Here is a 41986-nt window from a genome sequence, read left to right as displayed (position 1 = left end):
ACGGAAACCCCTTGTGAGCACCACCGCCAGCACGCCCACCTCCCAGCGCAAACCCTCCAGGGCCAAGATCATCGTGTGGATCCTGCTGGTCGCCGTCGTGGCTGCCGTGGCCATTCCCATCCTGGTGGCCCGTGCCAGTTCCACCCCGGAAGTACCCGAGGACGCCGGGCAACTCGTGCGGGAGAACAGTCGGGTACTCTCGAAGGCCCCGAATGAGCAAGCGGTGCTGGTGGAGTTTTTGGACTACGAGTGTGAAGCCTGCCGGGCCGCCTACCCCTTCATCGAGGAGCTGCGGGACGAGTACGCCGACACCGTGACCTTCGTGCACCGGTATTTCCCGCTGCCGGGCCACCGCAACTCCGTCAACGCCGCGGTGGCCGTGGAGGCCGCCGCCCAGCAGGGACAATACGAGGCGATGTACCAGCGCATGTTCGAGACCCAGGCCGACTGGGGAGAGTCCGCCGAGGACCAGAGCGCGCTCTTCCGCGGCTTCGCCGAGGGCCTCGGCCTGGACATGGCCGCTTTCGACGCCGCGGTGGCCGACCCGGCCACCGAAGAGCGGGTCAAGCTCGATGTCGCTGACGGTGAAGCCCTGGGCGTGGCCGGGACCCCGACGTTCTACCTCGACGGAGAAGTGCTCAACCCCGAGACCCTGGAAGACTTCCGGGCTGCTGTCGAGACCGCAGCCACAGACTGACCCGATGGCCACTCCATCGCGCACCACGACCCCACCGCCCGTCTCGTCGACCCCGGCTCCGCCAGAGACGGGGCGGCGCCGGGGTGCCGTCCCCGCTGCTGTTATCGGCGTCGGACTGGTGAGCCTCGCGGTGCTGTGGCTCGCCCTGGGCTCCTCCGGGGCCACTAGGGCCCGGGACGTACTCGATCCCGGGATCCTGGTGCGCTGGGGGTTGCCGACGGCCACGACCGTGCACCATCTGGCCATGTCCATCACCTGGGCCGGGCTGGTCTTCGCCACCACCGTGGTGCCCCGGTCCATCCCGGCCACCGGCGCAGGCAGGCCCAGGGTTGAGCACCCGGCCTTCGCCCGGGCCATGACGGTGACCGCGGCCGCAGCCGCAGTGTGGACCCTGGCCGCGGTGGCGATCATCGTGCTCAGCTACGCCGACACCATCGGGACCCCCGTCTCGGGCTCGCCCGAATTCACCGGGCAACTGGGTTACTACGTGACGCGCCTGATTCCCGGTCAGGCGTGGGCGGTGACCGCGGTGATGGCCGCCCTCACCACTACCCTGGCGGTGCTCGCTCGCTCCCCGCAACTGGTGGCCGCCACCACCGTGGTGGCCCTGGCCGCCGTCGTGCCGTTGTCCCAGCTGGGGCACGTGGCCGGGGTCGATGACCACAACGGGGCCGTCAACGCCTTGGCCCTGCACCTGCTGGGGGCCGGGATCTGGACCGGCGGGATCATCGTGCTCGCCCTGCTCACCCCGCTGCTGACCACCCGGCACGCCGGTCAGCAGTCCACGCACCGTGTGCTGGTGCGTTTCTCGGCCCTGGCCGGGGCGGCCTTCGTCCTGGTGACCGTCTCGGGGGTCATCAATACCGTCTACCGGATCGGGGGATGGGACGGACTGGATTCTGGTTACGGGGCCCTGGTGATCGCCAAAACGATCGCCACCCTCGCCCTGGGGGTGCTCGGATACCTCAACCGCCGGGCCATCACCGCCAGGCCCCCGGCCCTGGGGCGGGTGTGGCGGTTGATCACCGTGGAGGCCTTGATTCTCTGCGCGGTGATGGCCCTGGGTGTCGCCCTGGGGCGCACCCCCACCCCGGTGCCCCGGGAACGGGAACCGGACATCACCGACGCCGAGATACTCACCGGCTACCTGCTGCCCCCACCACTGAGCGCCACCGAGTGGTTCACCCAGTGGCGGTTCGACTGGCTGTGGATCGCCGTGGCGATCCTCGCCGCAGTCCTCTACCTGGCCGGGGTGCGGCGCCTGCACCGGGCCGGGACGCCGTGGCCGGCCGCGCGCACGGTCGCGTTCCTGGCCGGGCTGGTGCTGCTGGTCTATGTCACCTGCGGGGCGATGGCCATCTACGCCCCGATCCTGTTCAGCATCCACACCACCGCCCACCTGCTGCTGGCCTTCCCGGTGCCGCTGCTGCTGATCGCCGGAGCCCCCGGCCGCCTGGCGGCAGCCCTGGTGCCGGCCCGCACCGACGGATCCACCGGGTGGCGCGAACTCACCACCCGGTGGCGCACCTCCCGGGCCGGGGTGTTGCTGGCCCGCCCGGTCCCGGCCGCGATCCTGGTCCTGGCCGGGCTCGGTGTCTCCTACTACACCCCCGTCTTCGCCCTGGCCCTGCACACCCACGTCGGCCACGAACTGATGAACACCACCGCCATAGCCCTAGGCCTGATCTTCGCCGCCACCGTGCTGAGCCCACCGCGCGACCGGGCCGCGGTGCACACCCGGGCGCTGACCCTGGTCGCGGTCCCCGGCGCCCTTGGGGCCTGGGCGGCGGCCATCGCCCTGTCCCCGATGATGGTCCAACCGGAGTGGTTCTCCGGGCTGGGAAGGGACTGGGGGCCCTCCCCGCTGGCGGATCAACAGTCCGCGGCCAGCTCCATCCTCCTGACCGGGGCCCTGCCCCTGCTGGCCGCGGCCCTGGCCGTTCTGGCCCGAGGACACCACCCCGCCACCCCCGACATCGACAACGGAATCGTCAAGGACACCCACCATGGCTAAATCCACCACGACCACCACCGGCCACCCCGATGCCGGCCCGGCAGCCGAGGCACACCTGCCCGGCTTCGCCCGCCACCGCCCCTTTGCGATCCTCGTGCTGGTCACCGGGGTGATCGGCTGGATCGCCTCCGCGATCCTGGTCCTCGAGCGCCTGGAGCTTTACCGGGACCCGAACCACGTCACCAGTTGCGACATCAACCCGTGGGTGTCCTGCGGGCAGGTCATGGGCACCTGGCAGTCGGAACTGTTCGGCTTCCCCAACCCGCTGATCGGGATCGTGGCCTTCGCCGTGGTCATCACCACCGCCATGGCGGCCCTCTCCGGGGCGCGGTTCGGGCGCTGGTACTGGGTCGGGTTGCAGGCCGGGGTCACCGCCGGGGCGGTGTTTGTTACCTGGCTGTGGTCCCAGGCGCTGTTCTCGATCTACATCCTCTGCCTGTACTGCATGATCGTCTGGGCGGCGATGATCCCGCTGACCATCCTGCTCACCGTGCGCAACCTGGTCCACGGCATCATCCCCGCCCCCGCGGGGCTGGTGCGCTTCGCCGCCGAGTGGGCCTGGACGCTGGTGGCCATCACCTACGTGGCCGTGGCCGCCTCGGTGTTCTTCCGCTTCTTCACCGCCTTCACCGGCCTCTGATACGTGCCCGGCCCCGGCGCCCCCATGCAAGGGGCACCGGGGTCGCGGTCTGTCCAGACTCAGCGCGTAGGGTTGTCCTCCCTCAACGTGTGCAGCCGTTCCCGGTACTCCTCGGTGGAAGTCTCCCCGCGGGCATAACGCTCCTGCAGAATCCCTCGGGCGTGGCGACCGTTACCACCGGACCCCAACCCGTTGAGGCGATCGATGATGACCGCGCCGTTGCGCATCAGCACGACCACCAGCACGCCGATCAACAGGATCCCCACGAGAAGCGACAGTGGCCACAGGCCCACACCCATGCCCATCGCGTTGCAGCAACCCATCACCGGACTCGCCTTCCTCGTTGGCGGACCGGCAACCTGAGACCTATGGCGCAGGGCGGCCGCCGGTTAAACCGTAGAACCGCGGCGACCAAAATTACATCGTCAATATACGATTCATCCCCTTGGGCAGATAACATCGGCCTATGACGAACAATAGTTGTGCGACCAACCTGAACCCTGCCGTGGCCTTGTTCCATTCCCTGTCCGATCCCACTCGCCTGACCATCGTGGCCCGTCTGGCCGAAGGCGAGGCACGGGTGCGGGATCTGGTGGAGGAGACCGGCATGGCCCAGTCCACCGTCTCGGCCCATGTGTCCTGCTTGCGTGAGTGCGGGCTGGTGGCCGGGCGCACCGAGGGCCGGCAGACCTTCTACGCCCTAACTCGCCCGGAGCTGATGGACCTGCTGGCCACTGCCGAGACTCTGCTGGCGGCCACCGGGTCGAAGGTCGTCCTGTGCCCCACCTACGGCACGATCCTTGCCGAAGATGCCACGGAGGAAGCCCGATGAGCACCCCCGCCGCCCTTTCACCCACGGAGACCGAAGCCCTCACTCGTCGCGGCCTGCGCCTGGCCCAGTTCACCGTCGGCTACAACGTCATTGAAGGCATCATCGCCGTCACCGCCGGCCTTATGGCCGGGCTGGTCTCGGTGGTCGGCTTTGGCATCGACTCCGGCATCGAGTCCATCGCCGCGGTGCTGGTTGCCCTACGCCTGTCCGCACGGTTACGCCACGGCGAGACCGACGAGCATAAGGAGAAAATCGCCCTGCGCCTGGTAGCCGTGACCTTCTTCATTCTCGCCGCCTACGTCACCTACGAAGGCATCCGCTCCTTGATCGAGGGCGAGGCCCCGGAGTCTTCCCCAGTAAGCATCATCATCCTGGTGATCTCGCTGATCATCATGCCGGTGCTGGCCGCCGCGAAGAAGAAAGTCGGCACTGCCCTAGGTGACAACCTCATCCTCGCTGATGCCGCCGAGACGAAGATCTGCGTGCTGCTGTCGGTTTCCACCCTGGCTGGGCTGATCGTCTACGCCCTGACCGGTGCGGCCTGGATGGATCCGGTGGCCGGGTTCGTCATTGCAGCTTTCGCCATCATGGAAGGCAGGGAGGCTTGGGAGGGCGAGCTCGTCGAGGAGGACGATGACGACTGATTGCCCCTTGCCGGGTCCGGCCGTGCGGGTGACGCTCTAGGGTGAACAGGTGAACGACTTAACGGCAGTGGACTGGATGGAGCGGCACCAGATCGCCCTCTATGTCGTGGCGATCGCCGCCGGTCTCGCGGCCGGGTGGTGGATCCCGGGGGCCCCCTCCCTGGAGGCGGCGATCAACCCGGTGCTGGGCTTGTTGCTGTTCGCCACGTTCCTGGCCGTGCCCTTCACCGCCATCGGCCGGGCCTTCGCCGATCTGCGGTTTTTGGGCGCGGTGATGGTGCTCAACTTCGTGATCGTCCCCGTCGTCGTCTTTGGCCTGTCCCGGTTCGTGGCCGGCAACGAGGCGCTGTTGCTGGGGGTGCTGCTGGTGCTGCTGGCCCCGTGTGTGGACTATGTGATCGTCTTCTCCGGTCTGGCCGGTGGAGCCAGCGACCGGCTGTTGGCCGCGGCGCCGTTGCTGATGCTCGCCCAGATGCTGCTGCTGCCGGTGTACCTGTGGGCTTTCGCCGGGGCGCAGACGGTCGCACTGGTGGAGCTGGCCCCGTTCGTGGAGGCCTTCGTGGTGCTCATCGTCATCCCGCTGACCGCGGCCGCGGCCGTGCAGTGGGCCGCCCCCCGGGCCGTTGCGGTCCGGGGGGTGGAAGGGCTGATGGCCGCGGGCATGGTGCCGCTGATGATGGCGACCCTGTTCACCGTCATCGCCTCCCAGGTGCGGGCGGTGGGGGAGCAGTTCGGGGCGCTGGTGGCGGTGGTGCCGCTCTACGTGGCGTTCTTGGTGGTGATGGTCCCCATCGGGATGCTCGCTGCTCGGGCCGCGCGGCTGGACGTGCGCTCCGCCCGGGCGCTGGTGTTCACCGGGGCCACCCGCAACTCCCTGGTCGTGCTGCCTCTGGCTCTGGCCCTGCCGGCCTCCCTGTCCTTGGCGCCGCTGGTGGTGGTGACCCAGACCCTGGTCGAGCTGATCGGCATGGTGATTTTCGTCCGCCTCATTCCCCGGGTATTGCCCGAACTCGACCCGTCCCCGGTGACTGCCGCCGCGTAACTCCGAGCCGTCGACGCCAGCATCTCGGGCACCTCCGTGAGGCGCCTTTGTAGGGTGGCGGCACACCTACCTTCCACCTGGCTGGAGGACACACCATGCCCGCCCCTAATGACCCCGCGCCGTCAACACATGACGACGTGATCACCCGCCTGGTTGAGGAGGTCCTGGTCGGCGGGAGCCTGGAGGCCCTGGATCAGCTCTACACCCCGGCCATGGCGCGGGTCGCCCGACGCTGGATCGCCCCATTCCGTGCCGCCTTCCCTGACACCCGCATGCAGATTGTGCAGCTGGTCAGCGACGGGAAAACCGTGGCAGCCCGGTTCCGCTGCTCCGGCACTCACCTTGGTGAGTGGCGCGGTCACGCGCCCACAGGACGGCGCTTCGAGAACATCGACGAGGTGTACTTCTTCACCTTCCGCAACGGTCTGATCGCCAAGGCCTGGGGCCTGGAAGACACCTTGGAACGCTTCCGCCAACTGGGCTTACGACCCTAGGCCGGCAGCGCACCCACCACCGGATCAAACCCCAAATCGTCCCGGCAGAACAACGTCACTCCACGCCCAACCACTCATGGACCCGCCTGGTCCCCAGAGTGGGTTCAGCCAACTTTGAGAGCAAGTCTCAGAAACACGTCCTGACACTGGCGCAGCAATTGAACGCTGATGCCTTCATCATCTGCTGCACCAGCGCGTGCAGTAGGGGATCCCCTCGAAGCGCCCCACATGCTGAGGCCACCCCACATCTTCCTCTTGCGGCGACGGGGCGGGTGGACGTCCTGCGCTATACAGATGTCCGGATATCGGCCAATGCCCGCGAGGCGATGTTGTGGCAAGGGTCCCCCGGGCCCAGGGGTGGGCGCACCACCAGGACGTGGGCGTCTTGGCCGGGTCAGTGCGGACGGAGGCCCGGCACGGCCCCGGCGTGGGGGTCCTCTGCGATGGGGGAGGGGACGCGCCGGTCGGGACGGTCGCGGGGATCCAGCCACGTCTTGGCCCGCAGGGCGGGCTTCTCCACAAGCCTCCAGGACAGCAGCGCCAGGGGCAGCGTCAGGAAGAGGACGAGCACGGAGTTGACGGCGATTCCCCACGACGCGGTGCCGAGCAGGACGAGGAGCTGCTGCACCGGGTACGCGTAGATGTAGACGCCGTAGGAGAGGTCCGTACGCGTGGTCCAGTTGCGGGACGGGGTGGCGCCGAGGCCGAGGAGCAGCACGGCAAGCGGCAGCTGCCCGTACAGGTCCGCCCAGCCCTGATCCGTCAGCACGGCGTAGACGACCCCCGCCCCCGCGACGTGCACCCAGGTGGGGCGCCAGGTGCCCGCCCAGGCCCAGACCGCCGCGCCCGCCAGGAAGTAGCCCACCAGCCGGGCGCCATTGAGGTAGAGGTTGGTTGTGACCTCCAGCGGTCCCTCGAGCAGGGGCCGAAGGACGAGCACGGCGAGGAACATCGCCGGGAGCACCCACCGGGCGTGCCGCGCCGCGACCGCGAGACTGAGGACGAGACCGATCAGGACGTAGGCGAGAGCCTCGTAGAACAGCGTCCAGAGCGAGCCATTCCACGAGTCCGGGGCCGGGACCGCGGTCAGGGTCCCATCGATGCCCCACTGCGACATCTTCAGGTCGGCGTTGCTCAGCACAAAGCCGGCGGCGGAGGCGAGGTCGAGTGGTTTGACCTCGAGTGCAGCCGCGAGTGGGGCGAAGACGGCGGCCACCACGAGCAGGCTCACGAGGAAGGCGGGGTAGATGCGCAGGAACCGTCGCCAGAGGTACGGCACGAGCCGGGTCCGCGTCCTGCTCTCGGCGATGAGGTAGCCGCTGAGGACGAAGAAGCCGTTGACGGCCACGTCGGAGAGCAGTTCGAGGCTGGGTCCGTCGGCGCCGGTCAGGGGCCAGGCGTGGCCGACGATGACCACGGATGCCAGGACCAGACGAATGGCGTTGAGACGGTTGTGGCGATCGCCCAAACGTTCTTGGAGAGTCGTGGCCACGGCAGCTGCCTTCCGGAGGTGACGGGCAGCGCGGCCGGTGCGGTCAGCTGCAGGATGTGGGTCGGTCCGCCGGGTGCAGGAACAGCAGTGACGCCGGGCCCCCACCCATCCGAACACGAGTTTAGCTATGCAAATACATGCTTGCGTGCTGTTCCGCACAAGTGGGGACGGAATCACCTCGGCGCACGGCCAGCATGAGGCCGTTTGGTTTACATATGGCGGGATATGGGCCATGAACTCATGGCGGTTTTTGCGTTAGCGGCGTCACGATGCGGGGTCCTTGCAAGATGCCGCCGTTCATTACTTGCTGTCGAAGCGAATCGCTCCATCTCCGGTTACCAGGCAGATGAGCAGGGCATGACTAACTCGTCGGGAGCTCTTCGAGTTCCATCCGCCCCACCTCGTTCACCACCCCGAATGGAACATGCACGCTTGGGATCTCATCGGCCGCGCCTTCAAGATGTCCCAGCTGATCATCAAAGAATATGTGGGGATTGAGCACGCGCAGCACTTTTGCCTTCTCGATGCCACCGAGGAAAAATGCGTCATTCACGCGAACACCCCATGACTGAAGGGTCTTCACTACGCGCTCGTGCGATGGAGCGTTGCGGGCTGTAACGATGGCAACGTGTACCCGGCGGTTGTAGTCCGGCTGGGCTTCAACAAGCGTCTCTTCGATGTCCTGAATTCGATTGATGCCGCGGAGGAACTCGGACAGTCTACCCTCGGGTAGGGGTTCTTCGAGGTGTTCTGTTTCATGTGCGTGGAAAGCCGGTAAGCCCTCGGCTTGCATGACACGCTCTGATGAGTCATCAGCGAGGACGCCGTCAAAGTCGAATGCGATTCTTAGGTCTGTGCCCTTCGGGTCAGCTGCGGGCAATCCCAGTACCTGACCAGCGGCAAATCCCATTCTTATTGCGGTGCGAACGTCTTGCTCGTTCTGGGACAAGAACAAGGACATGTTGAGAGCGCCCATGTACTTAAAGGGAGAGCGTCCCTGCGTGAAGATCGCGCGCGAAATGGGTAAGTCGTGATGGGCTACGGATCGCATAACACGAAGGCCCGTCTCCGGGTCGTTGCGCGAAAGTATAATAACTTCGACGAGTGGCGTTTTGTTTTGTGAGAGATTGTTAAGCGAAAGAAGGCGTTTGATAAACGGAAAAGCCACCCCTGTCTCTAGAGGATTCGCAATATGTTCCTCTTGATACTCGCGATATTTCGCTTCGCCGTGCTCTCTAAACACGGCGTCGGCATTCGACAAGTCAAAAAGTGCACTTGAGGCGACCCCTACGACGAGCATGGTTTCCAGATCGTATGCCACATTATTCCTTTGCCTTGGTGAAGATCCTTTGGTCCACGCTATCCGACGCCAACGCCAGTGTTGGGGAGTGGTTGCCCCTTGTGGTCGGGTCGGTTCCATGCTGGTCGTGCCAGTAGCTAGTGAGTTCTCCTGATGTTGACATATCAACATACTGCGAGCTAGCTTATGCGTGTTCGCGAGGAAGGCTCTGGTGTGGCTGGGTAGCGTGTGTGGAAGCTTCCCGATCGCACTCAGGAGACCCCCATGGCCCGAGCCCGCAAGAGGAAACAAGTCGAGGGGCAGTTGAGCATTGATGCCTTTCTCTTCCCGGAACCCGAGGAGGTTCGTGATGAATACGTACGGCAAGTTCGCTCAGGAAGTGTGGAGGACGACCGCGCCGGCGGAGTACGCCCTGATCCCGGATCCGGAGGCGTGGTTCGAGAGGCTGGGGGAGGAGGCGACCCAGCGGGTGGGCGAGCTGATGATGGAGCTGGCCGGCCCGGACCCGGTGGGGGAGACCTACTTGGAGAAGGTGGGGCGGTTGAACGCGTCGAAGATGCAGGCCGAGGAGATCGTGCGCGCCGAGATGCTGACCCCGGATCCGTCGGTGCAGCAGGAGCCGGAGGAGGACGACGAGGAGGAGACCGGGGTGGCTCAGATGCTGCGGGTCATGGAGCAGCTGAACCGGGAGGACCGGGAGTACTGGGACGAGGTGGCCCGGAAGGACGCCGAACAGGCGTAATCCCGGCTGCTTCTGAGGGTCCGGGGCGTTTCGTCCCCCGCGCCCAGGACGATCTGGCCCCCTCTGGGGCCCAGGCACGCTTCCGGGCCAACCTCGCCGCGCTGCGCGTGCTGCGCACCCTGCAGGGCGAAGAGCGGGCCGCAACCGATGCTGAGCGCGCCACGTTGGCCCGGTGGGGGTCCTGGGGTGCGACCGGGGTCGCGGAGATCTTCGACGAGTCCCGTGCTGAGTACGAGGCCGACCGGGCGGAGCTGCGCGAGCTGTTGGATGCGACCGAGTACGCGGCCGCGCGCCGGACGGTTATCAACGCTCACTACACCGATCCGGCGATCGCCAGCGAGGTTTGGGGCGCCCTCACGGACCTGGGGTTCCAGGGTGGGCGGGTGCTGGAGCCCGGCTCCGGTGCCGGTACTTTCATCGGGCTGGCCCCGGAGGGGGCGCAGATGACCGGGGTGGAGCTGGACCCGGTGACCGCGGCGATCTCCCAGGCCCTCTACCCGGAAGCCACCATCCGTACGGAGTCGTTCGCGGACACCCGGATGCCCGGTGGGGTCTTCGACGCGGCGGTGGGCAACGTTCCCTTCTCGCGGAACACGCTGCACGACCCGCGGCACAACGCGGCCGGGCATTCGATGCACAACCACTTCATCCTCAAATCCTTGGCTCTGACGCGGCCCGGTGGGCTGGTCGGGGTGCTCTCCAGCGCCTTCACCCTGGATGCGCAGAATCCCGCGGCGCGCCGGGAGATGGCGCAGAGCGCTGATCTGCTCGGAGCGGTCCGTCTGCCCACCGGCGCCCACCGGCGTGCCGCCGGCACGGACGCGCTGACCGACGTGCTGATCTTCCGCCGCCGTCTGCCCGAGGAGGAGCCGTTGGATCAGGGGTGGGTGGAGACCGCCCCGGTCGAACTGAATGGGGCGCAGGGGCGGATGAACGCATACTTCCTTGCCCACCCCGCCCGGGTGCTCGGTGAGCCGATGATCGGTAACGGGATGTACGGCTCTGCCACTCTGACCGTGCGCGCGGAGGACCTGACAGCCACGGGGGCCCGGCTGCGCGAGCAGCTGGCGGAGATCACGGAGCAGGCTGTGTCGGCTGGGCGTGGAATGGCCGAGCGTAGTGGCGAGCAGGAGCTCGAGGTCGCTGCCTTGATCCCGGCGGGGGAGCAGGAGCAGATCGGGCACATCACCGATCGCGGTGCGGAAGGCTTCACCCAGGTCACGATCGAGAAGGTGCACGCGCCGCTGAAGGTGGCACGTACCCGGCACGGGGAGCTGCGGGCCTTGCTGGGCCTGCGGGACGAAGCCCGTGCCGTACTGACCATGGAGGCCGCCAACGTCGAGGACACCCCGGAGCTGGACGCTTTGAGGGCTCAACTGGCGGCCAGCTACCGGGCCTATGCGGATCGCTTCGGGCCGATCAACCGGTTCACCGAACGCCGCACCGGGCGCACCAATGAGGCCGGTGAGGAGATCCTGGCCCGCATCACCCCACCGGCGGTGGCTCTGCTGGGGGATGATCCGTTCGGGCCGCTCGTGCTGGCCCTGGAGCACTTCGACGAGGGCACCGGCACTGCGGCTCCGGCTGGTCTGCTGTCGCAGCGGCAGGTGCAGCCGCGCCGGCCCGTGCTCGGGGTGGACACCGCTGATGAGGCCCTGGCCGTCGCCCTGGACACGGTCGGCGCCGTGGACCTGGCCCATGTCGCGGCCCTGCTGGGCACCGATGAGGCCGGGGCGCGGGAGTCCCTGGGAGGACTGGTCTATGAGGTGCCCGGGGAGGAGGGGGTCTTCGAGACCCGTGCGGAGTACCTGTCCGGGGACGTGCGCGAGAAGCTGGACACGGCCCGCGCCGCGGCAGCCGCCGATGAGCGGTTCCACGCCAACGTTGCAGCCCTGGAGGCTGTGCTGCCGGCCCCGCTGGGAGCCGATGAGATCGAGGCCCGGATCGGGGCGGTGTGGGTGTCCCCTCGGATCCACGAGCAGTTCCTGCGCCACATCATCAAGGACCCCTCCGCCCGGGTGGACCGGATCAGTGGTGCGAACTGGGACGTGAAGGCCAGCCGCCATGTCTTCGCTGCCCGCAACGACTGGGGCACCGAGCGGATGGCCGCCGGGGACATCTTCAAGAACCTGGCCGAGCAGCGCCGGGTGCAGGTCACCGACCCGGACCCGACTGACCCCGAGGGTAATCGCCGGGTGGTGAACGCCACCGAGACCACCGCCGCCCAGGAGAAGGCGGCGCTGATGCAGGAGCGGTTCAGTGAGTGGGTGTGGGAGGACCCGGCGCGGGCGGCGGGGCTGGTGGATGAGTACAACCGGCGGTTCAACTCCATTGTGCTGCGTGACTACACCGTGGAGGGGGAGCGGTTGAGCTTCCCGGGGCTGGTCAAGGACTTCACCCCGCGGCCCCACCAGCGGGCGGCGGTGGCGCGGATGCTCTCGGAGCCCTCGGTGGGGCTGTTCCACGAGGTGGGGGCGGGCAAGACCGCCGAGATGGTGATGGGTGCGATGGAGCTGCGCCGGCTGGGGATGGCCCGTAAACCGGTCGTGGTGGTGCCCAACCACATGCTCGAGCAGTTCACCCGGGAGTGGCTGCAGCTCTACCCCCAGGCGCAGATCCTCGCCGCCTCCTCGGCTGATCTGAAAGGCGAGAAGCGGCGGGTGTTCGTCGCCCGCGCAGCAGCTAGTGACTGGGACGGGATCATCATGACCCGCACCGCGTTTGAGCGCATCGAGCTGTCCCCTGAGTCGAAAAACGCCTACAACCTCTCTGAAATCGGTCGTCAGCGAGCCGAGCTGGAAGCCGCCAATGAACGGGCAGCCGCCAGCGGGGCGGACACCATGTCGATCAAGCGCATGGAAGCCCGGTTGCAGGCGAAAGAAGAGAAGCTGAAGGAGAAGATGGATCGGGTCACCGATCCGGGGATCACCTTCGAGCAGACCGGCATCGACTACCTCGTGGTGGACGAGCTCCACGACTTCAAGAACCTCTCCACGCCGTCGAACATCCAAGACGCGGCCATTGATCCGGGGTCTGGCAGGGCCACTGACCTGCATATGAAGGTCGAGTACCTGCGGGCCAAGCACGGAGACCGTGTGATGACCGGGGCGACCGCGACCCCGATCGCCAACTCGGTCACCGAGATGTACGTGATGCAGCGCTACCTGGGCCCGGAGCTGTTGGAGCGGGCCGGGATCCACGACTTCGACTCGTGGGCGGCGACCTTCGGTCAGGTGGTGACCGAGATGGAACTGTCGGTGGCCGGCGGGGACAACTTCAAGCTCAAGGAGCGGTTCGCGAAGTTCCAGAACGTGCCCGAGCTGCTGAAGATGTTCCACACCTTCGCCGACGTGAAAACCGCCGAAGACCTGCAACTGCCCACCCCGGAATTGGTGCAGAGAGACGACGGGGCGCGCCTGCCACGCATGGTCCCGGTGGAAGCATCGGCTGAGCTGCAGGACTACATCGAGGACATTGGGCGCCGCGCTGAGGCCATCCAGGCGCGGCTGGTGGATCGGCACGAGGACAACATGCTCAAGGTCAGCTCCGACGGCCGCAAAGCGGCCCTGGACATGCGCCTGGTGGATCCCGAGCTGGGATCGGTTGTCTCGGAGAACAAGGTCAGTGTGACCGCGGATCTGATTGCCCGGGTGCACCAAGAGCATCAGGACGACGTGTTCTTGGATCCGGCCAGCGGCGAGGAGCATCCGACCCGGGGTGCGTTGCAGATCGTGTTCTGCGACCAAAGCACCCCGTCGACGGAGAAGTGGAACGTCTACGACGAGCTGAAGGATCAGCTGGTGCAGCGGGGCATTCCGGCGGAGAAGATCCGGTTCATGCATGAGGCGAAGAACGATGCCGAGAAGGGGCGGCTGTTCTCCGCTGCCCGCTCGGGTGACATCGCCGTGCTGATGGGCTCGACTCAGAAGATGGGGGTGGGTACCAACATCCAGGCGCGGGCGGTGCACCTGGTGGACATGGACGCCCCGTGGCGTCCGGCGGACATCGCCCAGCGGCACGGGCGCATCATCCGGCAGGGTAATCAGAACCCGGAGGTCGCGATCTCGCAGGTAGTCACGAAGGGGTCGTTCGACACCTTTATGTGGCAGACGCTGGAGCGGAAGTCGAAGTTCATCGACCAGATCATGCGCGGCCGGTTGGACGTGCGGGAGATCGAGGACGTCGGGGACAACACGTTGTCCTTCGCGGAGGTCAAAGCCATTTCCAGTGGTAATCCGCTGATCCTGGAGAAGTCGAAAGCCGACCAGGAGCTCGCGCGGTTGGAGCGGCTGAACCGGGCCTGGCACCGCAACCAGTCCTCGTTGGTGTTCCGCAAGGACGCGGCTCTCTCGCGTGCGGAGGCACTGGAGCGCGAGCTGCCGGTGCTGCGGGCGGCCGCGCAGCGCACCACCGATGAGTTGGGCGGGGAGAAGTTCCGCATGACCATCGACGGAGCCACCGTGGAGAAGCGCACCGAGGCCGCTGAGGCGTGGCAACGGTGGGCCGGGGTGCATGCGACCGCGCGGCCGCCCCGTGCTGGGGAGGTCGACCTGGGGGTCGCGGCACGGATTGGTGGCCACGACATTCGGGTGGTGCAGCGGTCTGGGAACCTGGCTGATCTGAGTGCATCCCCGGTGGAGTTGCGCATTGATGATGCCCCCGGGGTGGCGGTGGAAGTCACCCGGGCGACATCGTTGAATCCGAGTGTGGGCATGATCCAACGGTTGGAGAACCAGGTGCTGAAGCTGCCCGAGGAAGTGACCAAAAGGGAGACCCGGTTGGCGGCCGCGCACCAGGAAGTTGCCGACGCCCGGGCCGCACTGGACGTCCCCTTCAAGCACCAGGAGGCCCTGGATGCGGCCCGGTGGGAGGTGGAACGCATCGACCGTGCGATGCGCGGAGAGGAGACACCGCAACCGACTTTGGACCCGGAGTTGGAGGCGTTGAAGAAGCGGATGCGGATCAACTTCCCCGGAGCTCCCACAGCCGGTCGTGGCACTCCCGGCAGTGGAACCTCCACGGCAAGCCGATCACCGGAGACAGCTCGTACGTCTTATGACCAGCGCCCCACGGAGGAGGGCCTGGGGCTGTAGCTGCTGCCCCGCTGGTCTTACGACGACGAACGGTGCCCGCTCCCCGATGGGGAACGGGCACCGTTTCTTGCGCGGTGACTACAGGGCCAGGAAGCCGTCCACAGTCGGCGGTTACGGATCTGGAACGGTCGTGCGAGAGGTGACCAGCCGGCTGTGGTCGGGTGGTCGGTTGGGGTCCCTGTGTCCATCATGGGTGCGGGAAAAGCCGCGGAGCGATGGAGCTTTTGCCGTGCACATGTGGTCACGGGGTCAGGAACTCAGCCACGGTAATCCATGTTGCGGTCTGCACGACTTTGGCGTGCTTCACGCCAAAGCATGAGCAACGCCACTACCAAAAGAAGGCCAGTCAGCCATCCGATGACTGAACCCTGGACTACTAGGACGATGGAGACAACGAGCAGCACTACGTAGCTTGCGGCAAGGATCCAGCCGCCGGTCTTCACTGCTCCGACTCGGTGCCGCCACCGTTCTGCGCGGATGAGTTGGACGCGTCTGGGGTGGACTGCACGGTCTTCCGTCGACGCTGCACGCGCTGCATCTTCTCGGGTGCGGAGAGTCCGATTTTGCGCAGCTCGTCCTCGGTCCACCCGCCGTTGTTGACGGCGGCCTGAAAGGCTTGGGTGTCGTATTTCTCCGCTTCCTTGAGGGCTTCGCGGGCCTCGTCGAGGGCGCCGCGTGCGGTGATCGCTCGGCGGACGTAGTCCATCCGGTCGTTGAGCAGCCGCTGGGCGGCTTCCTCTGCCTGCTGGGGGTCAGTGAGCTTAGCCATGTGCCCACCTTAACGGACGCACACCATGCGTTCCACAGACCACGGTCACTCCGCCGGCGCTACGCACCCGTGGTGCCCCGGCGGAGCAAAGCTATCTTTTATGTGCCATAAAGGGCACCGCTGCTGGTCTCGCGGCCTTTGCGGTGGCACACTGGTCGTGTGGGGCCCACAAAGTGGGGGCGCTGCGCTAGGCCGGCAAGGAGAGGAGGTGCTGTGGTGGAGCAGGAGAATCCGCGTCGGGTGTGGACGTCGCGTCGCAAGCGGATCGAGGGCAAGACCCAGTACGTCCGGGTGTCCATGTCGGAGTCGGAGCGTGCTCAGTTGATGGTGCTGGAGCAGCAGACCGGACTGTCGCCCTCGGCGCTGATGGTCGAGGCGGTGTTCGGGTCAGCGGATCCGGTGGCAGTGCAGTTGCGGCGGAATCAGCTGGCCGAGCTGATCCAGATGCGGCACCTGATGGCCACGATCGCCAACAACGTCAATCAGATCGCCCGGCACGCCAACAGCACCGGTGAGGTGCTCCCGGAAACGGTCGAGACCTTGCAGGAAGCTCGCCGCTTTGGGGCGGACGTGCTGGCCAAGATCGAAGAGTTGATCCCGTGATCCCGAACATCACCAAGGGTGACAAGCCGGTCGGGCTGATGAAGTACCTCGTGGGTCCGGGGAGGGCCAACGAGCACACGGACCCGCACCTGGTGGGCGGCTCCCCGCTCATCATGGCGTGGTACGACGACGTGCAGCTCAACGAGGAAGCCGCGGTGTCCATTGCCCGCGAGATCGACCTGAACCGGCGGTCCTTTGGGGTGGACGCTGACGCCAAGCACATCTGGCACTGCTCGCTGTCGATCCCGTACCAGGACCGTGAAGTCACCGACCAGGAATGGGCCGACATCGCCCAGCGATTCATGGACGAGATGGACTTTACCGACGCCGGGGCCAAGGCCCCGTGCCAGTGGGTTGCTGTACACCATGGGCGCTCCACCAAGGGCAACGACCACATCCACATCATGGCCTCCACCATTCGTGGGGACGGCACCAAATGGAACTGGGGTAATGACTTCACTCGTGCGCAGAAAGCTGCGCGTGGGATTGAGAAGGACTTCAACCTCTTCCAGCTCGGCAACCATTCCGAACGGTGGCTGCAGGAGGGCGAGGTGCGGCGGGACAGCACCCGGGAGCCGACCCGGTTCGCGTTGGAGCGCACCGTGCGCGCGTGCGCGGTGGCTGCTGACACCGAGGCGCAGTTTGTGCGGCGGATGCGCCGGGCGAACCTACTCGTGCACCCGCGCTTCGCCGCCGGCACCGACTCGGTGGTGACCGGGTACTCCGTGGCGGAGCGCCCGCCGAAGGGGATGCGGCCGCTGTGGTTCGGTGGCGGCAAGCTCGCCCAGGACCTCACACTGCCGTCTCTGCGGACCCGCTGGCCGGACGAACCCACGGTGGCGCAGGAGGCGTCGGAGGAGTGGATGGCGGCCAAGCGGCACCGCCGCATCGTTCACCCCGACGCCCCCGGTGCGGTTCTGGACGAGGTGACCGCTAGGCGGTTGGCGGATGAACTGAGAGAGGTTCGCCGGCGTCTGGTCAAGCTCGCTCCGGACGACCATCAGGCGTGGGCTCACGCGGCTCGTGAAGCTTCCGGGGTGTTCGCGGCGTGGTCGCACGCGACCGAGGACGGGCAAGGACCCCTGGGGCGCACTGCGAGGACGCTGGCACGCTCGGCGCACCGGTCGGGGCTGAAGATCACCACCCCGTTGGAAGCCCCACTGCGTACCAGTGGCACCACGGCGTTTCTGCTGGCGGTCACGAAAGCGCCCTCCCCGATGGCCCAGGCATTGATCATGAACCAGATGCTGCGGATGACCCGAGCGTTCCAGGACATGCATCAGGCCAACAAAGAACTGCGCGAGACTCAGTTGATCGTGGACACCTTCCGGCAGCACCTCTCGGTGGTGGCAGAGCCGCTACCGGAAGTCGAGCCTTCTTCTCCTAAGCGCAGTGCCGCCCACGCCGGACCCGCCCGTGCCCGTGGTGCGCTGCGCGAGACCCAGGGGCCCACGGTTGAGCACCCTTACGTAGATCGCACCTCCCGCACGGACCACGGAATGGAGCTGTAGAGATGAGCACACAACCCGATGGCGTGAACGATCTGATCGGCCGTGACCTTCAGGCAGCGATGGCCGTCGCCGGGCGCTGGGGCGAGATGATGGCCCGTCAGCGCGCCGAGCAAGTGCGCCAACGCCTGATGGAGCAGCAGCAGCGGCGACGGGAGCTGGAAGACCGGTTCGAAGCCGAACGAGCGGTGATGCGCACCGAGCTCGCCCCGGTGGACCAGGACCGTTTCTGGGAGTCCGCCAAGCCGGAGGACATCGCTGCCCACTACGGGCTGGCCCGGCAGTGGGAGCAGCACGACGAGGTCGCCCGCACCGCGCGAGGACGGATCGAGTCGGAGGTAAAGGACCGCTACGGGCTGGCTGTGGAGGACTACCTGGAAGAGCGCGTCCCGCTGCAACAGCGCACTGAGACCGTCGAGCAGGGGACCGCGGCCCGCGAAGCCGTGGACGCCCAACGTGACCACGCTGAGGCCCTCCTCAACGCCGCAGAGGCCAGCCGGGGGGATCTGCAAAACGACGCCGACACCCGCCACTCGGCTGCCGAAGCCGAGGAACTCTGGGACTCCGGAGACCGGCGGGCGAGCCTGGCCAAGAAGCTCATGGCTGCCTTTGGTGACACCGAGGAGGGCCGAGATGGGGTACGGGCACGTCTGGCCGCTGACCGGGACCAGGGCACGCCTCCCATCGAGGCCGTGCGCTCCACCAAGCGTGGTCCCAAGGCCCGCAAGAACACCGGGCGCCCAGCAGGACGAGAAAGAGGCTTGGAACTCGGCTGATGCCATGAGGGCAACAGCGAGAGGGGCGCAACCCGTCACGGGTTGCGCCCCTGTCGCTGTGAGGTTCAGTCGAACAGGCCCTCTGGAGGTGGCTCCAAAGTCAGTGGAACTCCCTTGGGGCGGTGCTCCCTGGGAGTGCAGCCGTGGAAAGGACCCTTCTCCTCAAAGAGGACCCGCATGGTCGGGTCGGCGTAGTTCTGCCACCACACCGCCAGCCCTGTAGTGGGATCCAAGCGCAGGTTTTCCCACGCCCTCCACAGCCCCGCCAGACGGCTCACCGCTTCATCATGCCGCCACCACTGGGCACACCAGGTGAACGTGTTCGAGCGACCGGCTGGGTCCAGCTGACGCCGGTACATCGGCGCCAACATCTCGGTGACGAACTCCACCACGTTCGCGTAGACCAGCTCCGCAGGAGGCTGCCCTTCCACGTCCTCGTTGCCCTCACTGGACGATTTTTCTTCCCAGTCCATGACCTACTCCTTCACCAGGGCCGCCCACCGGTTCCCGGCAGGCTCAGGCGCCACTGGCTCGGCAGCCGGTGCTGTGGGCTCGTGATCGACGGTGTCCACTGTGGGGCGGTTGTGGGCCTCTTCGGAGGCCCTGGACGCTTCCGCGTAGGGGCGGTGGTCAATCGGGATGGTGCGCAGCAGCACGGCCCTCGCCCCGGAGCCGAACATCACGGCCCTCCCCTTGGGCAGGGCGGACAGGTCAGCCACCGACATGATGTCGTCGGTGGCGTCCTGGCGGGAGGTGGACCCGGAGTCCTTCTGCTTCGAGGAGGAGACGGAGGTGTAGGTGTACTTGCCGATCAGCTCGGAGAGCATCTTCAGGTAGCCCTCCTCCTTGACGTTGCCGCCGTAGGTGACGACGTTGGCGGTGGAGAACAGCTTGCGCATCCCGGATTCGCCCCACACGTCCACGCCCTGGGACCAGGACTGCAAGAACGTGGAGACCACGATGCCGCGGGAGCCGTAGTGGCTGTAGAGGTTGGGCAGGTTCATCCAGCGGCAGACGTTGGCGGCCTCATCGAGGACGCAGAGCATGGGGGTGGCCAGCCGGCCCCCGCGCTGGGTGACGGCGTGCTCTTCGGCGGCGGTCACGGTGGCCACGGTCAGCGCGGTGACCAGGGGACCGGCGGTGCCGGCCCCTTCCTTGGACAGGGCGTAGAGGGTGTGCTTGCCGTGCACGAACGACTGGGGATCAAACTGTGGGCGATCGTCGTCCGGACGCAAAGGGTTCACCCAGGCGGCGATCTTCTCGTTCTTCAGGCAGGCGGCCATCTGCAGGGCGGTGGAGTAGACGCTGCCTCGGTACTTCTCGGGTTGGTGGATGGTGCTGGCCACCGAGTCGGCTTCCTTGGTCCACCCGTGCTCATCGAGCAGTAGTGCCGGGGTCTCATCGGTGGATCGGGTCAGCCAGTAGTGCACGCGCTCGATGGGCTCCCCGCCCACGGCGGCCGCGAGCAGCAGCCCGGCCAAGAGGTCCTTGCCGGCGGAGTCGAAGTGACCATCGCCCTTGGCGCCGACGTCTCGGGAGCCAGCGGCGAAGTTGTTCGCCATCTCCGCCGCCCGCTCACTGTCGGTGACGTAGGTCAGCGGGTTCCACCACCAGGTCGGTTTCTCCCCAGCCACTCCCTGCGGGTCGAAGACCCACACATCGCCGTCAGCGGCGCGGATGTCGCGGGTCAGGTCGGAGAGGTCGCGTTTGTTGGAGGTGGCGATCACCGGGCCGGGGGCCTCGATGATGGAGGGGGCGGCCTGGGAGGTGGTCTTGCCGGTACGGGTGCCCCAGATGTGCAGGAGGGTGTCCTCCCAAGAGGCGTAGAGGGTGTGACCGCCGCGGACCATCTTCCCGAGCATCACCCCGGGGGTGTCGACGCCGAAGCGAGCCGCTTTGGCCTTCGCCTGCTTCTGGGTGAACGGGGCGACGTCGCGCACGGTGGCCATGCGCGGTGCGGCGCGGTCGTGCTTGACGTTCCTTTGGGCTTTCTGGTGGCGTGTGATGCCCCACAGCACGAACAGTGCCGCCGCCACCAGCCCGAGGGTGGCGGCCAGGACGATCTCGGTGGTGCGCCACGGAAGGTCGCCGGTGACCACGCCCAGGGACCGTTCCCAGTACCCGGTGGGCAGCGGGGCGGTGCGCGGGGTGAGGGCATGGCCGGCGCTGGCGAGGACGTAGAGGATGGCCGGGATGCCGACCAGCGCGAAGAGCAGGGTGAGCAGCAGGGCGACTTCCCCGCCGCCGGCGGTGTACTTGCGGTCCAGGGAGCTCATCGTTCGCCCCTCTCCTGAGCGGCGCGGAACTTGGCCTCGTGCCACTTCTTCTCGGTGTCGTGGACCTGGGAGCGGCGTTCGGTGGGGGTGAACTCCATCGAGAACGGGATCCCGGCCCTGGCACCGACCTTGATGAAGAACTTCCCCTGGCCCGGCGGCGGGGAGGTGGTGCGATCGTCGAAGTACCATTCCCGGTTCTCGGGGTCCTCCAACCAGGCCCGCAGCTCGGCCTCGGTGATGGCCGATGCGTCGGTGGGGGTGTACACGTCGTCGTTGGTGTACTGGATCTCCTCATCGCCCCGGCGGTTCCAGGCGGGCGGGTCCTGCCAGGCGGCGAGCTGTTCCTGCTCGCGCATCGACAGCGGCACGGACTCGGTCAGCAACGGCATCTCGGATTTGGCCAGGCCACCGAGGATCTTGATCCCGCAGCGGTCCATGATGCCCTTGGCTTTCGCGCGGTCCTCCTCGCCGCGGACGGCCAGAAGGTCGGAGGGGGTGTGGGAGGCCATGATCTGCCCGACTCCCATCTCCCGGTTCAGCCGGGTCAGGGCGTTGACCTGATCGACGATGCCGGGCCCGGCCGCCAGGGTGTTCCACAGCTCATCGAGGATGAGCAGGAAGCGTTGGCGCTCAATCACCCCGTCGTCAGCCAGCATGTTGGAGGTCCGCACCGTTCCGGTCCCGATCGACCAGCACGCCAACAGGGTGGCCGCCCGCAGGTCGGACTCGGACTGAGAGATTCGCGAGAGGTCGAAGACCATCGGTCTCGAGGCGTCGATCTTGTTGGTGGAGGGGCGGGCGAACATCTGCCCGAACGCCCCGGTCCCGCACAAGGAGTTCAGCGAGGACTCCAGACCCTCGGTGATCTCGTCATAGCGGGCATCGTTGCCGCGATCCAGGGAGACCTCGCGCACCTCGGCCGGCTTGTCCTTGAGCACCTGGCGCAAATCCGCCATGACTGGGATCGTGCCGGTCTCGGTGTGGCGGGCTTCCAGGACGGTGAGGCACCGATCCAGGATCTGGTCCTCACGCTCGTCCAGCGGCTTCTTGCGCAGGATCGCGATCAGCGACCGGATCAGGTCGAAGCGCCGGGTGTGCAGATCGGCCAGCAGCTCCTCCGCCTTCGCGGCGGAGAGCAGCTTGGCCGCCGCCACGGCGCCGGCGTCGTCGAGCGGGTTGATGTGGCCGACCCCGCGGCCCAGCGGCAGCACGGCCCCGCCCAGGTGCTCGATCATGGCGACGTGTTCGCCCTTGATGTCGCCGAGCACCATCGGCCACACCCCGAAGGCGGCCAAACCGATGGCCATCCGCCGCAGCAAGGAGGACTTGCCCAGCCCCGGGTTGGCCATGATGAAGGCCGAGGGGTTGGCGATCACCCGCAGCTTCTGGAACCAGGAGATCGGGTCACAACACACCGGCTCCCCGGAGAGCAGGTTCCGCCCCAACGGCACGCCTTCCAGCGGGGAGCCCCCGCCCATGGGAAAGGGGAAGAGCCCGCACACCTGGTAGTTGGTCCCGCGCATCTCGCGGATCGGGTGCAGCAGCTGCGCCTCACCCAGACCCCGGCCCTTGTGACCCCGCGGGCCCGGACGACGGGCGGAGGCGGCCGTCACCGAGGTGCTGCCGGTGCGCTTCGGCTTGGCGAAGACCTTGCCCAGCTTCGTCCGGGCGAAGGCACGGTCCAGGACGGTGGTCGAGGCGTTGCCCCGGCTTTCCGGGAGGATGATCTGCTTACGGGCCTTGGTGCTCATCAGAGGGCGTTCCTCACGGTCGAGGGCAGGGCCAGGTGGTCCGGGATGACCACACCGAGGGGCAGGCCGGCGGCGAAGGTGGAGTCCTGGGCGCCGTAGGCCTCCTCCAGGCGGATCCGCGCCGAGGTCCCGAGGTTCTCGATGATGGCCTCAGCCTCATCCAACTCGCCCCGGGTACGGACGGTGGCGGTGACCACCAGCCCGAAGTTCAGCAGCCCCGCCCCGTCGGCCTCCTCGGCCGCGGTGGCCTGGGCTGCGCGGGTCTCCCGGGTGTCCCGGGCGGTGGCGCGGTTGCGGGAAGAGGCGTTGAAGGTGGCGGTGTTGATATCCGTTTCCACCATCTGCGCGGCCCGTGCCGGGTCGATGGGGCGGTAGAGCAGGGTGACGCGCTTGCGCACCAGTTCCGGGTTCGGGGCGATGAGGGCCTGGAGCACGTTGGCCTGGACGGTGGAGCGCGGGGGCACGGACATCGCCCAGGACTTCGACCACGAGCCGTTGTGGTGGTAGCAGTTCCAGAAGGTGTCGGCGGCCTGCGGGCCGACCTCACTCCAATTCAGTTCCGGGGCCATGCCGGCGGCGTGGGCCCGGTCGAAGAGGATGGCCTCTCCCGGGTCGTAGGCCACCCGAATGACCTCGCACAGCTGCTGGGCGGTCAATGGGGCGGCCACCCCGGCCCCGGTGTCGTTCAGCGACAGGGTGAGGTTGGGCAGCCGGGCGGCCAGGTCATCGGCGACCTCGCCGGCGTTGCGGATGCGCCCGCCGGCCCGCACGGAGGCCTTGAAGGTCACCGCGATGTAGGCCCGGGTGACGGTAGCCCCGGTGGGCAGCATTTGCACGGTCTCGTTGATGACGTCGCGGGCGAACTGGGGTGCGTTGTCGACCATGCGGGCCTCGATCTTCCGGGCCAGCCGGTAGCCGGAGTCCGGGGCGGTCTCGATCGTCACCGAGGCCGCGGTCAGCCCGGGTTCGTCGGTGAGCATGCCCAGCCAGTGCGCCCAACGGTCCACCCACCGGTTGATGTGCTCCTGATCGACCATGCCCCCGCCATCGGGCTCGGAGGAGAACACCACGGTGTAGTGGTGCTTCTGCGGAACCTCGAGCAGAGCGAAGGGACGGCCGTAGCCGTCAACGTGCTCGGTGATCCTGGACCGGGCCGAGACCCCGGGCAGCTTCGTCGTGCCCCCCGGGACTCGGCTGACCGGCCCGGCCCGGTAGACGTTGGCGCCGGAGTAGACGGCGTTGGCCCACCCGGCCCGGCGCACGATGCGCTCAATCAGGGTGCGCCCGTGCTTGTTCTTGCTCATGGACAGCGCGATCAAGGTCAGGATCACCGCCTCAAACCCCAGGGCCGCCAGCCACATGTTGAGCATCATCAGCAGGATCCCGCCGACCACCCCACCGATCAGCAGCACGGTGCCGGCGGTCGACAGTCCGGCCAGGCCCTTGGAAGTGGGGGTGCGGAAGTTGCCGTACACCCGCGGACGGTTCTCGTCCGTTCTAGCTTCGGTCTGCGCCATCAGGGCGGCCCTCGTTTCCGGTCTCGTTGGCGATCTGCTGCTTGAACGCACGTGCCTGTTGCTGGACGGCCTTCCCTACCTGCCCTGCGCCGGTGGGTCCCGTGGGGCGGGCCCCCGTGCGGGCCGGTGGTGCACCAGCACCGGAGCCGGGCGTGGGAGACGCCCCGGTGCGAGGTGCTGCCCCTGCCGCCCCGGTGCTCAGGCTCGGTTGCGCCCCGGTCCCCGTCGAAGACTTCTGCGCACCGTCCTGGCCGGGGGTGCCCGGGTAGCCCGCTCCTGCCGCGCCGGTGCCGCCGGCACCGGACCCGGTGCTGGAGGTGCCAGCGTTCGCGCTGGACTCGGTGGCCTGGGAGACGGCTTCCCCGCCTCTTTGCACGGCGTTGGCGGCCGCCATGCCCGCCGCCACCGGTGCCGCTGCAGCACCGGCCGCGGCAGCACCAGCGGAGCTCGTCGTGCCCGCAGCGCTGGCCCCAGTGGTGCCGCTGGCTCCACCGGCAGGTGCGGACGGACCAGCGGGTGCGGAACCCGCCCCACCCTTCGCTGGGGGTGTGGAGGAGGAATCAGAGCCGAACCCGCGGCCCGAGCGCGCCAGGTGGGTCGCACCCTGCGGGATCGCCGCACCCATCGCCGCGATCCCCAACGCCCCGCCGCTGCTCCCGCCGGAGGAGGACATCGAGCCCAGCACGGGGCTGAGGAACCCGACGAGCACGGGCAGGGCGAACACGGAGGCGACGATCATCATCAGCCCGGCGGCGAACTGGATCAGCCCGCTGCCGGAGTCCTCCCACACCCCGGTGGTGGACATCTTGATCGCCAACCCGTAAATCAGGGCGGCGGCGGGCTTGTAGAAGGCGAAGGCCAGGGTCCAGGCGATGACCTTCTGGAAGAAGTTCTTCCCCGTCTCGGTGTTCAAGAACGCCGCCGACAGGGGCAGGATCCCGGCCATCAGGAACAGCATCCCGGTGCGCAACACCATCAGCATCAACTGGATGATGTTCACGATGATCGCCACGACCCCGCCGACGATGATCAGGATGACGTTGCCGCCCAACCACACCGGATCCGCCGCCCCAGTACTGGTGGCGTTGTCCAGGGCCAGCAGCTGGAGCACGTCCGTCTGGAAGTCTTCGCCGATGGCGGAGTCGATGATTTGGACGGCCAGGGCGTCGGTGCCGGCCACCAGGACGTTGAGGATCGTCACCCCGGAGGCCGTCACCACGGCCAGGGTGAGCAGATTCTTCAGCAGGTCGCGGGCCGGTTCAGCCCGCTGGGTCCAGGCCATCTGGGCCCCGGCGATCATCACACTGAGTGCGGCCACGGCCAGGGTGAGGTAGAAGGTCTGGTCCTGGATGAACCCCACCGGCCCGGACAGGTTCCCCGCACGGGCCGGGACGAGGAAGCCGATCAGGCTGGTGGCCCCACCGATCAGGGCCGCCCCGGAGGCCAGCACGGTGGCGGTGTTGACTAGGCCGGCCCCGTCGCCGCGGCGGGCGTTGACGGCCAAAATGATGCCCAGGAACAGCACCCCGAACACGCACACCCCCAGCCCGATCCAGCTCGCGTAGCTCAGGAGCAGATCGACCTGAGCGTTGAACGCTCCCCGGACCGGAGCCTCGGCAGCGCCGGCATTCTCGCTGGTGAGGCTGGCACTGCCCACCGTGGTCCACATGGACCCCAGAGAGGCGATCGTCTCGACCACGGCAGAGGTCACACCGTCAGCGATCTGATCCAGCGCATCCCCGGCCGCCCCGGTGAGCGTGTTGCTGATGCCTTCCTTGGTCTTACAGATGACGTCGATGGGGTTGCAGCTGTTTTCCTCAGCCATCGTGAGGGCCCCACTCGATGTACCCGCTCAGGTCTGACACCTGACCGGACACCGGCCCGGGATTGCCGTTCTCCTGGAAGGAGACGTGCCAGTCGCCCTCCGTCCATACGAGGTCGACGCCGGTGGTCATGTAGATGTCCTCGGTGCCGTCGTCGGCGGCAACGACGACCTCCACGGACGCTTTGCCTTCGGTGTAAGACAGCAGCCGGAAGCCGGCGACTTCCAGGGGAACTGTCGCAGTGTCACCTGAGCTCAGTCGTTGTTGGACCTGGCCGATGGCCACGTCTCTGCCCGGGCCGTCCACGGCCTGTGCTTTGAGGGTGTCCAGCAGTAGCTGCGGGTCATTGCCCGAAGTCAGGATGTTCGTGGTGGCAAGAAGTGCGCCCTCGGGGGTGTGGGAGTAGCAGGAACGGACGCCCGTGGACTCATCCACTGTGCCAGGCCCGTGCTCCTCCGAGGACGGTGCATAGATCGCGCCCAGGGCGGTCCATTCGACGTCCTCGGGAGCCTTCGTAAGCGTGGTGCCGCCGGAGGTGTCCAGGCCGCACACCGACTCCTCGCCCGAGACCGGTTCGGCGGTCGTGGCCGGTGCCTGGGCGGCCTGGGTGGGCTCTTCACCGTCGGGCCACAACCACAGCACCACCCCTAGCACGATCAGCAGCGCAACGAGGATGGCTGAGATGAGGAAGCGGGGAGCCTTCCACCAGGTGTTGTTGTCGTCGGTCTCGATCTGATCTGTCACCTGCTGCTCCTCTGCTGCGGGGGGATGGTCATGCGGAGGCCAGGGGTCATGCCCCGGAGATGAAGGAGAGGATCGAGGCGCCGCCGGTGATCAGAGCCACGGCCAGGACGATCTTGATGATCCCGGAGACCTCTTCGGTGGTCTCACCGCGCCGGGCGTCGAAGGCCATCTTGCCGCCGACCACAAGCAGGCCCAGGACGGCGATGCCCAGGGCGATCCACTTGCCGACACCGACCATGCGGTTCCAGGTGTCACCGATGCCGGGAGGGGCCAGGGGGCTGGAGTCGGGCAGGTTGGCCGGCAGGGCCAGCACGGTGTCCTGGGCGGCAAGTACGAGGTCGATCATTGGGGGGTCCTCTCGGAGATAACTTCGTCGACTGCCTCACCGAGAGCGGTGAGGACTTTTCTCGTCTCACGGGCCATGGACTCCCAGTCCACGGCTCCGGTGAGCCGGAGCTCTTCGATCCAGGGCACCACCCAGGTGTGGGGGACGCCGCCGGAAATGACGCGGGTCTGTCTGGCCAAGGACTTCGGCACCTTGCCGGGAGCATCAGCCACGAGGACAAGGCCCTGGAGATCCACGTCGGGGTGCGCACCAGAGGCCCAATCACGAGCCGCGCGGCTGGCGGCCTCGAGTCCTCGCCGGTTCTGCCGGGCGACGAGAAAGACCGGCACGGGAGCCATCGGACCCTCAGTGCCGGGGCGCATCGGCCACCGGTGGTGGCAGGCGGTGCCGCCGAACAGTTCGGCCAATACGGACTCCCCGGCCCCGCCATGGGCGCCCAGCCAGAACACGTCGTCTGCTTCGACGAGGACTCGCCCCAGTCGCCCCTCGTCCGCAGACAACCCGATCACGCCCTGCTGTGGCGTGGAAGCGCCACGTAGGACCGGCACTGTCTCTTCCGGAACGTCCTCGAAGACAGGGTGAACCGGTGTTGGTCCAGGTGAAACCAGATTCGACCAGCGGTTGTCCATCACTTTTCCTCACGGGGGGTCGCCTAAGCTTGAGGATATATCTACTAAACGACTATCGGGGGTTATAGACCTTGTTAGTGAACTCTAGGAACAGATTAGCGACTTATGTGTACTATGGCGAATGCGTGGATGGAGGGGGTTGTCGTGGCTGACGCGCTCGACCGGCTCTTCGAGGGCCTGCCAGAACGCCTCAGCGTCGACGACCTCACCAAGGTCCTCGGATTGGCTGACCGCACGGTCACCTACCGCTGGCTGCGCGACGGGATCGTGCCGGCGATCAAGCTCGGCAAGAGCTGGCTGATCCTGCGCGACGACATCAAGGAACATCTGCGCGCCCACTACAACATCCCCCATCCCACCGACGGTGACGGGGCATCACCAACCCAGCAGTAGGGAGAGCACCATGGCTCAGGCATTGGAGCGGCCGGTCTGCACCGCGAGGATCGCCGAGGACGACAGCGTGGAGGTGACGATCGACCGGGTCCCCTACGAGTTCGCCTCGATGCCGGCAGCCATCGAGCACCTCGTCTCTGTCGCCGATGACCTGGGGCGACCGGTCAAACTGACGGCCATCGACCCGACGTCGGCGACCGAGCCGGAGACGCACCTGATCGTCTCGGCCGACGGCTCCGTGGCCGCAGATACCAGTGCCTCGACCAAGAAGCGACCATCCCGAGACGGGACTTCACGCGTGGTCACCGTCGATGACCTCCTCCCCGCAGCTGAGCAGGCGACACGCCCGGTGGCGGCGACCAAACCCGCTGCTGACCAGAGCGGACAGCAGCCCGCGGAGCCTTTCGCCGACGAGGAGCTCCAGCAGACGTCCGCTGAGTCCGATGTCCCCCAATCAGGGGACGTCACGGTGTCGTCCGTGCCGGCCGCACCGCCCGCCACCGCCACGTCAGCAGCAACCCCTCCGAGCCCCACACTCGCACCTGCTCGACAAGGGCAGGGCGCACTCCTCAGTGACCCGGCGCCTACCACCCCCGCCCTAGCCCCGGTCGTCGTCGAGCCCGGGGATGCCCGCCTGCAGTTGCGCCGGGAAGCGACCACGGAGACGCCCGAGTCGCCGGCCCGGCACGGCTGGCGTGGATGGTGCAACCAGGCCCTCGGACTGTCCCTGGCGGCGTCGGCCGCCGAGCGTGCGTCCCGGGCCCGTCGGTCCCGGATCCAGCGGCCGCTTCAGACCCACCGCACCGTGGCGGTGCTTCAGCTCAAGGGCGGAGGTGGGAAGACCACCACGGCCTACCACCTCGCCGCGACCTACGGTCGGGTGCGCGGGGGCAACATCCTGGCCGGGGAGTTCAACGAGAACCAGGGCACCCTGGCCGAACGGTCCCTGACCGCAGGCCACGACCGCACCACCTTGGATCTGATCCGCAACCTGGAAACGGTCACCCGGCGCACCGCCGACCTGGTGCGCTACGTGCGCCCCCAGGGCGATGACCGGATCCACGTGCTGGCCTCCCCGCCGGAGGGCACCGACCGTTCCCGGGTGGATGGGCGCTCCGTGCGCACCGCACATGAGACGCTGCGGTCCCTCTACAGCCTGATCCTGCTCGACACCGGCAACTCCGCCCAGTCCTCCACCTGGCGCGCTGCCGTGGACGTGGCCGATTCGCTCGTGCTGGTCGCCCACAACCGCGAGGACGACGCCCGGCTGCTGGAAGCCACCGTGGAAGCCGTCCGGGCTGAGGGCCACGGCGACAAGCTGGCCCGGTCCGTGCTGGTCGTCTCCAACACCGCGACCAACAACACCGAACGCATCAGCCGCCTGCGTGACTACGCGGAGGCGATCGGGCTGGCCGGGTGCGTGGTCATCCCCTTCGACAAGTCCCTCCAGGAGGGGCGCGCTTTCCACTACGACGCCCTGCACCCAGCCACTGTGCGGGCCTATGAGGAGGCCACCGCCACGCTGACCGACCAGCTCTGACCCACACCCCTCCCATCCCCCCAGGAGGCTGTGATGTCCGCTGGATCCCCGCGCGCCCTCGGCGCCCTCGTGGCGCTACTACTCGTCTTCGCTATCGGCTCGATCGTGGCACTGGCCGTGCTCGTGGCCACCCTGGCCGAAGACGACGAGCAGACCTCGGCCACCTCCTGCATCGTCACCGCCGTCACCACCGACGACGACCAGGAGCGTGCACCGAACATCCCCAACGGCTGGGCACCACTGGTGGAAGCAGCCGCTCAGACCGCCGGGCTGCCCGTGAGCGTGGTGGCCGCCCAGCTCCAGCAGGAATCCAACTGGGACCCCAACGCCGGCAGCTCCGCCGGAGCTCAAGGCATCGCCCAGTTCATGCCCGCCACCTGGGCGACCTACGGCAACGGGGGCGAGGTCACCGACCCCGACGACGCGATACCGGCCTACGGGCGCTACATGGCCGCCCTCAAGAAAGACGTCGAACCACTGGCAGATGGGGACGCCGACCAGCTCGTGCGCCTGACCCTGGCCGCCTACAACGCCGGCCCCGGGGCCGTGCAGCAGTACAAGGGCGTGCCGCCCTATGAGGAAACCCAGAACTACGTCCGCACCATCCTCGACGTCGGGCAGAGCGAGTTCTCCGCCCACTGCCAGGCCCCCACCGGGGCGCAGGAATGGGACGGAGACCTCGGCGACGGCGAGTGGACCACCCCGCTGCCCGGCGGGAAGTTCACCTCCGGCTACGGAGGCCGCGCCCTGGCCGGGGTCCCGGGGTGGGCCAACCAGCACGAAGGCGTGGACATCGCCACCCCCGGGGCCGGCAATGGCCGCGGCGGAGTCGTCGTCGCCCCCACGTCCCTGCGGATCACCGGGTTCAACGCCACCGATGGGTGCGTGATCGCCAAGGAGAACGGGGAGGACCCCGACTTCGGCTTCGCCTTCTGCCACCTGCACTCCTGGGACGTGGCCAAAGGCCAAAAGCTCAAACGCGGCGACGTCATCGGCACCGAGGGCAACCGCGGACGCTTCGGCATGGCCACGCACCTGCACTTCGAGATCTACACACCCGACGCCCCCGACCTCGTCTTCCCCTACCAGGGACACAACATCGACCCCGAGCCCATCCTCAAACAGAAAGGAGCATGGCCGAAATGACCCGACACCGCCTGATCACCGCCCTGACCCTGTGCCTGCTGCCCCTGACCGCCTGCGGGCCCGAGGGGACACAGCCGACCAGCGAGCAGACCACCACTCCTGCCACGGCCACGCCCTCCCCCACCGAGCTCACCCCCGGAGAAGGCACCTTCCCCGATCCGGGCAGCGCGGACCGGGCCGATGTGGAGGCCACAGCCGAAACCGCCGCGCTGATGCTGCACTCCTGGGACACAGCCACCGACCGCACCCAAACCGCCGCCGCCATCCGCGCCACACCGTTGATGTCCCAAGAGTGGGCCGCCCATCAGGTCGAGCCCGAGCGCAACGGCAACCAAGCCGCCTGGCTCGAACCAGCAGAACACCAGGCCTACAGCGCCCCCAGCCTCATCCCAGCCGTCGGCGACGTCACCCGCGACGTCGCCGCAGACAAAGCCATCCGCGCCTACGACCTCACCTGGCGATGGATCAGCCGCGACAGCCACCCGATCGAGGCCACCGGCCAACGCCACGTCGTCATCTACCTCGAGAAGCACAACAACCAGTGGGACGTCGTCGGCCACCAGACACATGACATGGGTAGCAGCAAGTAAGCCCGACACGGGGACTTGACGCTGTTCACTGTCATGTACATGTGTCATGCTGAGCACATGAAGGAATACGAGCCCCCCAAGATGATCGGGCGCAGAGTCCCGTTCAGCATGCGGGTGCTCCCTGAACAGCACCGCCGCGCTTTTGAGAAGGCGGCCGCTCTTGGCCTGTCCCAGGCCGATTACATCGGTGCGCTGATCGACCGCGACCACGGATTGCCGAACGCGATAGACGATCGGCAGAACGCTGAGGAGCTTCCCATCACCAAAACCGCTTAAACGACTGACGGCCCGCCTTGCAGGGCGGGCCGTCGAAGTCAATCAGCTGTCGTGAGTTTGGCGACCTAGAACAGCTGGTTCAACAGAAACCGGATGAGAACCGCATATGAACCCATTACCAGGGGACTGTTGTGTCCCCTAGTGTACCTGAGGCGTTCCCGCAAGGGGACCCCTCCTCACTGACGCATGCCGATTTTCGGTCACACTCCTCCCCTGACGCTGCCCTCGAGACCGCTCGAGAGTTCCCCTCGCGTACCCGTCGGGTGCGGGTGGAGCATGAGCGTTCCAAGGCTGTCGTGCTGCGGGCGGTGCCCAAGGGGTGCCAGCTCGTCAAGCACGTCGCCGCCTGGCGCCGAGCCGTCCTGGAGCACCCCAGCCTGGAGTTGATGCGTGCCGATGCCCGGGCGAACCTGCTGGCCGTCGTCGAGATCATCTGCCGCCAGCAGGACCCCGCCTCGCGCACCTGGCGCACGACCTGGGACTGGGTCGCTGCGAAGATTGACCGCTCCCGCTCCACCGTGGCGCGGGTGATCCGTCACCTGCGCGAGGCCGGGCTGCTGGCCGTGGTGGCCACCGGCCGCAGCGCGGGGCGCACCCCGGCCGCCACCGGCCGCACCCAGGGCGAGGCCCCCGTCTACGCCCTCATCCACAACACCGTCCAGCCGGCAGTTGAGCCTGTGGAGATAACTGACACCCCGGTCCCCACGAAGTGGGAGAGTCTTTCCCCGCACGCGCGCGAAGAACTTTCCCCGAAGGACGCGGCTACGCCGCGACCGACCCGAAAACGCGCCGCACAGCGGCGCGAGGTGGTCGCCGCCCTGAGCCGTCGTACAGCCCCGCTGTGGCCCCGTCATGCGACGACGGAGCCTTTGACGGAACGGGTGACCCGTCGGGCGCGGAAGGAGACTCAACGGGCGGCGGCCCTGGAGCTCCAGCACGAGGCCATCGTGCTGCGCCAGCTCACAACCGCCCACGTGGTGAGCGTGTGCCGCCCGTTCTTCCAGGCCGGATGGACCATCGCTGATGTGCTCACCGCCCTGGACTGGACCCCTCAGGGCACCCGCTACGGCTTCCTGACCGTGGAGGGCATCGACAACCCCGCCGCCTGGTTGGGCGCCCGGATGCGCGCCTGGACCCACTCCGACGGCACCCCGATGCGGTCGCGGGACCAGCGGGTCGCCGCCGAGGCCGCCCAGCGCCGGGCGGCAGCACGGGCGGCCGCCGAACGCTACGCGGCCCGCACGGCGGCCGCCGCGGCCGTCCCAGCGTCCTCCTACGCCCATGGCCCTCGCCAGCCGTTCCGGCAACGTTGGGCCGCCCAGATCGCCGCCGGCCAGAACCAGGCCGCTGGTGCGCCCGCCTCGGCTCCGTAGCCGGACCCTTGGCGTGTCCGGTCGGCGGGGGAGAATCCGCAGCATCGGCACTAGCCAAACCGTATATCTGTACGAGTCAATTGTGTTCATGTGCTGAGCTTTAGAATATGTGTTCTATCCTGGCGGCATGAGACACCCAGTTCCGCTCACCATTGACCGCCCCGTGCTGGTCTCTGCGGTCCTGGTCCGAGTCCCGGCTGGCTTCCCCTCCCCTGCCCAGGACAGCTTCGACGACGGCCGGATCGACCTCAACGAGGTCCTGATCAGAGACGTCACCTCCACCTACGCATTCCGGGTCACCGGAGACTCCATGGAAGGAGCCGGGATCTACCACGGCGACGAAATCCTCGTGGACCGATCCATCACCCCCAAACACGGTGATGTAGTGATCGCCGTCTACGACGACGAGTTCACCGTCAAACGCCTGCACGTCCACGACCACGGCGTGGTCCTCCACGCGGAGAACCCCGCCTATCCCGACATCACGATTCCCTCGATGACCCAGCTCCAGGTATGGGGTGTGGTGACCTACTCGATCCACCACGTCCACTCCCGGAAACTGCACTAGCCGGGCCAAACAAGGTGGTACCCCGTGATTGCCCTGGTGGACGTGAACAACTTCTACGCCTCCTGCGAGGCCCTCTTCGAGCCCTCCTTGGCGAGCAAGCCGCTGGTGGTGCTCTCCAACAACGACGGCTGCGTGGTCGCCCGCTCCCCCGAAGCCAAAGCACTGGGGATCAAGATGGGTGACCCCTGGTTCCAGCTGCGCGCCGACGCCACACGCTGGGGACTGGAAAAGCGCTCCTCCAACTACCAGCTCTACGCCGACCTGTCGGAGCGGGTGATGCTGCTGCTGGCCCGCCACGCACTGGGCCAGGAGGTGTACTCCATCGACGAATGCTTCCTCCTCCCACCCCAGGGCACCCCCGAGGAGCAGACCCGGTGGGCCCGCCGACTGAAGGCCACCGTGGCCCGCAACGTCGGACTACCGGTGAGCATCGGCATCGCCAGCTCCAAGACGCGGGCAAAGATCGCCACCGAGACCGCCAAGAAGCTGCCCGCCACCGGCGGGGTGGTCCACTGGGACCAGGCCCCCGACGGGTACTGGGAGAAGCTCATGGAGGCCCTGCCCGTCACCGAGGTCTGGGGCATCGCCGGACGGCTGGCCAAGCGCCTGGAAGCAATGGGCATCGAGACCATCGCCGACCTGCGCGATGCCGACCCGGTGGCCATCCGCCACAAGTTCTCCGTGGTGCAGATGCGCACCGTCCTGGAGCTCAACGGCTTCCCCGCCATCCCCGTCGAGGACGAGGTCGCCACCAAGGCCCAGATCCTGGTCTCCCGATCCTTCCCGGACCCCATCTGGGACCCCGAGATCGTCGGGGCCGCGGTGGCCGAGTTCGCCCAACGCGCCTCCCGCCGGCTCCGGAAGGAAGGCGAGGTCACCGGGCGCTTCACAGTGTTCGCGAGCACCTCCCCGCACCGGCCCGGGCCCACCCACAATGTCTCCGCGCACGTGCGCCTGGCCGTGCCCACCAATGAACCCACTCCCCTGGTGGCCGCGGCCCGCGCAGCACTGGCGCCCAAGCTGGTGCACGGGATGTCCTACATGCGCGCCGGCATCCTCTGTATGGACCTCGCCCCCGAGGGGTCCGTGCCTGTTCTGCCGGGAGTACTCGAGCAGCCGGCCCCGATCGGGGAGCTCATCGACGCCGTGAACCGCCGCTTCGGCACCGGCACCCTCGCCCTGGGCCGACTCGGCGCCCACGCCCCCACCCCCTGGGCCAACCGCCAAGCCGACCTGTCCCCGCGCTACACCACTGACTGGGCTGAGTTGCGCACCGTTTCGTAAAAGTCGACGCGGCCCTGGGTCATCGCTGGACCGTCAGCCCTCGCCGGTACAGCGATACTGCCAGGTCCATCATGAACGCTGCGGCCGATCCGTATGTGGAGAGAGTTTCGTAGTCCATCCCGACGAGGTGGGGAAGCGAATCAGCTGATCCGGCCTCGGCAGCACCTTCCAATGGCTTGTGCGTTAGAGAGTGCAGCCCCGCCCACTCCTTGCTGTGGGACAAGCCGGAGCAGATGCGCCAGATGGACAGTAACCGCACATCCTGGAACAGCTCGTGACGGGCTTCCAGGTCTTTGAATAGCGAGGTCCACTTAGAATCCTGATTCCTAACCTGTCTCCAAGTGAGGGAGGGGGTGCCGTCGATGAGCTCGCGCATACGAGCGCGGGCCCGGCCAAGCTTCTCAATATCTCGCTGGGCGATCTCCTTGAGCTTTGAATCTTCGAGGTAATCCTCCATGGAGTATTGCTGCATCTGCAGTTCATCGTGTCGCAGGGCCCACCTTCGCGCGATCCGCTCGTAGCGACCGTGTGGAGACATCACCCACGCCACCTGAGCTGCGCTTTCCAGCGCCGCCCGCACCAGTGCGAACGGCCCATGGGCCCGGGCACGAACCTGTACATGGCCATCACCCTCCTCAATCACGATCAAGTCGCGGAGAGACGCCAGATTCCCTGCTGTAGCCACGAGGCCGGAATGGGCGAACATGCTGATCGGCCAACCGCCCATGTGTTTGTCATCTCCTGCAAGGGACGTTTTGGCGTGAACCGCCGGCGGCATCTTCATGGGGTCGAACGAGGCAAGGGAGTGGTCGAGCTTAATCAGGAACCGACGAAGGTGAGCCAGCTCCTCTTCAGACACGGAGAGCAACGACTCCTGGGGGGATTTAGTCATGCCCTGAGCCTACGAAGGAGCTCGAATCGACGGGGAGTTTGCCATGGTGCGAGCTAGCCGCCGACTCACTGAAGTAAGTCAGCGGACGAGGACTGCCGCACATTTTCTCGGCCCTGGCGGGCCTCCAAAATGATTGCCAAAGGGAAGCAGCGGGAGCCTCAACGCCCGGACAAGACCAGCATCTACATTTTTTGGTAGATAGATCTCTAGCTATCATGGTGGCTAGCGAGCAAGCGAGGTATATGTATAGCTAGATAAAATGCTCCCTAGCTTGGTAGCATGAACGCATGCAAACCCTGATGGTCTACAGCGAATCTGGCGGTGTCACCAAGACGACCACCGCTGTCTCCCTAGCAATGGTCGCTGCCGCTGAGGGGCACCAAGTAGTACTCGTTGATCTCGACCCCCGTGCGGCTTCCACCAAGTGGTTCGGAGTGCAGCCATCGGCTGAAGGAATGCACGTCGGTGCGATCTTGGGTGATGAGAATCCTGAAGGCTGGGCCGAGGATCTCGCGGTGCCCAGTGGGTGGCACCCGAACCTGCGGGTGATTCCCTCGGCTCGCAACGTCTCCAACCGGGAGGCAGACCGGGCTGATCATGCGGAGCTGCGGCTGAAGATCTCCCTGACCGGTCTGTCGGCCGATGTGGTGGTCATCGACTGCCCCAACCGGCAGGGCGGTCCGTTGACGCTGTCGGCGTTGAACGCGGCGGACACCGTGGTCTACGCCGCCACCGCCACCAGCGACGGCATCGACGGGGTGGAAGGGGCCCGGCGCACGGTCGCCCAGTTCCGCCGGCACCGCCAGCATCTCGGCGCCCCGGACACCCTCACCGAAGCCGGCATCGTCGTGGGCGGGGTGAAGGAGACGATCATGAGCCGGGCGGCCGTGGCCAGCCTTGAGGAGCTGCGGGCCACGGGGTTGTTCCTGGAGCCGCTGATCCCCGACCGGGCCATCGTCCAGGAGGTGCGGATTTCGGGGGAGTGGTACGGCCAGTACCGCAAGGGCGCCCGGGTGCTGGATGCCTACACCGCGATCGCGAAGAAGGTGCTGCGATGACCGAGAAGCCCGAGCGTCCCGCCTCGCTCCAGCGTCGCCGGCCCCGCCCGGCCCCGGATGAGCACATCGACCCGGTCGACTACACACCCCCACGCGCTACCTCACCCCAGCCCGCGACACCGGTGGTGTCGTCCCCGCCGGTGGTGTCGTCCCCGCCGGTGCAGGCGGCACCGGCAGCGGAACCCGCGGTGTCTGCGCCCAAGCGCGGGCGGGGGCGGCCGCGCCGGGAACCCACCATCCAGCTCGGGGTGCGGGTGGCCCAGGACGTCTCCGACCTGATCGAGGAGCTCACCGAGCACGACGGCACCGCCCGGGCCGTGATCGAGAACGCGGTGCGCGCCTACGCCCAACAGATCAACCGATAACACCCGGGCCCCGGTGGGGGAGGGGCGTAACTGCGGGCTGTTTTCCCATGGTCCAAGAGGAAGGAACCCGGCTCACCGGTGGTGGTGGGTCGGGTTCCTCATTCTTTGGACAGGCGGCGGGATGGGGTGGGTGGTTCCGTGGGTTGTCGAACGACGCGGGTGCCCACTCCCCGTCCGTATGGGGCCAGGGCTGACCCCCAGCGAGGGGCAGTTGTCGGGGGCCGAAGGGACGACCAGCGCTGTCCAGTGTGGACGCGGGGCGTCCCGGCAATCCTGGGCCGGACAGGGACCGTCAGTCCGTCACCCGCTGCTCACCGAGAGGAAGTGACCACGCTAACGGCTCCCGCGCTCGAGCTCTGTCCCGAGGCGTTCGGTGGCGATGCCGCGGCCGTGGCTGCTGGCACGAGCCCCGATGTCCCGGATCACCCCGGACAGGTCCGAAGGCGTGTCCGGGTGGGGGAGTGGGGGTCTACTGAGCGGCGTAGTAGGCGTCCTTGACGGACTGGTGGATCCGGCCGCGGTCGGAGACCTTGTATCCGTTGTCCTTCGCCCAGGCGCGGATCTTCGCCGTCTCCGGGTTACCACCGGAAGAGGGGGACGTAGTGGTCCGGGTGGGTTTGGACTGGGCTCGCCGGCCAGCGGCTGCGTAGGGGCGCAGGGCCTCCCGCAGCTTCTCGGCATTGGCGGTAGAAAGGTCGATCTCGTACTGCCGGCCGTCCAGACTGAACTGGACGGTCTCGTCAGCAGGACCACCCTCGAGGTCGTCTTCCAGAATAATTTTCACGCTCTGCGCCAACTCAGCCCCTTTTCATTGATTCCATCATGGCTTGCACCGTCAATATATACACGGCTGAATTACTCTAGCCGAACTAACTTCCCATGGGTGGGCTGAAAATCTGCCTGGCGCTCTCCCCTGCCAGGGGATTGAGAAGCAGGAGTCATCCGGATCCTCCGTGAGGGCGTGTCGGACCTTATCTCGAACCTCGACGTAGGAGCCGTGGCGCTACGTGAGCAGGGCGACGGATTCTGTGGTTGTCAAACCTTGCTACTCTGCCTTCGTCGACGAGTTCCCTATTGGCTGTATCTGTCAGGTATTTCTCGTAGATTCGCGCTCGATTATCAGCGTTATGCATCCGAGAATTTACGGCAAGAGTGAGTAGTCCCAGGAACGTCACGGCCAAGACCAACAGTGGTATCAATGGCTCAATTACGCCCTTGCCCGCGCTGACGATCAGGGCTGAAAGACCGATAAGCAGGGCCACTCCAGAGGTGTTGCCCGCGCTTCCGCCCCGAGCTAGTACCTCTGTCAATACGAACAGCTTGTCGCCCTCGCTCAACTCTCGAAAGGCCTGCACATCCTTGGGCGTGACACGCCCCCACCGCGTATGCCGCTTCATCAGCTCTCGGCGGCGGCGGCGCTCAGCCTCGGTACTCAAAGGAACGCTGGCTGCTGAAAAGCGCTTCGACGGAGATCGCCTGGGTGATCCCCCGCATGAGTAGTTGTTGCCACCAGTCCCCGTCTATCAATCGATCACCACAGGCAGGAACGTGAGGTGTGCCAGTCGCTTCTCGTCATCACTAGCCAGAACTTCGTAGTCCCCACGGGAAGCCGGTTCACTTGCATCGATCAACCTTTGTGTGCGCGGGTGTGCGCTGATCGCTGCGTGAGCCGAATCAATCAGATCGGTGACATTCCTGTGGCCGCGCATGAACACGATCAGCGCGATGCGGGACTGCCGCCACAAGGTGTACCTGGTCAGTAGTTGTTCCAGTCCGGCAGTCAGTGCCTGAGGGCCCTTCCAAATCTTGCATTCACCCACGAAAGCGTCGCGGTCCTTCCATCGCAGCAACAAGTCTGACTTGCCCTGACCGATGAAAGTCTCACCCGTGACCTGTCCCTGGAAGTTGGCGTTTAGCACGAACAGCAGCACATCACGCAGTGTCTCTTCGTCCTGCTCCAGTAGTTTTTTGGTTGTTCCCGGCAGGCGCTCGAGTGCTTTTGAGAACGAAGCGATTGTCTGAACGACCGATTCCGCCATGTCATCGGCCAGAGCCCACTGTGGCGCCCCAGTAGCCGCCGCCTCTTCGAGTACCCGCATCGACAGCGGCGCCGGTCGAACGGGTACCTCAACACGGCCGCTTGTTGGCCGTGTCAGCGGCACCTGCAATTGCTCCATCGCCCCACGCAGGGCCCGAGTCATCTTCCAACGTGGCTGCAGCTCTGCACGCAACGTTTCCGCGAATACAGCCTGACGTTGCCCGATTATTTCGTTAGCGGTGCGTACGTCCTCGAGGAGTTTCTCCTCGATTTTTGTGACAAGTTGGGCAAGTTGGTCAGCGAAGTCTTCCCCGAGTTGGTGATCAACGTTGAACGCGAACTCGGCGACCGACTGGCCACCTGTTGATTGTCCTCTACTCACCATTTCGCTCACCTCTATGAGCAGTTTCAAATCACCACGAAACGGGTACTTCAATTCGAACCGGCTTCCGTCATGCTCGTAGTAGCGATCGGCTACGTCGATGACGATCGGCTGCGGTGCGTGTGTGATAAGGAGCTGTTCGAGGATGACTTCCAGTGGCCGATCGGCGAGATCGTCGGCCATAACTGATGCGGCGACGCGGATAGCAGCTGCACGCAATTTTTCAGTTGTGATGTCCTCGTTTTCCACCTCCCCACCATAGGACGGGCGATCCCCTGTTTAGGGCAACACCCCGAGCTCTGAGGGCACAGGACCCATCGTCTCTCAAGCCAGGGGATGCGAGACGTCTCGTCCGGGAAATTTGCTCCCGCATGATTCCGCGGATCCGGGTGTCTCGCATCCTTGTGCTTTATCCATGCCCCTAGAATCGGATACTCAACGTCAGTTGCGAGACAGATGAGGTGGACATGGGGAAGCTAATCGGGTACGCCAGGGTGTCGACGCGGCAACAGGACGCCGACCGTCAAGTGGCTGACTTGCTCGCCGCCGGCGTGCGACGCGATGACATCTATGTGGACCATGGAGTGTCTGGAGGACGTGCGTCCCGTCCGGCCTTCGACAAGGCGGTGGACGCGCTCGAGGAGGGCGACACGCTGGTCATTACTACACTGGACCGATTGGGGCGGTCGACGCAGAACATGCTGGCCTTCGCCGAAGCACTGCGAGGCAGGGGAGCCGGGCTACGGGTGCTCAACCTGGGTGGGGGAGACGTGGACACCGCGACCCCGATGGGGTCGATGGTCTTCACGGTGATGGCCGCCCTGGCCCAGATGGAGCTGGAGATCAAGCGGGAGCGGATCACCGACTCGGTGGCCAAGCGGAGGGCCGCCGGCAAGGATCTGGGCGGGCGGCGCCAGACCTTCACGGACTCGCAGATCCGCAACGGGCTGCGGCTGATCGAGGGCGGTGAGCCGGCCACCCAAGTGGCCAAGGACCTCGGGATGTCGCGGGCGACGCTCTATCGGCGGATCCGGGAGCTGCCGCAGGCGACGACCATCTGAGTACGTTGTGCGTGTGGACATCGTGATGCGTATGGCGCACCTGTGCGGGCCTTTTCATCGCGCGGGGTAAACGGGCATGACGACTACGCCGGGTTGCTTGAGCTCCGGGTGGCTTCATCGGAACCTGCTCGAGGTCCCCTATGGGTTCCACATATGGCCTCTTCTCGTACAGCAAACCAACCCAGGTGTCACCCACTCTTGCGGTAGTGCCGTCGCCCCATCAGAGGCAGGCAGGGGGTGAGCGGGGCCTCCATCCTGTCTCAAAATGTGGACACGTGACACGCGTCCTCTCTTGATTACTGGGGAGTCACGTTACTAGCCTGTTTTGCATAGACAAACGTCTAGTGCTCATCCCCGGGAGGCTCCCCATGGCAGGAATGTTGATGAGCATCGCCACAGGCGCGGGCGGCACGGCAGCTGTGGCGGCCATGATCGAGCTGAGCTTGTCGGTCGGAACTAGTGCTGCACCCGAGCCGGCGGCGATCGTTCTGCTCCTCATCGCGGCGGTGGCATTGATTGCCCGTATCGTCGTGGACTTCGAGTCCCAGTCGCGGCAACATGCTGATCGGACTAGGGCACAGATCCAGGCCCGTCGGCACCACCAGCAACAGCAACTCCTGGAAGCAAGGCCATAGCTACCGCTACAGCCGTTCGCGCATCAACACTGAGAGCCACAATGGCAGGGTTCTTGTGAACTTCTCAGCGACGCAGCTTGACCTAGGACACGGTTAGCGGCGGACCGTGCTGCTGTAGGGATTTGTCGATGGCGGGGTCGCATCTGCTTAGTATCCGCCCGTCGTCGACTTCCGCAGACCATGGTGAGCCTTCTAGGGGCGACCGGTTTCTTGATCGAATCTCCATGTGGGCTCGACCCGACCGCCACCCGGGCGCCCCATCCTGGGGGCAGTGCCGGGGGAAGGCGCAGGGCAAGGTGCAGGGGAGATGCAGGGCCTACGGACGGGTTCCGGGCGCCTGCTGCTTCCTCCTCATCGGGCCCTAGTGCCGCCCGGGTCCGGGCACCACCAGGAGGGGTCGAGATGAGCAACGGCGGGGACTCCGCGGTTCGTCCGCAGGACGGCCGCGGCGCCGGTCGCACCGGTCGGTGGGGTGGCACGCCGCGCCTGGTCGGTGTGGACGCGGCCCGCGGCCTGGCGCTAATCGGGTTGATCGCCGTGCACATCCTGCCGGAGGAGACCGAGACCACCGGGGAACCGACGTGGAGCTACCTGCTCTTCGCCGGGGACTCGGCCGCGCTGTTCGCGCTGCTGGCCGGGGTGGGCCTGGCCCT

39 protein-coding genes and 1 pseudogene are annotated in these 41986 nt (G+C 66.7%); 25 read left to right on the top strand and 15 right to left on the bottom strand.

From position 1 onward, the window contains the following. Positions 1-13: 13 nt before the first annotated feature. The 3 genes from GMA12_RS16335 (at position 14) to GMA12_RS16325 (ending at position 3351) form a co-directional block, all read left to right on the top strand. Entirely contained in the window at positions 14-697 is a 684-nt protein-coding gene (locus GMA12_RS16335; protein ID WP_162459974.1) for a DsbA family protein, read from the top strand. Positions 698-815: 118 nt separating this feature from the next. Then, positions 816-2711 carry a bifunctional copper resistance protein CopD/cytochrome c oxidase assembly protein gene (locus tag GMA12_RS16330; RefSeq protein WP_162459973.1) on the top strand — a complete coding sequence of 632 codons (1896 nt, stop codon included), beginning with the start codon at positions 816-818 and terminating at the stop codon, positions 2709-2711. Then, a complete protein-coding gene (locus GMA12_RS16325) occupies positions 2704-3351 on the top strand; it encodes a vitamin K epoxide reductase family protein (RefSeq protein ID WP_156270565.1) in 648 nt (215 codons plus the stop codon). The genes GMA12_RS16330 and GMA12_RS16325 overlap by 8 nt, the downstream gene beginning before the upstream one ends. Positions 3352-3410: 59 nt before the next feature. On the opposite strand, the gene GMA12_RS16320 is transcribed toward GMA12_RS16325, so the two are convergent. Beyond that, complete coding sequence (locus GMA12_RS16320; RefSeq protein ID WP_156270580.1) at positions 3411-3674, bottom strand: SHOCT domain-containing protein; 264 nt, start codon at positions 3672-3674, stop codon at positions 3411-3413. Between the two features lie 143 nt (positions 3675-3817). Between GMA12_RS16320 and GMA12_RS16315 the strand changes: the two genes are divergently transcribed. The 4 genes from GMA12_RS16315 (at position 3818) to GMA12_RS19080 (ending at position 6363) form a co-directional block, all read left to right on the top strand. Next, a complete protein-coding gene (locus GMA12_RS16315) occupies positions 3818-4183 on the top strand; it encodes an ArsR/SmtB family transcription factor (RefSeq protein WP_156270564.1) in 366 nt (121 codons plus the stop codon). Continuing rightward, positions 4180-4827 carry a cation efflux transmembrane domain-containing protein gene (locus GMA12_RS16310; protein ID WP_156270563.1) on the top strand — a complete coding sequence of 216 codons (648 nt, stop codon included), beginning with the start codon at positions 4180-4182 and terminating at the stop codon, positions 4825-4827. Before GMA12_RS16315 ends, GMA12_RS16310 begins: the two co-directional genes overlap by 4 nt. 76 nt (positions 4828-4903) lie before the next feature. Further along, positions 4904-5869: an arsenic resistance protein gene (locus GMA12_RS16305; RefSeq protein ID WP_156270579.1), complete on the top strand. Its 966-nt coding sequence runs from the start codon at positions 4904-4906 to the stop codon at positions 5867-5869. Between the two features lie 137 nt (positions 5870-6006). Then, a complete protein-coding gene (locus GMA12_RS19080) occupies positions 6007-6363 on the top strand; it encodes an ester cyclase (RefSeq protein WP_206064722.1) in 357 nt (118 codons plus the stop codon). 394 nt (positions 6364-6757) lie between these two features. Here the strand turns inward: GMA12_RS19080 and GMA12_RS16295 are convergent, their stop codons facing one another. Next, complete coding sequence (locus GMA12_RS16295; RefSeq protein ID WP_162459972.1) at positions 6758-7831, bottom strand: acyltransferase family protein; 1074 nt, start codon at positions 7829-7831, stop codon at positions 6758-6760. A gap of 385 nt (positions 7832-8216) precedes the next feature. Continuing rightward, entirely contained in the window at positions 8217-9176 is a 960-nt protein-coding gene (locus GMA12_RS16290; protein ID WP_370831887.1) for a 5'-nucleotidase, read from the bottom strand. A gap of 328 nt (positions 9177-9504) precedes the next feature. Here GMA12_RS16290 and GMA12_RS19075 point away from each other — a divergent pair, with 328 nt between their 5' ends. Together GMA12_RS19075 and GMA12_RS16285 are read left to right on the top strand one after the other, a co-directional pair. After that, positions 9505-9897 (top strand): TnpV protein, encoded by a 393-nt coding sequence (locus GMA12_RS19075; RefSeq protein WP_240898911.1) that lies wholly within the window; start codon positions 9505-9507, stop codon positions 9895-9897. Positions 9898-10004: 107 nt separating this feature from the next. Next, positions 10005-14990 carry a helicase-like domain-containing protein gene (locus tag GMA12_RS16285; protein WP_370831884.1) on the top strand — a complete coding sequence of 1662 codons (4986 nt, stop codon included), beginning with the start codon at positions 10005-10007 and terminating at the stop codon, positions 14988-14990. Positions 14991-15429: 439 nt separating this feature from the next. Here the strand turns inward: GMA12_RS16285 and GMA12_RS16280 are convergent, their stop codons facing one another. Further along, positions 15430-15759, bottom strand: coding sequence for a hypothetical protein (locus tag GMA12_RS16280; protein WP_156270559.1), 330 nt, complete (start codon positions 15757-15759; stop codon positions 15430-15432). A 213-nt stretch (positions 15760-15972) separates the two neighbouring features. Here GMA12_RS16280 and mobC point away from each other — a divergent pair, with 213 nt between their 5' ends. Genes mobC through GMA12_RS16265 form a run of 3 tightly spaced genes read left to right on the top strand, consistent with a single transcriptional unit; the run spans position 15973 to position 18646 of the window. Continuing rightward, positions 15973-16362, top strand: a complete 390-nt coding sequence (gene mobC, locus GMA12_RS19435) for a plasmid mobilization relaxosome protein MobC (RefSeq protein ID WP_162459971.1) — start codon at positions 15973-15975, stop codon at positions 16360-16362. Beyond that, positions 16359-17873 (top strand): relaxase/mobilization nuclease domain-containing protein, encoded by a 1515-nt coding sequence (locus GMA12_RS16270; protein WP_156270558.1) that lies wholly within the window; start codon positions 16359-16361, stop codon positions 17871-17873. Before mobC ends, GMA12_RS16270 begins: the two co-directional genes overlap by 4 nt. Before the next feature lie 2 nt (positions 17874-17875). Then, positions 17876-18646, top strand: coding sequence for a hypothetical protein (locus tag GMA12_RS16265; RefSeq protein ID WP_156270557.1), 771 nt, complete (start codon positions 17876-17878; stop codon positions 18644-18646). A gap of 65 nt (positions 18647-18711) precedes the next feature. Here the strand turns inward: GMA12_RS16265 and GMA12_RS16260 are convergent, their stop codons facing one another. From GMA12_RS16260 to GMA12_RS16225, 8 genes are read right to left on the bottom strand one after another with little or no spacing between them, the layout of a single operon-like run. Next, positions 18712-19119: a DUF4913 domain-containing protein gene (locus tag GMA12_RS16260; RefSeq protein ID WP_156270556.1), complete on the bottom strand. Its 408-nt coding sequence runs from the start codon at positions 19117-19119 to the stop codon at positions 18712-18714. A 3-nt stretch (positions 19120-19122) separates the two neighbouring features. Continuing rightward, complete coding sequence (locus GMA12_RS16255) at positions 19123-20922, bottom strand: type IV secretory system conjugative DNA transfer family protein (protein WP_156270555.1); 1800 nt, start codon at positions 20920-20922, stop codon at positions 19123-19125. Then, positions 20919-22673 (bottom strand): putative type IV secretion/conjugal transfer ATPase, encoded by a 1755-nt coding sequence (locus tag GMA12_RS16250; RefSeq protein WP_156270554.1) that lies wholly within the window; start codon positions 22671-22673, stop codon positions 20919-20921. The genes GMA12_RS16255 and GMA12_RS16250 overlap by 4 nt, the downstream gene beginning before the upstream one ends. Then, complete coding sequence (locus tag GMA12_RS16245) at positions 22673-24190, bottom strand: SCO6880 family protein (protein WP_156270553.1); 1518 nt, start codon at positions 24188-24190, stop codon at positions 22673-22675. Before GMA12_RS16245 ends, GMA12_RS16250 begins: the two co-directional genes overlap by 1 nt. After that, positions 24171-26015 carry a TrbL/VirB6 family protein gene (locus tag GMA12_RS18570; protein ID WP_156270552.1) on the bottom strand — a complete coding sequence of 615 codons (1845 nt, stop codon included), beginning with the start codon at positions 26013-26015 and terminating at the stop codon, positions 24171-24173. Before GMA12_RS18570 ends, GMA12_RS16245 begins: the two co-directional genes overlap by 20 nt. Further along, positions 26008-26757, bottom strand: a complete 750-nt coding sequence (locus GMA12_RS16235; protein ID WP_162459970.1) for a DUF8175 domain-containg protein — start codon at positions 26755-26757, stop codon at positions 26008-26010. The genes GMA12_RS18570 and GMA12_RS16235 overlap by 8 nt, the downstream gene beginning before the upstream one ends. 46 nt (positions 26758-26803) lie before the next feature. Continuing rightward, positions 26804-27103: a hypothetical protein gene (locus GMA12_RS16230; RefSeq protein ID WP_156270551.1), complete on the bottom strand. Its 300-nt coding sequence runs from the start codon at positions 27101-27103 to the stop codon at positions 26804-26806. Then, entirely contained in the window at positions 27100-27732 is a 633-nt protein-coding gene (locus GMA12_RS16225; RefSeq protein WP_156270550.1) for a DUF6668 family protein, read from the bottom strand. The genes GMA12_RS16230 and GMA12_RS16225 overlap by 4 nt, the downstream gene beginning before the upstream one ends. A 144-nt stretch (positions 27733-27876) precedes the next feature. Here GMA12_RS16225 and GMA12_RS16220 point away from each other — a divergent pair, with 144 nt between their 5' ends. The 8 genes from GMA12_RS16220 to GMA12_RS16185 all read left to right on the top strand — a co-directional run bounded on the left by GMA12_RS16220 (position 27877) and on the right by GMA12_RS16185 (position 34902). Continuing rightward, entirely contained in the window at positions 27877-28125 is a 249-nt protein-coding gene (locus GMA12_RS16220) for a helix-turn-helix domain-containing protein (protein ID WP_162459969.1), read from the top strand. Between the two features lie 805 nt (positions 28126-28930). Next, entirely contained in the window at positions 28931-29665 is a 735-nt protein-coding gene (locus GMA12_RS16215; protein WP_156270548.1) for a MinD/ParA family ATP-binding protein, read from the top strand. 33 nt (positions 29666-29698) lie between these two features. Beyond that, positions 29699-30811, top strand: a complete 1113-nt coding sequence (locus GMA12_RS16210; RefSeq protein WP_156270547.1) for a transglycosylase SLT domain-containing protein — start codon at positions 29699-29701, stop codon at positions 30809-30811. Then, complete coding sequence (locus GMA12_RS16205; RefSeq protein WP_156270546.1) at positions 30808-31401, top strand: hypothetical protein; 594 nt, start codon at positions 30808-30810, stop codon at positions 31399-31401. The genes GMA12_RS16210 and GMA12_RS16205 overlap by 4 nt, the downstream gene beginning before the upstream one ends. 57 nt (positions 31402-31458) lie before the next feature. Continuing rightward, positions 31459-31677 (top strand): hypothetical protein, encoded by a 219-nt coding sequence (locus GMA12_RS16200; protein WP_156270545.1) that lies wholly within the window; start codon positions 31459-31461, stop codon positions 31675-31677. A gap of 269 nt (positions 31678-31946) precedes the next feature. Next, positions 31947-33050 carry a hypothetical protein gene (locus GMA12_RS16195; protein ID WP_156270544.1) on the top strand — a complete coding sequence of 368 codons (1104 nt, stop codon included), beginning with the start codon at positions 31947-31949 and terminating at the stop codon, positions 33048-33050. A 127-nt stretch (positions 33051-33177) separates the two neighbouring features. Beyond that, positions 33178-33618 (top strand): LexA family protein, encoded by a 441-nt coding sequence (locus GMA12_RS16190; protein ID WP_062737464.1) that lies wholly within the window; start codon positions 33178-33180, stop codon positions 33616-33618. 24 nt (positions 33619-33642) lie between these two features. Then, on the top strand, positions 33643-34902 hold the full coding sequence (locus GMA12_RS16185; protein ID WP_162459968.1) for a Y-family DNA polymerase: 1260 nt from the start codon (positions 33643-33645) through the stop codon (positions 34900-34902). Between the two features lie 19 nt (positions 34903-34921). On the opposite strand, the gene GMA12_RS16180 is transcribed toward GMA12_RS16185, so the two are convergent. Then, on the bottom strand, positions 34922-35794 hold the full coding sequence (locus GMA12_RS16180; protein ID WP_156270543.1) for a hypothetical protein: 873 nt from the start codon (positions 35792-35794) through the stop codon (positions 34922-34924). A 287-nt stretch (positions 35795-36081) separates the two neighbouring features. Here GMA12_RS16180 and GMA12_RS16175 point away from each other — a divergent pair, with 287 nt between their 5' ends. Next, positions 36082-36852 carry a ParA family protein gene (locus GMA12_RS16175; RefSeq protein WP_156270542.1) on the top strand — a complete coding sequence of 257 codons (771 nt, stop codon included), beginning with the start codon at positions 36082-36084 and terminating at the stop codon, positions 36850-36852. Positions 36853-37040: 188 nt separating this feature from the next. Continuing rightward, complete coding sequence (locus GMA12_RS16170; RefSeq protein WP_156270541.1) at positions 37041-37217, top strand: hypothetical protein; 177 nt, start codon at positions 37041-37043, stop codon at positions 37215-37217. Between the two features lie 469 nt (positions 37218-37686). Here the strand turns inward: GMA12_RS16170 and GMA12_RS16165 are convergent, their stop codons facing one another. Next, positions 37687-38013, bottom strand: coding sequence for a histone-like nucleoid-structuring protein Lsr2 (locus GMA12_RS16165; protein ID WP_156270540.1), 327 nt, complete (start codon positions 38011-38013; stop codon positions 37687-37689). 727 nt (positions 38014-38740) lie between these two features. Beyond that, a complete protein-coding gene (locus GMA12_RS16160) occupies positions 38741-39886 on the bottom strand; it encodes a hypothetical protein (protein ID WP_156270539.1) in 1146 nt (381 codons plus the stop codon). Between the two features lie 218 nt (positions 39887-40104). Here GMA12_RS16160 and GMA12_RS16155 point away from each other — a divergent pair, with 218 nt between their 5' ends. The 3 genes and pseudogenes from GMA12_RS16155 to GMA12_RS16145 form a co-directional block, all read left to right on the top strand. Then, positions 40105-40698 carry a recombinase family protein gene (locus tag GMA12_RS16155; protein ID WP_156270538.1) on the top strand — a complete coding sequence of 198 codons (594 nt, stop codon included), beginning with the start codon at positions 40105-40107 and terminating at the stop codon, positions 40696-40698. 383 nt (positions 40699-41081) lie between these two features. Continuing rightward, complete coding sequence (locus GMA12_RS16150) at positions 41082-41333, top strand: PEP-CTERM sorting domain-containing protein (protein ID WP_156270537.1); 252 nt, start codon at positions 41082-41084, stop codon at positions 41331-41333. A 402-nt stretch (positions 41334-41735) separates the two neighbouring features. Then, positions 41736-41986: pseudogene (locus tag GMA12_RS16145) on the top strand (hypothetical protein); the annotation flags it as partial.

Origin of the sequence: Kocuria sediminis, from assembly GCF_009735315.1 — a bacterium.
GTDB classification, from domain to species: Bacteria; Actinomycetota; Actinomycetes; order Actinomycetales; family Micrococcaceae; genus Kocuria; species Kocuria turfanensis.
The sequence above is the reverse complement of the archived record's forward strand: the minus strand, read 5'-3'. Positions and strand labels throughout refer to the sequence as shown.

Excerpts from the sequence above, each read along its gene's own strand:
- GMA12_RS16230 (WP_156270551.1), bottom strand. The coding sequence starts at position 27,103 with ATGATCGACCTCGTACTTGCCGCCCAGGACACCGTGCTGGCCCTGCCG.
- GMA12_RS16225 (WP_156270550.1), bottom strand. The coding sequence starts at position 27,732 with ATGGACAACCGCTGGTCGAATCTGGTTTCACCTGGACCAACACCGGTT.
- GMA12_RS16245 (WP_156270553.1), bottom strand. The coding sequence starts at position 24,190 with ATGGCGCAGACCGAAGCTAGAACGGACGAGAACCGTCCGCGGGTGTAC.
- GMA12_RS16155 (WP_156270538.1), top strand. The coding sequence starts at position 40,105 with ATGGGGAAGCTAATCGGGTACGCCAGGGTGTCGACGCGGCAACAGGAC.
- GMA12_RS16250 (WP_156270554.1), bottom strand. The coding sequence starts at position 22,673 with ATGAGCACCAAGGCCCGTAAGCAGATCATCCTCCCGGAAAGCCGGGGC.
- GMA12_RS16255 (WP_156270555.1), bottom strand. The coding sequence starts at position 20,922 with ATGAGCTCCCTGGACCGCAAGTACACCGCCGGCGGCGGGGAAGTCGCC.
- GMA12_RS16305 (WP_156270579.1), top strand. The coding sequence starts at position 4,904 with ATGGAGCGGCACCAGATCGCCCTCTATGTCGTGGCGATCGCCGCCGGT.
- GMA12_RS16310 (WP_156270563.1), top strand. The coding sequence starts at position 4,180 with ATGAGCACCCCCGCCGCCCTTTCACCCACGGAGACCGAAGCCCTCACT.
- GMA12_RS16320 (WP_156270580.1), bottom strand. The coding sequence starts at position 3,674 with ATGGGTTGCTGCAACGCGATGGGCATGGGTGTGGGCCTGTGGCCACTG.
- GMA12_RS16210 (WP_156270547.1), top strand. The coding sequence starts at position 29,699 with ATGTCCGCTGGATCCCCGCGCGCCCTCGGCGCCCTCGTGGCGCTACTA.
- GMA12_RS16150 (WP_156270537.1), top strand. The coding sequence starts at position 41,082 with ATGAGCATCGCCACAGGCGCGGGCGGCACGGCAGCTGTGGCGGCCATG.
- GMA12_RS16175 (WP_156270542.1), top strand. The coding sequence starts at position 36,082 with ATGCAAACCCTGATGGTCTACAGCGAATCTGGCGGTGTCACCAAGACG.
- GMA12_RS16315 (WP_156270564.1), top strand. The coding sequence starts at position 3,818 with ATGACGAACAATAGTTGTGCGACCAACCTGAACCCTGCCGTGGCCTTG.
- GMA12_RS18570 (WP_156270552.1), bottom strand. The coding sequence starts at position 26,015 with ATGGCTGAGGAAAACAGCTGCAACCCCATCGACGTCATCTGTAAGACC.
- GMA12_RS16265 (WP_156270557.1), top strand. The coding sequence starts at position 17,876 with ATGAGCACACAACCCGATGGCGTGAACGATCTGATCGGCCGTGACCTT.
- GMA12_RS16280 (WP_156270559.1), bottom strand. The coding sequence starts at position 15,759 with ATGGCTAAGCTCACTGACCCCCAGCAGGCAGAGGAAGCCGCCCAGCGG.
- GMA12_RS19075 (WP_240898911.1), top strand. The coding sequence starts at position 9,505 with ATGAATACGTACGGCAAGTTCGCTCAGGAAGTGTGGAGGACGACCGCG.
- GMA12_RS16325 (WP_156270565.1), top strand. The coding sequence starts at position 2,704 with ATGGCTAAATCCACCACGACCACCACCGGCCACCCCGATGCCGGCCCG.
- GMA12_RS16200 (WP_156270545.1), top strand. The coding sequence starts at position 31,459 with ATGAAGGAATACGAGCCCCCCAAGATGATCGGGCGCAGAGTCCCGTTC.
- GMA12_RS16260 (WP_156270556.1), bottom strand. The coding sequence starts at position 19,119 with ATGGACTGGGAAGAAAAATCGTCCAGTGAGGGCAACGAGGACGTGGAA.
- GMA12_RS16190 (WP_062737464.1), top strand. The coding sequence starts at position 33,178 with ATGAGACACCCAGTTCCGCTCACCATTGACCGCCCCGTGCTGGTCTCT.
- GMA12_RS16205 (WP_156270546.1), top strand. The coding sequence starts at position 30,808 with ATGACCCGACACCGCCTGATCACCGCCCTGACCCTGTGCCTGCTGCCC.
- GMA12_RS16180 (WP_156270543.1), bottom strand. The coding sequence starts at position 35,794 with ATGACTAAATCCCCCCAGGAGTCGTTGCTCTCCGTGTCTGAAGAGGAG.